Here is a 57,671-nt window from a genome sequence, read left to right on the forward strand (position 1 = left end):
GTAAAATTGCTCGACAATTTCCGGGTCAATGGAGAATTTAAAGATTGGTCTCTTATCGCCAAAAGAAATATAAGCAATTCCTTGAAACACTACATAAGAAAAATCCTTAGGACGAAAATGAAAATTTTGCCCTTCATCCTGTATAACTTTACTAGTTAACAACAATTCACCACCAACAAAGAATAAGCAACGAGTTTCTAGCTGATGCGATTCAAAAACCAGCAAGTAGGATAATTTCCTTGAGAACATTACTGCTGCCATTTTCTTCGGCACATTATCAGTGAACAAGTGAACAAATTGTGTACCGTGTCTACGCATAATGCCACCTGATGGCAGCAGCATGAAGTTAATTAACTTCTTAACTCCGTTCTGATACAAAGCCAGCTCGGTTCTCCCTTCAATGGTGGGAGTTAGCTCACCACCTGAGAAGTTGTTTTTTTGTGAATATACAAATTGCTCTTGTTGCATAGAATATTTACACTTCGCCGGAATTAATTAGGTTATAATCAACCGAGTAAATCCTTCTTGTTTCTTCTAATTTGATCAAATATTGTTTCTTTAGTCCATCAGTAAACACACTATCGGAATACATAGCAAATGATACTTGTGAGGCTAACGATAAAGCCGCTAATAACTTAAAGATGCTTGGCACTTGTTGCCAAATAGTCGTATCATTATTTAGCAAATTATCAACGATGTTTCTGCTATAGTAAAACAGCGAGGTAAGTTTACCCCCTTTAAAGTGAATCTTACCTGCTTCACTGTAAAATTGCAGGTTAGATGGCACTATTACTGCACATTTAATACAATCATTAATATCCGGTATTTCAGTGAAGTTTTGTCTATTACCTTCGATATTATCGACTCTCCGTAAGGCAAATGACCATTTAACCATTAGCACAGTATCTTCAATAGCAGGATTAACAAACTCCTCACATAATTCTTCGGCTTTTGATATCCTGCCACCACCAATGCTACTAATACCAACATTTGATCCAAGTAGTACTACTGCCTTCTTGATAATATCATATTTCACGGTAGTTACACTCAACTACAAATAATACAAATTTTCCATGAATAAATTTTGTAGTTATGCATCATCCTCATTCTCACTCTCAACAATACCACCACCAAAGTTATCGTCCTCAATGTCACCACCACCAACATCAACAGCACCATCAGCAAAATCATCAGCATCAACACCACCAAAATCATCACCAACATCAGCAGCAGCACCGGCAGCCGCTCTTCTCATGTTAAGCCCTCGTACCCTAGTAGCTAAGTTATTGTTAGCCATTACTGCTAAATCATTATCATTGATATCCGCCTTATTATCAACATTACGACACTGACTACCAAACATCTGCCATGGCATTGTTATGCTATGTACACCTCTTCGGTGATTCTTTTTCGCTATTTCTTCCCACAATGCCCCTTGATGGCTGCTACGATCGTAATTCTCTAAACATTTAATTACTACTACTGCTTGTTCATTATCACGGCTAGCTCCAAAGGCTTCACTGTAATATAGCACCTTGGCATAATGATATTGTACTAGCTCTTCTATGCCTTTCTTGCTAGAACCGTTGACAGTATTGAACCTTATCGCTCCTTCATTAAAGGCATAGCAATCCTTTACAGCATATCTAGGGTGATTAGCATTCCCAGTATCATCAAATATACCACCCAACATCTCACTAGTAATAAAGGTAAAGCCTAAGAAACTATTAACTTCACCACTCACTAAAGCTCTAACGTTATTATAGTCATAATTGGTAATTTGCGGGTCGCGTAACAAGTCGGAGATTTGATTACTTGAACATAGTAAGTATAATTTATCATACATACCAAAAGAGCGTTTTTTTAAGATATGATGAGCTTTAATTAGTTTCTCAACAGTTAGCCCAGCTCTTTTCGAGTCAATGATACCTCTGTTGCCAGCAACTGCAGCTTGAGCATTTAAGGTTAAATTAGCATCAGTAACCCTAATTCCTACCGGTATCACATTATTAGCTACATCAAAGTTAATCACATTATTGCCTGTCCGTCCTGCTCTGACAGGACTGGCAAAAGCACTAATAATTACCCGGTCTTGTTGTCTACCCATTGCCCAACCTGCCATTTTAGGAAAATGTGAGGTGGGGTCGGTTAATAAGTTCAACTTATCATTTCTATCCATGGTAGCGTTCCAATGATAGCTTGATGCCGTCAAAAAGCGTCTTGAAATAGTAGGAATTTTAAATTCTATTTGTTCTAATCTAGCAGGGTCTCCATCATCAGCATAATGTCCATGTAAGCCATTATGATCAATTAGGTGTCTAGCTCTACTCTCGACCTCATGGGTAGTCATTGACTCAAAGCTAATTACTTCAGTATCTTGCGTACCATTAGTAACGCATTTTCGCAGCTTAGAACCTTCTTGTTGAATAACTAGGCTGATATTTTTGGCAAATTGTTCTTTAAGACCATCTGTTATTTGTTCCATTTTTCCTCCTCAAATAATCTATCAATATTTAAAGTGCTATATCATTTATACTAGAATGTGGTTGTTGTCCGCTATGCAGCTAACAAGCTTTCGGGTATATATGCTATTAGTGGCTCTTTTATGATAGGTTATTGCGAAGTTGCAGCCTTAAATGAGTTGTCACCTACTTCATGACTTTAATGATTGGTTGGTTACGTTATTTTTTATTGTTTTTTATCATAAGCGATCTTATATAATTGTTGCATACGTCTAACAGCTTGATCATGTCCCGTATGGTCTTTAGTCCTTAATTTTACCATAAACTCAGGGTCAGAATCAAGTTTTTCTATCTCTGACAATGCAGCTTCCCGGCTATTAATTGCAGGTAGCTCTTTACCAGTTACTAACGAGTCGGATTTTAAAGTTTCACCAACCCTAACTAACAAATCTACTAAAGCTGGCGAGTAATTGGAATCTTCAATTAATTCAGCTAGTTCTTTAGTACCAAACTTAGACAAGGCTGCCTGCATCACTGTCATCTTACTGTCAAAACCTTCACCATAAGTGTTTTTCAACCAACCAATGTGAGAGTGACGTGTTTGCTCGATAGCATTTTTTTGCTGTTTTTGTAAATCCTGCGAAAAACCATACAGAGAATTAAGCAGCTTCTCACCTTGTCTTTTAGATAGTCCGCTTTGGTAAAACATGTCTTCATAACGAGTTAAGTACTCCTCATCTTCCTTGGGTCGTTTATCAGTATATCTCTTATCTTCAGGCAGTCCAAGTCGACAATAAAATTTATGCCATTCTTCATCAGAGCTATCATCTTTTGGCATGGCAATTCGTTGATTCAAGCTTTTCTCTGCTTCCAAATAGCTCTGAGCTAAAGATGAGACATCCTTGAATTTACCCAGTGACTCAGCCTTACGTATTTCCTCAGGCATATTAGCTAACCAATCATTACCAAAGGAATTAGGACTAGTTTCATAGTTATTAGCAGTTACTTCTTTACTCATAGGTTATTCTTCTTTTAACACTTCTATTTCTTTTTTTAACTGTTCTATTTTTTCAATGGTTAGTTTTGTATATTTAACTATTTTTTCTATTGGCTCATTATCAATTAACATTTCTTTTGCTGTAGCTATAGCTTTGTTTTCTTCACCTTTCTCAAACCCTTCTTCCCTACCTTCTTCCCTACCTTCTTCCCTACCTTCTTCCCTACCTTTTTGCTCAGCTGAAACTATATAATCACGTTGTTTTAAGGATTCATTGACATATCTATTATAAGCTATACGTTCTTTTGTAGTCATTTTTAGGATGCTAAGTCGTTCAGCTACTTTCTTCATATAAGGTGATTTAAAATCATCTCTAACCTCATTGTGTTTAGCAAAATATAACCATTCATCCATTTCCTTTTTTATAATATCGTCAAAAAGTGGTACGGAAATAACAAAATATTCTGGAAATACATTATGAATATCCACTACCTTACCCTCTGTATCAGCAAGATGCAGGTCTATAGGATGTTCTCTATCGATTTCTCTAAAAATAGTTTTACCGTAATATAAAGGCGATTTCATACCTGCATAAGCAAAATATATTAAGTTGATATGAAATACTTTTTTGATGCTAGCATAATCTTGACTCGCATAAATACTATCAACAATCAACCGGCTAGTATTAAAGCAAGCTTTATGGAGAAACAAGCTAGTATAAGTGCGATCTATCTCAACAATATATTTATGACCTTGTTGGTCTTCAACAACAACGTCAGCAATGCTTTTTTTTAGGTCTACACTTTCTTTATTACTTTCACTCTCCAGTAAGGCAATGATTTTTACTGCTGAATAGCCGCCGGCATCTCTAAGTATCGCCGAAATAAATCCCTCGACTATCTCATAGTCACCTTTGTTCTTAAGTAAATATTTAATTGCATAGTCCAACGATATCAGCGGTTTACTGCTCATAAGTTATCCTCATTATAAAAAATCACATTTGTCTGTTTAAAAACTATTTTTTTACTATTGTAAACTACTACTCTATTTTAGCACCATCAATATTATTAACTCCATCATCTCTTGACGCTTGCGAGCATATGTATAAAAACAAAGCTCGCATGCCTTCATTGAAAGCGGTGTAGTTGCTTTCTTGCCGTATAAAGTTGCTGTGATACACACCACTTAATTGAGCCAAGTCTTCTAATACTATTCTACCATCTTCTCCACTAAAAATCTGCAAATAAATTGATTTTAATTGCTCTTTTGTCACTATTGTGGGTGGAGATTGAGTTGCTCCCGAGTTAATTGATAGTTTCATTTTATTGTCCTTGTATCTGTTGTTGCTGTTGTAATTGTTGCATTTGCATCATCTTACGTTGTTGTCTGATTTGTAATACTTCTTGTTCACTCTTGAGGATTGAGCTTGGGGCTTCTCGTAGTTCAAAAAATAGTTTAAAACACTCATCCCAGTTAATATTATCATAAATCTCAGGAAAAAAGTTACTTATACCACTTCTTTGGAAAAAACCTAATACTTGTTCAACGCTGGTTATTGCTGATGTTTTTTGTACCCTAGATAGTGGTGAAACATATCCAATCTCTATCTCAGGTGGGCTATTTGCCCCCTCTAAGATCGGTACTCTGTTATATTTGATTAGTGTTTGATATATCGCCATAATTAACGGATTTAACAACTCACTCTCAATTCTTCCCGACTTCCGCATTTTTTAATAAGGCATAAGCTTAGAAGGCTCATAGTGCTGGGATTTTTAAAATTTAGGCACAACATTATTTTGTTATTTTAAATATATTGCAGCATGGTCTGAACGTTTGATGTTAAAGGTTTTATAGATTTTTCTAGCTTCGTTTTTTATTGCACTTGGTAGTCTATAAAGATCACCAGTCTTTGTATGTCTTAAGATTGAAGCCTGTACTGATATTAATAATTCAACGATGTTAGTTACACTGATCTTTTGGGTCAGAGCAACCTTGTATTCTATAGTTTTAAGCACTGCAAAACTCATATAACACACAGCTATGTGTGCTTCTATCCTTTGTTTAGTCCAGTGAAAAATTGGACGCATTTGTAAATTATGTTTATTGATTCTAAATTGCTCTTCAATTACCCATAATCTAGCATATTTTGCTATTGCTTCATGTGGAGTTATAGTTTGGTCATTGGTGATTACCCCATGTATGCCATCCCATAATCCATCTTCTGTTATTTTCTTTGGGTCAATATAGCTCTTGCCATTTTCACTAGAAGTATATTTTTTTACTCCACTATTAGATATAAGTTTTTTGGTATTACCAAACTCACCGATAGTTTTGTTAATTTTATCTAAAATTTTTTGTCGCTCCTGTGCATCATTAATAGCCCTTTTAGATTTATAACTGGTAATTAAACGCTTACCTTCATGTTCTAAATCGGCAATCCAGGTAAGATCATTGCCTATAACAGTTGGCTTATAGTTTTCCCCTGATAATATTTGTTGCTTCTTTTCTTTCGTGAGTGTTTTAAGCTTTGCTGCCACAATATAACGATAACCACCTTCATCGAGAGCTTGCAAGTTAGCTTTACTAAACATTGCCCGGTCAGCAATAAAACAGACATCTTTAACCTTAAGATAAGCTTGCCAACTGTTAATTGATTTAATTAAGGTGCTAACTTCTGCAGTGTTGCCACTAAATAATTCGTACCCCAGTGGCAGTCCATCCTCATTAGTTGCTAGGGCAAGAACTAATTGCGTAGTATTAAAGCGATGATCTTTACTATAGCCAAAGGCTCTTAGCTCATCTATTTCTACTGATTCAAAGTATAGTGTAGTGACATCAAAAAATACTAGGCTAATCTCTTTATTAGGAATCAGGGTTAGGGTGTTTTTAAAGCATAATTCTTTAATTTTAGGTATTTGCTCATGTAATTTGTCCATCATCCGATAAGTAGCATCTAGATCATGATGCTTGTCAAATTGATCGCTTAAATACTCAACTATCCCTTTTTTACTATCTGGTCTTACCATGCGGGCTAATACTAAATCCTTCAGCATCCCAGCATCACGTTTCCTTGCTAGTAACTGGTTAAAATGCAGCTGATCATAAACATGCCCACCTATTTGATGCACCCCTTCCACAACTCGCTTGACTTCTACAACCTCATTTAGTTTTACTTCATTAACAGGTAAAATATCTTTTAACTGTTTGTTAGTTGGACGACCTCTTTTAACCTCGTTAGTATCATCAGTAAACAAATTCCCCTGCCCAGTTGCAGCTTCTCTCTCAGCTTTAATCTTGGCAATCAAATCCTGTGCTAAAGCGACTAATTTAGCTTCTTCTACTTCATCTACGAAGACTCCTAAATGACGTACTATACGCTGTTTGACGTTACCTTTACTATCACGATAACCTTCTACTATTTGGATAGATTGCCTTGGACTATTAGGACTTTTTTTACGACGTATGTACATATTAGGGCTATAAAATATGGGGCTATATTCAATTAATTAAATAATAAACAACATCGCAGTTAAAGTCAATAATAAAATATCTACTAGGCACAATAGAACGAGAGTACCACTTCACCTCCTTACTAATGCCACTTATAACAACTAATATCAAAAAATCTGCGGAAGTCAGGGGAAAATTGTCGATCAGTTAATAGACCGCCTTCCTACTTCTCTCTCGTTCAATAATTATTACGAGCCTTTTCTTGGCGGTGGGGCGTTGTTCTTTAAAATCAAAGATAGATTCAAACAATGTTTTTTATCTGATATTAATTTAGAATTAATTACCAGCTATAATATGGTAAAAAAGAATCCAACAGCAGTAAATGATTTATTGTCCCAACACAAAGCACAGCACTCAAAAGAATATTATTACAGTGTACTAAACAATTAAACAATGATAACAGCAATGACCCTACTAACATCACTGCTCGATTTCTTTATTTAAATAAATATTGTTTCAATGGTATTTATTGTATCAACAAAAAGGGCAAGCTTGGCTTGCACTTTTCTACTCACAACTATGGTATTTCTCATTTTAAGAAAAGGCTAAAACAATGCAGTAGCTTTCTAAGTGATACCGTAATTTACGTCACTGATTTCTCATTTATCGAACCTAAGGAAAATGATTTTGTCTATTTTGATCCGCCTTATCATAAGGCTGGAGAGAAATTTTATACTCGATTGCCCTTTAATGAACAGGAACAAGTCAGGCTAAGAGATTTTGCCAAGGAACTCACTAGCAAAGGGGTAAAACTAATGATTTCTAATAGTAATACTGACTTTATCCGAGAAATATACCAAGATTTTACCATAAATACTGTTGACATTAAATACACCATAACCGGACAGAAAGTAAATGTACAGAAAGAAATCGCCAAAGAGCTTATCATTACTAACTATGAATAAGCTTAAGTAGCTATGCTGTTTACTCAACATATACTCAGCATTACTCTTGCGTTTAAGTATATTTAACATCTCTTATCTGTTGCATCAATTCTTCAATCATTTTTTGCTGTGCTTTAATCTGTATTTGCAATGCCTCAATAATATTATTAAATTGAACATTATCAGTAATTTCTTTTGTTTCTTTTGGCAGAGCTACTTTATTTTCTGTAAAAAATTCTGTGTCTTTCAGAATTTTGTCGAATGGAATCGCAGCTTTGTTCTGAAACTCTCTAACTTGCTCCTTAGCTATAATATCATATACTTCTGTTGACCTTTGATCCTTATGACCTAAAGCCTCACCTATTATCTCTCTATTTGCTCCAGCTTTACGCATCCAACTACCATGTGTTCTTCTTAAGTCATGTATCCTTAAGTCGTCAATACCCGCTACTTTACAAATTTTCTGCCAAGCCTCCTGTGGGACTGCTATGTGACCACTCTTACTATCTTTATGGCTACTTGGAAATACCCATACTGATTTATTATTATTTTCTTTTTGTCTTCTTGTCAATATGCTTAGGGCAGAGTTCACTAAATGAACTCTTTGTGTTTTATTATTTTTAGCAATCTTAGCTGGTATAGTCCATGTCATGTTTTCAAAATTAATATCCTGCCATTTCATAGATAAAACATTACTTCTCCTAGCTCCAGTAAATAATAGCATTAAGATAGCATCTGCAGTTATACTAGTACATTCTGCAATAACTGTCTTAATAAACTTTGTCAATTCCTCTATGGTTGCAATATATCGTTCTCTAACTTTTTCCGGATTCTTTTCAATACCCTTTGTTGGATTCTTCTCTAACATTTCCCATTTAATACCCCTATTGAACATCGCACTAAATAACTTAACAAAGTCGTTAGCACTATATGGACCTCTATTGTTGCTAATATCATTAAACGTTTTCTGAATATCAGCCCTTGTTACAGTAGCTATTTTCATGTCATAATAATCTTTACCTAATCGTTTCATTCTAGCAATATCATTTTCCCAGCCTCTATTTCTACGTTTACAGTGTTCTTCAATATAATGTTTATCAAAAAACTCTTTAACGGTTAATTTGGTTAATTTATCATCTATTGGATTATTTGTTAGTTCGGCTGGTTGATTATCTATTTGATTATTTGCAATAGCTAATTTTTCAAGAGGGTTAATGCCTCTTTCTATTTGGCTTTTTAGTTCAGCAGCTTTATTTCTTGCCTCTGCTACCGACATATAAGGAAATTTACCTAATCTAATTGCCCGACAACGACCTTTCTTCTCTACTGTTTTACGTAAGTAAAAAGTCTTGCTTTTGTTCACAATAAGATACAAGCCCCTTTCTTTGGTATCATTATAAAAATCTTGTTTAGTTTTAGGAAGAATCATTTTACTTACAGCTTGTTGGGTAAAATTTAAGTCAAAAGTTGTCATATACTTACCTTAATTATATTATTAGTTTCAATAGCGTTTGCACTGATGATGTTATTGGTATTTTTTATTTAAATTAAGTAGTTTTTTATTGATTTCTAATATAGGAGGGCATAGAGTAAAATCCTGTTTTTTGTTTTGCGAAAAATAGACACTGAGGTTAGATTGAAATTTGATAGATTGTCCTCTAACCTCGGTGCTGACACTACATCACGTAGTATCGTCTTGCATAAATACAATTATTTTTCCGCAGAGTAAAGGGGATTTTTTAATAAAATTAAAAAATTTTTTAGGCTCTTCAGAATAATGTTAATCTAATAACAGGCAGTAAAATTGTTATTATAGTTTTCGAGGGTTAACATTTTTGCTGTTCTGAACTTTCAGTTTGGTAGTTTTGGTTATTGTATTTTTAGGAAGATGAAATGAACTGGTGTCATATATCTAGGCTCTGAACAAAATTCAAATTACTCTATTTTAACTTTTTAGCTGCAAATTATAAGATTTTTTTGAAATAGGATTAACTATTATGGCAAAAATTTTATTAATTTTCTCTTAAAAATACTCAAAATATAGACAATTTAAATTTTGTTCACAGGGGCTAGATAAACTAAATTGTTACATAATTATTTAATATAATTATATAGCAACATTAACATTAATTAAGTACTTAAATTAACCTATTTTTGTTGACTATTATAATAATAGTACAACTAAAAGTATGATTATAAGAACACTATTTTTATAGTGATTTTTTTGGGATTTTCCTCAATTTTCACGAAAAATTGACTAATATATTAAGTCGAAATAATTGCTAAAATGTTAATTAAAATTATAGGAGAAAAGCTTATGAGTATTAGGGCTTCAATGGTACAAAACAATAGCAAAAATAGCACCACTGCGATGGTGCAAAATTTTTACTATATTCTAGCCAGTTTTGGATTAAAATTTTTAATTTTAATCCAAAACTGAGGTTTTAAATAACCTTGGCACTATATAGCTATGTAACATTAGACCTTTGTTTGTAAGATTAATATGACCTTTATCACCTAATCCCTCATCCCACCTAAGTAAACCTAGCTCTTTATAGTATGTTGCCTTTCCCATATCTAAAATCTCAAATAATTGTTTACCAGTTCTTTTCTGTATACTATCAATAGTTATACCCTTTTCAAGACGTAGTCCCATCATCAACATTTCTTCAATTATTTCTTGCATAGAAAGTTTATTAATCTGCTGAATACCACATCCTAAACTATCTACAGCTTGTAACCATTTTTCTGGTTTATGCCACATCATGATACTATAGAGATTAGATGTAAAATTACTATCACACATGTTAACCCTACTGTGGCTACCCGGACCTATACCTAAATAATTGTCATATTGCCAATATGTCAAGTTATGCTTACATTCATGACCTAATATAGCATAATTTGATATTTCATATCTAAGATATCCTTGAGACTTTAAATAGCAGTTAGTCCACTCATAATGGTCAGCTGCTTGATCTGAGTTTGGTATAGTCAGATTTCCCTCGTTAAACAATTTGTAAAATAACGTACCCTTTTCGATTACCAGTTGATACAGTGAGATATGACCTGAGGCAAGTTTCATGGCATTGGTAAGTTCATCTTGCCAACTTTCTAGAGTTTGGTTACTTCTTGCATAAATTAGGTCAAAAGATATTCTAGGGAAAAGATGGCGAGCTGTTTCAATAGCTTTGATTGCTTGCCCTACATCATGTTGTCGTCCTAAACTCTTTAAGTCATCTTCCACTAGAGACTGGACACCAATTGACACACGGTTTATTCCAGCTGATCTAAAGTCCCTAAATTTTTCAGTCTCAAATGAAGTGGGATTCGCTTCTAAAGTAATTTCTGTTTGCTCATCTATTATTGCTAAATTTGCTATTTTTTTAATTATTCCTTCAACAACAAATGGCTTCATTAAAGATGGAGTTCCACCTCCAAAGAAAATAGATTTTATATATTTATGACCTATAATATCCTTGAAATGATCAAGCTCTAGTTCATAACATTTCAACCATGTATCATGATCTACTTTATCTACAACATGAGAATTAAAATCACAATATGGACATTTTGACAAACAAAACGGCCAGTGTATATATATCGATAAAGGATTTTTCATGTTTATGCTTAGTTGAACATTACTTAAGCTCATCTTTTACTATAGTCAATTGATGAGAAGTTGGTTACGTCGTCTTCGATCGCTCCTGCTACCCAATCCTCCTGAATTGACTATATCACTACTTCCAACCCCTTTATTAGACCTCTTTTGAAACTCGCTTATGCGCAAGGGTGTGAAGGAGACGCGGAACCTCGACCCGCAGCGTACTCTAATGTACGTGAGGAGCAGAGTACCGGTATCACGTACAAATCACCAGCAGAAGTAGAGTTTCAAAAGAGGTCTATTAGATCTCTTCAAATTGGTCATGCGTAAACAATAGTAGCATGTTAGCATCGATATGTTCTTTGAGAGGTGGATAGGTGATCAGATCATAAGATTGTACATCTACTTTAACCGGTAAGTTACTGTCATTAAGTAAAGTAAATATACGATCAAGGGTTTTTTCATCAAGCGAACCATAAATAACTATATCAATATCAGAATTAGGACGATAAGAACCAGTAGCACGCGAACCAAACAAACCAACTCTCTCAATTTGTTTTGAGAAGGGCAACAAAATATTACGCAGTATGTTTAACTGTTCCGTACTTAATCCATGATTAGATATGTTTACTTTCATCTACCATCTCTTCTTCTGCAAATTTCAGCATCACCAAATACATGTTCTCCAATTCAGGATAATAATCCTTTTCAATATTTATAATAATCTGTTCAAATTGTTTGAAATCGTAGGTATGTGACATCTTATTACGGGAATCTAAAGCATTCATCCATACTTCACCATTCTTAATCAAATTAGCGACAATAGCTGCCTTAAGTACGGTAGCTGGGGTAATGGTTGATAGTATCACCCCCTTATATTCTAGGTAGTCTTTAAGTACGTTCCATGTCAATTCCCACGTATATTCAAAACGCTGCACTACTCCTTCCATCTCTAATTGACTTATTTTGCGTTCTCGCATTGTGTACATCGCCTCACGTAGCAAAGCAAAAGCACGTTTAAAATTATCAAAACGATATAGCCAGCGAGGAGTTTTTATACTAGTAAATGTGGTCATGTTAGTTCATTTCTTAATAATTTTCATTATACATTATTTTCTTTAGAAATCGATCGAAGAAAATGTATAGTAATACTGATTATCTTTCAAAATAGAATTAATAATTTAATTCCAACTAATGATAGACCTAATACTAAATTATACCATGATACCATGTTAATTCTATTTTGAAAGATAATCAGTATAACTATCTCAGAAGCCAATATCGTACCCCAATCTGTCAATTTTTGTCCGCGGCTCATCTTCGAGATAAATATGAGCAGAAATTATGCTATAGAACGTGAGTATTATGCGACGAGTGGAGTGTAGAATTAAATTCTCGTTACTGACTACATTTTTTCACCTGTGGAATTTTATAATAAAGAAATACTGATAAAAGTGTACTTTAATGACAAGAGTTTTTATTTGAAACAAAACAATGGTAATACACATAAGAAGCATTATGTTGACTAATTTTTAGTATGTCAAGTAGAAAAGTGATGTTTACATGACTACAAACTTCATACCAAAACCACTGCGAACCTGATTCTTTAGACGTTTCAAGCACTTTTTCGTCTCGAAGATGAGCCGCGGATTCAATTGATGAATATGTAATTAAAACTTTTTTTGAGGCACTCTCACCGATAGAATTAAATGCTTATGAAGCCTCTTTAAAGGATAAGGATATTGAGACCCAGTCGGTGCTTAAAGCTCAGCAACAAAAATTAGAACGTTTGAGTTATCAAGCTAAATTAGCTGAAGCACAATTTAATCTAGAGATATTGGCAAACAATTACCCACCATATGGAGTAAGCAAGAATTATCTCACAAACAACGTAAAGAATTTTTACGCTGCCTTATTGATAAAGTTGTTGTTCATCGTCAAAAACGTGATACTATATCTGTACGGATTGTATGGAAAGGTGGTGATACAACAACAACGTCAATTAATGTTCGTGTAGGTTCTTTTAAAGAATTATCATCGTCACAAGAAATAGAGAAAAAATAATCGCCCTAAGTCAGAAAGGTATAAATGATGAATCTATTGCTCAACAATTAACTGCTAAAGGTTATCGTTCACCTATGAAACCCTATGTAATACCCGGCACGGTACAAACTATTCGTCTCAAGCACCGGCTATTACAAAAAGAATCACAATCTCATCAATTACGCAAAGAAGGATTTTTATCTGTAACTCAAGTCACCCAAAAAATAGCTGTAGATAGACACTGGATTTATGATAGGATTCATAATGGTCGAATTAAAGTATCTAAAAATACTGAAACAAACGCTTACTTGTTCCCCGACCATTATGACACAATTAAATTATTTAATCAGTTAAAAAATGCTCACCTTTATGATGTGGATTTTAGAAAGGAGTATCAACATGCCTAATCAAAAGCTCCTTTAATGTCAGCATCTAAAATCCATGGTCTATTTGAACCACTTCTTGTAATACAAAAGATTTTCTGTATTGCGTCATGAGTTCCGCGACTAGGTCTGAAACCATAACTAGAGCCTTCAAATTTTACTTCCCAATAAGGTTCAAGTGCAGTCTTAACAATAGATTGTCTACAACGGTCAGCTATTGTAGGTAGTCCAAGAGGGCGTTCTTTGCCATTCTCTTTAGAAATATATACTCTCTTAACAGCTTGAGATTGCGGTTCTTTCTCTTGGGAAAGTTTATTATACAATAATTTCCTTTCCTTATTTGAAATTGCCACAAATCCATCTATACCGGGAGTATTTTTGCCGGAGTTTTGTAAGGTTACTTTCCTGATAGCTTGTAATTTATTAGAGTGTGATCGTAATATCAACTTTTGTAAATTACGCACTTTCTTTAAGTCTCCTTCTTCAGTAGCACGATATAAACGTTGTCTAAGATTGTTAACCATGTTATTGACTTCTTTCCATTTTATGGAATTCCATTCAAAATCTTGATTTTGTTGTGTTACATTTGCCTTCTTAAGCATCTAACTTTTCCATAACAATTAGCTCTCTTTAACAAAATTTTATCGTAGGATCACCTAGGTTCTTATATCTTTAAATTATGATATAAGTAATTGTAAGAGGGTGACTTGATAGGTTCTTGATTGAAATAATCGTGCACAGAATAAGTACCCTCTTACAAGGTTTGCTTTGAACAAATTGCAGAAGGTGCTGGAAGCAGCAGCCTTGCCCAATAAGATGAAGGAGATTATATCATGAGTAAAATAATAGGTCTAGATGTAAGTAAAAAATGGTTAGATATATGTTTATATGAGTCTAACAATAAACCGATATATAATCGTTTTTCCAATGATAAGTTAGGGCATGAAGAACTGATAAAATTAATAAAAGAGCAAGAAATTAAGATAATAGTATGTGAGCATACTGGAGGTTATGAAGCAGAGATTTGCCAAGAATTGTATAATAATAAGCAACAAATACATAAGGTCAATACCTATAGTTTTAATTCATTTAGTAAATCGGTGAATTTGTGTAAAACTGATAAGAAGGACGCATTTAAATTAGCATATTATGGCGACAAGATGCAACTTACAGCTAATTATTTATATCAAGTTGAATCAGAGACTTTGAAGAGATATCAGCAAAGGCGAGAAGATTTAGTATTAATGCTTAGCAATGAAAAGAAGAGGCTACATCATAGTATTGATGGCATTGATAAAGAGAGTATAGAAAAACTCATTAAATTTTTACAGAATGAAATAGCTGAGCTTGATAAGAAATTAAATGAGGTAATAGATGAATCAGAAGAGTTGAAAGAGAAGGTAAAAATATTAGAGAGTGTGCCTGGTATTGGTAAATGCGTAGGTAAAAAACTAATTAGTTTTTTACCTGAATTAGGAAAAAAAAATTATAGTAGTAACGAATTGTCAGCAATTGTGGGGATAGCTCCTTATGCTCGTGATAGTGGTAATAAGCAAGGACGAAGATTTATTAGAGGTGGCAGGAAAATACCACGAGATGCTTTATACATGGCGGTATTGGCGGGGAAAAATGGTGTCAAAAATAGTTTTCAATATTTAAAAGCTTTATATGATAGGCTTGTTAACAATTTTAAACCTAAAAAGGTTGCTATAGTTGCGTGCATGCGTAAACTACTTGAAGTGTGCCATAAACTTATTCAACAAAAACGTTGTTTTGTTATTTAGATAAATATTTTTTATTTTTTTGAAATTTTAGATAAAAGATAATTGCTGTTGACAAAAATTATAGTTAGGAAAGAGGAAAGAAAGTTGCCATAGTAAGAAGAAATGGTATACACAACAAGAATGAAGAAAAAATGAGACAGTTTATTGAAGCAATATGGTTTATTGTTAGAACAGGTTGTCAATGGTGTCTTCTACCTGACGATTATGGTTGTTGGTACAGTATTTATCGCAGATTTAAGAGATGGGTTGATAAAGGTATATGGGATGCTTTAATGGATTATGTTAAAGTAGATGCAGATATGGAATTGATTATGATTGATACAACTATTATAAGAGCACATGCTTGCTCATCTGGATATATCAAAGGTAATCAAGAAGAAGCAGCTTTAGGTAGAAGCAGAGGTGGTTTTAGTACTAAAATTCATGCCCTTGTTGATGCCCTTGGTAATCCATTAAAGTTTATACTAACTGCTGGGCAAAGAAATGATATAACTCAAGCGAGAAATCTTACTCAAGATGTTCAGAATACGACTGTGATAGCCGATAAAGGATACGATAGTAGTGCATTTGTAGAAAGTTTAGAAAATAAGGGGTGTGAGATTATTATACCACCAAAATCTAACCGTAAAGTACAACGTGAATATGATAAACATACTTATAAGGAACGACATTTAATTGAGTGCTTATTTGGTAAAATCAAACATTTTAGGCATATATTTTCTAGATTTGATAAAGCTCCAGCCACTTTTTTAGCTTTTCTAAATTTCGTTGGAACTTTAATATGGTTACGTTAAAATTTTTGTCAACAGCAATTATCTTTTATCTAAAATTTCAAAAAAATAAAAAATATTTATCTAAATAACAAAACAACGTTTTTGTTGAATAAGTTTATGGCACACTTCAAGTAGTTTACGCATGCACGCAACTATAGCAACCTTTTTAGGTTTAAAATTGTTAACAAGCCTATCATATAAAGCTTTTAAATATTGAAAACTATTTTTGACACCATTTTTCCCCGCCAATACCGCCATGTATAAAGCATCTCGTGGTATTTTCCTGCCACCTCTAATAAATCTTCGTCCTTGCTTATTACCACTATCACGAGCATAAGGAGCTATCCCCACAATTGCTGACAATTCGTTACTACTATAATTTTTTTTTCCTAATTCAGGTAAAAAACTAATTAGTTTTTTACCTACGCATTTACCAATACCAGGCACACTCTCTAATATTTTTACCTTCTCTTTCAACTCTTCTGATTCATCTATTACCTCATTTAATTTCTTATCAAGCTCAGCTATTTCATTCTGTAAAAATTTAATGAGTTTTTCTATACTCTCTTTATCAATGCCATCAATACTATGATGTAGCCTCTTCTTTTCATTGCTAAGCATTAATACTAAATCTTCTCGCCTTTGCTGATATCTCTTCAAAGTCTCTGATTCAACTTGATATAAATAATTAGCTGTAAGTTGCATCTTGTCGCCATAATATGCTAATTTAAATGCGTCCTTCTTATCAGTTTTACACAAATTCACCGATTTACTAAATGAATTAAAACTATAGGTATTGACCTTATGTATTTGTTGCTTATTATTATACAATTCTTGGCAAATCTCTGCTTCATAACCTCCAGTATGCTCACATACTATTATCTTAATTTCTTGCTCTTTTATTAATTTTATCAGTTCTTCATGCCCTAACTTATCATTGGAAAAACGATTATATATCGGTTTATTGTTAGACTCATATAAACATATATCTAACCATTTTTTACTTACATCTAGACCTATTATTTTACTCATGATATAATCTCCTTCATCTTATTGGGCAAGGCTGCTGCTTCCAGCACCTTCTGCAATTTGTTCAAAGCAAACCTTGTAAGAGGGTACTTATTCTGTGCACGATTATTTCAATCAAGAACCTATCAAGTCACCCTCTTACAATTACTTATATCATAATTTAAAGATATAAGAACCTAGTTTAAGTCAGCACCCTTTCGAATTAGCTTACATTAAGCATATCCACCCAGTTATTTATTCCTGTTACCTTTCAGTTGGTGACATTCGCTTTTTAAACCATCTTTTGCCCACTAAATATATATTCTCAATACATTATTAGGTTTACCATGTTCCACACAAAAGAAATACATCGAGTAGGTTGCCTTCTCTATACCGGGGGAATGGCATCTTCCTGAAAAGAGAACATTATCTTTTCAGCATTTATTATCTAAAATTACCCCATTAATATGTAACAGTTGGTTTTATACTTCACTCGCTACGGTATTTTAAATCAAAGATTCACTTGCGTTCAACCTATTTTGATTTTGTCTTGCCTCCATTTTTTTTCCAACTAAATACTTTGGTTCGGCTTTCGCCCTTGCTTAGCACAAATTAGTTACCCGATTTGCACCAAAGGCGTGACAATAGGATTTCGATGCTGTCCTAATGCATATTTATGCATATTCTTTTGTGCAACTTCATGTCGCACATGTTCTATCAATGTGAAAATATAACATCCTGATCATTAAATTTAGCCGAAAATAATACATCCGAGCTACTACGAGTAAGCCTTGGTTCAATAAAGCTTGCGTTTTCTATTTTTAACGTAGACGTATCAATTATAGCCAGCACATCCTTAGGCAAATGAGTTTTAAGAAAATCATAAGCTACCATAGGATTTTCCATTGCTACTTTAACAATTTCATCATACTTCGGCTTCTTTGACTTTTTGGACTTCTTTGTGGTCTTTGTGATCAATAATAAAGAAGCCTAGCTAAAGAGCAAAAAGAATAGGCAGGGTTACTCTCAATAGGTATAATTGCCTATTACTTATTCAATAAATGATTTGCTATTAATTGACAAGCTTATTTTTCTATCATAATATTATTTCAAAAACAAATTTACTACAACTTCAAATATGCAATTTCAAGATACTAACGATTTACGTAAAATAGCCGATATTATCAAGAATTGCGTTGTCATTATCCAAGATTCTAGCGGTGCTAACGTACTAAATGTACGCTCCACTCCTCGACTTGGTAATTCCTGCTACTATTATGATTTTGATTCTATCGCCTATCAACTCTTCATTTACGAGCAGTATAAATAGAAATACCCCCTCTTTAAATTATTCGAGTATACTGCAAAAACTTGAAGAGTTGGTAAACCAATTTTCAAGTTTTTGGGTAAAAAATAACCTAAATTTCTCTAGCACTAACCCATTGATAGAAGCTGCGATCACTAAATACTTGTCGTAAGAATTGGTTATTAAGAGCATGACTAGTTTTATAACCCGTGATGTCAGCTATTAGATGACCTCCTGTAGTATATAAATCTCCAAACAGGTCGAGAAGTTTGTGACGCACGAATTCATCAGTATATCTTAGTCCATCGTGGTTCATTATAATATCTTGATCTATACCTATAGCGTTATCGAGAGATGCACCACGTGCTAAGCCCTTACTTTTTAAATATTCAAGTTCATGGATAAATCCAAAAGTTCTAGCATCAGCAATGTTATTTTTGAAAGACTCATTCTCCGAGAAGACTAAATTTTGCTTGCCAATAGCCTTACTAGCAAAATCTATTGTTATATCAACCGTCATGCTATGAGCAGGGCTAGCTACTAACTCGCAATCTTTGTGAATTGCCCTAATTTCTTTTAAGATTTTTAGGTATTTCTTTGGAGTATTTTGTAATTGTCTACCAGCACATTCTATCATAAAGACGAATGGTTTACTGCTACCATCCATTATCGGGACTTCAGGACCATCGATTTCAATTATTAAATTATCGATTCCACATCCCCAAAGAGCTGCCATTAAATGTTCTATAGTTGAAACATAAATATGATGTTCATTTTTTATGGTAGTAGATAAAGAAGTTTCTGAAACATTTAAACAACTAGCTTGAATAAAATTTATCTCTTGCCTTACATCAGTTCTGACAAAAACAATACCGGTATTTTCTACAGCTGGTCTTAAAGTCATCTGAGTAATGTTACCGGAATGAACGCCCACACCATAACAACTTACTGGGTTTAGTATTGATACTTGCATTGGTTAATTTTACTAACATTTTAGAAATTCAACTTATTTTAATGCCTTAAACAACTACATGCAAGTTACATTATGTTACGAAATATTTCATCAATCTATATATACTCGATAATCAAGTTTTTTTCTGAGTCATTCACCTTACGTATAGCATTTAAAAATTGCCGAAAAGTACAAAACGTCATTGCGAGGAGACCGTAGGTCCACAACTGTCGAAAGTTAAAAACTATAATTTATTGCAACCAAAAATTATACATAAATAATAATCTAACATTTATAATTTTAAATCTACAAGATTAGGCTCTCCGCTGCAAAATAACACTATATCTTTGATAATTTCTGTCTCAAGCAATGACCTATCTATTTTGTATAATTTATTTACTTCATTTAGTTTATCTTCACCTATTAAATTTATAATATTTGTATATTATTCAACTTTTTGTATTTATATGAACTTAATTTATACACAATCTTTAGTTATATTTTAATACCTTTTTTAACTTTCGACAGTTATGACCGTAGGTCGACGAAGCAATCTATATAACAAGCTTCATGGATTGCCACGTCGCCGCTTGCAGCGGCGTCTCGCAATGACGGTTTAAGCCTTACAACAGCACTTCGCTAATAGATGATTTTTTAACTTTCAACAGTTGTGTCCTGAAGACGACAACGCAATTCTCGATTTTCATCGAATATACCTTACTCTGTTGAATCTGGAAGTCTGTTCTTCAATATAAAAGGTAGTTGTAGTAAAAAGAAAATGATCGTTACAGGTATTGCTCCAAATATTTTAAATATAACCCATGTAGATTCTGCAAAATTACGCCATATTATTTCATTTAACACTGCCATGAACAGTAAAAAAACAGCAGATCTATAGCTTAAAATATTCCAGTTCTTATCTTCAAGTTGGACAAAATGATTAAACATATATTTCAAAAAGGCCTTATTTCTTATGGCACTGATAAAAAATATACTAGCAAAAATTACATATAGAATAGTTGGTTTGATTTTGATATACATAGAGTTACCACTAATCAAAACTATACTAGCTGAAACTAATAACACTCCAGAAGATATTAAGGAGGATTTGGAAACTTTTCCTTCTATAAGATAACACAAACTAACACAAATAATTGAAGTAATAAGTATATATAACGTCGCACTTTGTATACTACCACCATAAAAATAGCCAATAAAAAAAGCTATAAGCGGAGCAACTTCTGATAAAAAATTAATCATAAATAGTTTTATTTCTCTGTTACTGCTTTTGTGTGTCTGATTTTTATTTGTATTAAGATATTAATTAAACCTAGAGTACAAACATAAAAAACAACTTGTAATCCGTTAGGTCTAGCAATATATCCAGTAATCATTTTTAGGAATTTACCATAGATACTTCTGTCAGAAATGAGCCAAGAGCTATCCCAAAGCTGGTCGGATAAAATAGTAATAATCCCTGAAGAACTCAATATACCAGCAGCTTCTGCTGCAAAGCCACTAGCAACAAGCATTAATAAAATGGAAGATATACGAAATATATATTGTTGGTTTACTATTTTTATTAAACCTAAATAGATAATGACACCCAAAGTTAGACCACTGACTATACCAATAATTAATCCTAATAGATAGCTATTACTGTCAATAATTTCGACTGAAGAAATACTATAAACTAATATAATAATTTCCATTCCTTCTCGAAGAATAGTTGCCGCAACAATCAGTACTAGCATTATATAACTACTATCACCGCTACTAATTTTTACAGACAAATCATTAAGATTTTGTTTTATCTTAATACCATAACCTTGCATCCATACTATAGTCCAACCAATTAATGCAACTGTTAATAAAATAATTCCAGAGTTAAATATCTCATCACCTAGACCACTAAATGCTACGGTTATACTACGAGTAAAGAAAGCAAATAACGCAGCAGAAACTGTACCAAGCATGACTCCAGCAATTATATAAATTCTAGATTTTTCTAATTGTTTTGTCACAGCAAGCATTACACCAAGCAACAAAGCTATTTCTAGGCATTCCCTGAATACCACTAATGCTATTTTAAACATCTAAACCTAAATAAATTTAATTAACAATGAGAGACCCTTGTGCTGTCTCTTGATGAAAGTCTCCAAAAAAATCATATTTACCCGGGACTAAAGGGGCAAGGATGATATTTATAGAGTCATTTGGCATAATAATCTTTTCGCGGTGTAGATCATGACTCTCAAACTCTTCTACTGTACTATCTTGGTTGTGGATAGTAAAACGAATCTTCTTACCACTTTCTACTCTAATAATATTTGGCTCAAATCTATGATTCTTTATAACCGTTACAATTTCTACTATATTAATATCTACATCATTCTTAGATGTGCTTCGATGACTAATTGCAAAAATTATTACACCTATCAATAGAATAATACCTCCAAAAAATTGAAGGATAGTTTTTTTTTCCATAGTTTTAACTTGAAAGCTTTATTAAAGTTACAAAATACACCAATACAATCATAGCTACAAGCACATATAACAGAGTGTAGTTTTTTTGTTTTTTATGGTTCTTTATTTTTTTGGATAAATTCATAAGCACCCTCCCTATATTATACAATATATTAGATTTCCACTAAGTCATCAAGGATCAAATATTTTTTATAACAATATGTTGTTTTTCCTCTAGCCAACTCTGATAGTTTGTACAGTAAGTAATTAGGTAATTATAAATGATCACCTATAAAAAGACAATTATAATCACTGGAGCTTTTAGCTGGGTAATTAGCTATTGACAAAATGATAAAATCTTGTATATAGATACTCTGTATAATGGGTGAAGTTTAATTGGCGACCAGGTAAATAGTGTCTATAAGTTCAAATCTTCTACAATTTTTTATGCTAGACAATGTTGCTAAGATTTTTTTAAGTTTTAGTCATGATATAGTCATTATCCCACTACTGATACTAGGCTATATTTGGTTAGAGCAAAAAGTGTTTTTTAATGCAATATGTTTAATATTAGTAAGTATGTTATTTAATTTTGCTCTAAAAATTACATTTCAAGTACCACTATCCGCTCATATTGGTAAACAAGGTTTTGCTTTTCCAAGTGGTCATATGCAGTCTTCAGTTGTTTTATATGGTTGGCTGATGACAAAAACACAAAGCCGTATATGTAAAATTCTGATAACTGGTTTGCTATTTGGAATAGGAATGAGTTTAGTCTATTGTGACTATCATAATTATTTTGATATTCTAGGAGCCATATTCTTTGGATCTTTATTAATAGCCTTTTATACATTTCTTGCAAGCACAAAAAAGCAAATATTGCCACCAGTTTTATTGACTTTTACTACATTTTTGATGTTGTACATTGCATCTATACATAAGGTAGAAGAACATCTATATATGGCATATTACGCTCTTATTGGAGTAATATTTTCTGAAAACATTTTTACAAAAAAAATAACAATTATAAATTTACGAAGCAAAATATACTCAAATGATTTGAAGAATTGGAACGTAAAACAAGGGGTGAGCGAACGGAGCGTAGATGAGCTACGTGAGTACGCGAATACCCCGCAGTTTTGCGAAACCAATTCTTCAAAGCAGAAGAGTATATCAGCAACAATACTGTGTTTTTTCATGCTCTTTATAGTCAAAATGCTTTTTACAGTTGGTTATATCTCCTCTTTACCATTAGCTATCAGGCAAATGCAATGGGCTATAATCGGATTTTGTATCCCAGCATCAGTTTTTATTGCAAACTATATCAATCATTATAAGCATTCTTTTCATGATAGATACTAGTTGGATTGTAGAAATAAGAACAGATTTTCTAACAACCATATTTAAGTTATTTCCATTTTTTGCTAGTGATTACTTTTACATTACCATTACTGCTTTAGGATATTGGTTAAATCCATCGGCATTATTATTTAGATCATTAGGATTTTTAATACCTTTTTGTACTTTACTTAATTGCTTGTTAAAGAATTTATTTAAAATATCGCGTCCTGACATATCTTTACATTTAATATCTGTGTATGATCCTTTTGGCTTTCCTAGTGGTGATGTTCAAGTGGCAACCACTTTTTGGCTAGCAATCTTTTTAAGTCTTAAAAATAGTCCTTTTAAGTATTTATGCTTACTGCCAATAATTGGTATTGGTCTTTCAAGAGTATATCTTGGTGTTCATAGTATATATGATGTAATTGGTGGTTTGATATTTGGGTTTTGTGTTTTCCATATATGGAAAACATATTTAGAAAGAGCATTACTTGTAGAAGTATTTCAACATAGTTGCAAAAAATTTTGGTTTTTACTTGCTATAATAATCTCACTATACACCATAGTGTCTCAATCTTTACCATGGCCACCTATGATACCGATGGCAATAGGAGCTCTCATTGGCTTTGGGTTATCCTTACGATGGATAGAAAATCAGGCAGTTGGTCTACAGCACAAAATTAGTATTCCAACCGCTCTAATATCCCTAGCCATTTTAATTGGCATAGCAAAATTCATACCTACTCTAAAAATAAACATTTTCATTTTCTATTGTAGTATTATATTAAAATATAGTGTTCTTGTTTTTGGAATTTTTGTATTAATTCCTAGTACTATCTCTAAGATTACCCGATCTAATAAAATTGATATATTATAAAATGCAATAAATTATCCGTTATTTAGATACTAAGGCAGCATATGGCAAGACCCGATTTCACCAATTCAGATAATATCATAAAAGAAATTATTAGAGTAAATCATGCTGGAGAATATGGAGCTAAACGAATTTATCAAGGGCAATTAAATTATTGCAAAAACCACGAAGCTTCCTCTACAATAAAACATATGATGCAGCAAGAAGAAGTACATTTGAGCTACTTTACTAATTTGTTATTACAACGTAATGTTAGACCAACTATTTTTATACCATTTTGGCATATTATTGGCTATATACTTGGTAGTGGATCGATATTGATAGGAACAAAAACTGCCATGCTACTAACGCAAAGTGTAGAAGAAGTGATTGAACAACATTATCAGAAACAAATAGATTATCTCGAATTGTATAATTTAGAGAAAGAATTGGTAGATAGCATAAAACAATTTCAGGCTGAGGAAATTGAACATAAAGATATAGCCCTAGTACAAGGTAGCAGTAATATAGTATTTGCTTCCTTAATCAATAAAGTTATTAAATTAATGTGTAATATGGCTATTAATGTGAGTAAAAAAGCATAGTATCCTACATTTTCCTATAATCGTCATAGCAAGGCTCTTTAGATGCCGTAGCGATCTAGGTAAACAGCGAAGCTGTAGTACGCTTCGCGTATCCTAGATTGCCACGTCGCCGCTTTTTCGCGACTCCTCGCTAATAGACGTTTTATAAACGTATATATTCTAGCCAGTTTTGGATTGAAATTTTTAATTTTAATCCAAAACTGAGGTAAATAGGAATTAAATGAATGAATTACAACAACAAGCATCTGACCCCAAATATTCTGTTTGGGTTTCTGCATCAGCTGGTACAGGCAAAACCAAAATTTTAACAGATAGGGTGCTGCGGTTACTAATTAAGGGAGTCCCCTTTGAAAAAATCCTATGCTTAACTTTTACTAATGCAGCCGCCCTTGAAATGCAGAGTAGGATTAAAAATAAGCTTGCTAAATTTGCTGCAAACGAAACCGCTAAATTAACTGAAGAGTTAGGTTTATTACTTACTAGAGAGCCTTTAGAAAGTGAGGTAAAATATACCAAAACTTTATATCACAAACTACTAAATTCTGAAGATGGTATTCATATTTATACTATCCATGCTTTCTGTCAGAAAATACTTAAATTATTTCCTTTTGAAGTTGGTATTAATCCAAAATTTCAGATTCTTGACGAGATTACAGCACAAGGGATTCTTAGCAAAATAAGAAACCAAATCTATTTAGATCCGACTTATAATGAGCTGATTAGTTTTTTTCTGACAAATTTCCATGAAACAACTATCAATGATATTTTCTCTGAAATAATCCAGCAAAAAATTAAGTTTAAAAAATTATTTGCCAAACAAATGGATTCTGTAGAGTACGATACTCAAACTATTTCTGCACAATTACTAAATATTTATGATCAAGCTAAGCAATTATTGGCAAAATACTCAATAGCTATTGACCTAGATCAAGAAATTCAACAATTTTTTCTTACTAAAGAAAACCTTAAGCGTAAGAACATATTGCCTAAATCTATGGCAATGAAGTACCCAAAGTTATTGAATGAACTTGAATATATTCAAGAGAAAATTTTTCAGCTAGATCAACAAGCTAAAATGCAAGATATGGAGAATTACTCAAATTCATTACGTAACTTGGCAAAGATTTTTCTTGATAAATATGATTCCTACAAAACCCAGCATAGTTTACTTGATTATGATGATTTAATTTATCTTACGCAGTTATTATTAACGGATAATGCTGCAAAAAATTGGATAGCTTATAAACTTAATGGCGGGATTGACCACTTGCTTGTTGATGAAGCACAAGATACTAGCCCAGAACAATGGGACATTATCACTGCAATTATAGCAGACTTTACTTCTAGCACTAAGCAAAAAAGTACTATTTTTGTTGTAGGCGATGAGAAACAGTCGATTTTTAGCTTCCAAGGAGCAAATCTTAGCTCTTTTAGTTATGTTAATGAAAATTTGTATAAAAACCTATCTGATGCAAATAAGAATTTCAGAAATATTACCCTCCAGTGGTCTTATAGATCTACTAAAGAAATTATTGATATTGTCTATCTAATTTTTCAACAAATTAAACATACTACCCCTCAATTATTTACATCTGATAATCCTAAAATTTTGCCATTTCGTCAAACTCATAAAGGTAGAGTTGAACTTTGGCCATTAGTTAAGGATGAAAAAGAGAGTAAGTTGTTTTGGCCTTTACTGGAAGAGCATAATAAATCCAAATCTGCTCAGCAATTACTTGCACAACAAATTGCTAGTTTTATAAAAAGCCAAATAGCAAGTCGAAGAATCCTGCCTGCTACTAATTCCGAAGTCAAAGAATCAGATTTTATGATTTTGGTACGCAAGAGAGATGAGTTGATTTTTGAGATTATTAATTGTCTTAAGCAACATGGTTTACCAGTAGAAGATGTTGATCGGATTACTTTAAATAAAAGTTTGTCAGTATTAGACCTAATGAGCATAGCGAAATTTGTACTACTACCTCAAGATGATTTGAATTTGGCTAGTCTGTTAAAATCACCAATAATCGGCATGAGTGAACAGGCACTACAAACTATTGCAATTTCTCGAGGCAAAAATTCTCTTTGGGGTTACCTACAAACTGTCCAAGACTATGCAATTATATATAAGAAACTGTGCCATTTCTTGCAGCTATATAAGGTTGCCAATTGTGAGAATTTTTTTCCACTTATTGTCGATTGTTTGGATGTTAGAAAAGTTTTAGTTGAGGCTAATGGCTTTGATAGTAATGACGTAATAAATGAATTGATATATTTGAGTAGCAATTATGCTAATAATATAGATAACTCTTTGCAAAGCTTTGTTTATTGGTTTGAAAATAACAAAATTGAGATTAAAAGAAACTTAGAATCGTCAAGTAAGATAAAAATTATGACCGTGCATGCTTCTAAAGGTCTACAAGCACCTATTGTTATTCTGTGCGATACTAGTTCAGTACCAACTAATAGTAATAAATTCATTTGGGACGAAAATCAAGTGTTCTCTACCACTCAATCAGCCAATAGCCCAGAATTCTTTAAAATTCTCAAAGGAAAGGAGCAACAAAAAGACTTACAAGAATATATTAGACTACTTTATGTTGCAATGACTAGAGCCGAAGACCATTTAGTGATATGTGGTTATCAGTCAAGTAGTAAGCTACCACAAAATTGTTGGTATGAGTTGGTTGCTAGAACAATGAATATGCACGGGAAGGTACAGGAAAATGGTATCATAGTTTATGAATCAGTTATTAGACCTCTTTCGAAACTCGCTTATGCTGAGGGATTTGAAGGAGACGCGGAACCTCAACCCGCAGCGTACTCAGATGTACGTGAGGATTCGAGTACCGCATCGACGTACAAATCACCAGCAGAAGTAGAGTTTCAAAAGAGGTCTATAGAAGAAAGTGAAAATGGGCAGAAATCTAAAGAAATAGACCAAAAAGGTGCTTTAGATATTCTATATCCTGCACCGAAGCAGGATGACATCAAGGGAAGCAGGAATGACATTGAAGGTAGTGGGAATGATATTGAAGATTGGGTACCAAATCTTTTTTTAATTAATAAAATCACCAAAAATACAAAGCAAAATTATTTAGTCAATTTTCCTCTTATAGTTAATGATCATTTGGAATATGGTAAGATATTTCATAAAATTCTAGAAGATGCCACAAAGATCAATGATTTTTCTAGTATGAATAAACATCTGTTTATTCACAAGTTACCAACAACTTTGCAAGAAAAGATTCATAGTAATATTGATAAATTACTGAATAATATAGAATTTATGGCACTTATTTCCCAAGAGCTAAAAACTGAAGTAACGATAGGAACAACTATAAATGATGAGGTTAAGATAGGACGAATTGATTTACTTGCTATTGATACGGGAAAAATAACCATTATTGATTATAAATCCGATGCTAGTCCACCTAAAACCTGTCAATTAGTTAAGGAATCTTATATTGATCAGTTGAATTTTTACCGACATATAATAGCAAAACTATATCCTAACAATGAAATTATTTGCAAAATTTTATGGCTAGAAAATGCCAATTTTATGACAATTGGTTAACCTTTAACCAATAATACACAGGCAATATGACAAAATTAGTGAGAGATTCAGTTCCGCAAATTATCTTAAAATCTGGTCGAATACCAGTCTTTCGTATTGCAGAATTGGCTGAGTATAAACAATTATTAAGACAGAAACTTTCTGAAGAGGTAGAAGAATTTTTAGAAAGTGAATCTATCGAAGAAATTGCTGATATCATAGAAGTACTTGAGGCAATATGTAATAGCAACTCTTATAAATTAAAGGATATACTAAACATTAAAAAGCACAAAAAAGATACCAATGGTGCTTTTGACAATAAAATAGTTTTAGAAAAAATAACCATAAAAACCTAAGCTACTCAATAACAATCAAGTGAGTCAATTATTAAAGGGCTGGTGACTAATTTCAAAGATTGTAGTGATAAGCTAAAAGAACCCTGATCTCTCATCAATTTTTTCTTTAATACCGTCTGGCTTTGTTGCATAAATAGAGAATAGAGTATAAAAGTATAAATAATCTGATAGAAAGGAGAGAAATTAAAAAGAAATCAGAATTGACAAGAGAGAAGAAAAAAGAACCATATATTGTTGTAAATGATAAGGGAATAATCCTAGCTGATAGCACTACAGAACATAACACAGGTGACATATCTCAGATTGAGCCATTGCTGATTGGTATCAGGGCTAAAGATTTCCTTGGGGATTCAGGGTATGACGGTGAAGCTGTATATCAATTGTTGAGAAAGAAAGGAATGAAGCCAGTTATCAGACCTCCCAACCATTCATTATCAGTTAAATTACACAAGCCTAAAACAGAGAGAGATAAAGCTGTAAAATATCAACGAAAGAGGGGATATCAACATGGAGAGTAAAGAATAGTTATGACCGAAGGGAGAGCGTAGAAAATACGCTTTTTCGTTTTAAAACTTCTTTTGGTAGCAAGTTTTTATCAAGATATCAACGATTTGAGTAGTATTTATGATATAATGACTAATTTAATTAACTAGTCTATTAGTTTAATTATTAATGTTAAGTTTTAAGCAAAAACAATTGAAAAAGATTAATTTATTTAATTAACTTATTTTAGTTTAATATTAAAATAATAATTCAACTAATAATGTGACTAGAAACTATTATTTTTCATGTAGGTTTTATTTTGGTTTTTTTAAGAAATCGCCCTAGTTTTTATGATAAATTGACAAATATATCAAGTTTAGATAGTCTTTAAATATTAATACAAATTATAGGAAGAAAGCTTATGAGTACTAGGACTTTAAGGATTACAACTAATAAAAAATTGGTGCCGCTAGTAGGAATTGAACCTACGACCTCATCATTACCAATGATGTGCTCTACCTCTGAGCTATAGCGGCCTAGTTTTAAGAGAAGTCTCAGACTATATGAGTATGATCTTTTTGACATATATTGCTTTATTGGTCAAGCAATAATTTTAAAATAATTACTTAGTCAGTTAGCATTTGAGTGTATAGTGTATAATTAGATTCTTTTTCGTCTAGTAGAAAGAACTCTATTACCATGCGTTTTCAATAATAATTGGTATACTGTAAGGTTTAATAATTATTAGGTCAAATCTAACTTGATAATTTTGGTATTTTGGGTTAGAGCTTAAAAATACACTAGCAGATCTTTTTATTCTTGCTTGTTGATGAGTTGACAATATCCGATCATCAACGTCAGAACGCCTTGCTTTTACTTCTATAAAAACAAGTTGTTTTCCACGTAGGGCGATAATATCAATCTCACCAACATAATATCTTTTACGATGGTGAAGAATTTGATAAAATTTAATTTTATAAATAATAATAGCTACATACTCAGCTATTAAACCGAATGTAATCCTTTTCATAATAATGTTTGCAAGAACTTGAAGAATTTCGAGTACATTCACCGCATAATAGCATAGACATCAAGTAGCACTAATAACTTTCATATATAAAATATAAAAAAAATCGCAGTATACTTAATGCTTTAAAGAATTAGTTGTTGATTCTTATTATGAAAACCCCCATTACACAAAGTCGATAATAAACTACCACATGAATTAGCATTTTGTGGTAGCGAGGGAGGGATTTGAACCCCCGACACGCGGATTATGATTCCGCTGCTCTAACCAACTGAGCTACCCCGCCATGATGGAAAGAGCTTCAGAAAATCACATGCTAGACAACTCCAAACAGACTCTGTAAAATTTTAACGTTTAGAGAATTGAGTACTTTTTCTAGCTTTATGCTTACCATATTTTTTTCGTTCTACAACCCTTGAGTCTCTTGTTAAGAAACCGGATTTGCGTAAAATACTATGAAATTCTGGTGCAATTTTGTCAAGAGCCCTAGAAACACCGTGTAGTACAGCACCCAGTTGTCCTGATATTCCACCGCCTCTGACAGTACATATTATATCATATTGTCCAGCAGTATTGGTTACAACAAATGGTCGCAAAAGAGATTTGGTATGAGCTTCACGAGTGAAATATTGCTCCATATTTTTTTTGTTGACAATTACCTTACCACTACCACTTTTTAACCAAACTCTAGCAATTGCACTTTTTCTTCTACCTGTACCATAGACTTTATTATCACTACTTCCTACAGGCGTTTTAGGCTTAACTAACTTACTCTGAACTGTATCGCTTTTGGTTTTCTCACTTTGAACCTTTAATATTGTCATAATTCACTATTTTTTATTCTTTGTATTTTTGCTTGCAAAATCATAAAACTCAGGTTGCTGAGCTTTATGTGGGTGTTCATTCTCTGCATAGACATATAGATTACCCATCTGCTTTGATCCCAAAACACTTCGCTTAATCATTCTTTTTACAGCAAGCTTAACGACACGTTCAGGATATTTACCAGACAGAATTTTTCCAGCTGTTGTATCCTTTATTCCACCTGGAAAACCAGTATGGCGATAATAAAACTTACCATCTTTAAGGTCTGATTTTTTACCTGTCAAGCAAATATGCTTGGAATTAATTATTATTACATAATCTCCACAATCTAAATGAGGAGTGAAGGAAGGCTTATGTTTGCCACGTAAGATTTTAGATACTTCACTAGCAAGTCTACCTAATACAAGGTCTTTAGCATCTATGACCCACCACTTTTTCTGAATTTGTGATGGTTTTGCAGAATAAGTTTTCACGTTATATATCTTTATTAATTAGAATTAATGTTATCATTGTCCTCGCCTAAGCTATACTAAATAGCATTATAACCACTATTTTGTCAAGATAAATGTACATATATATTTAACATAGTTCTTGACTAATCGACAAACATAATTTTTTTATCAGTAGCAAAATACACACTACCACAGCAGGTTTTTCCATAATATTCAATATTTTTAGTAATTTTAGTAATCTGTGGAGTGGTGCTTAAATTACCATTAACATCTGATTGGAAACTATATAATTCACCTTTAGTGGAAATAATATTTAAATTCCACTCTTCTGCCTCAGCTACCTTACTAATTATAGGGGTTAGGAATGATGAGGCTTTAACTTTTTTAATATCTTTCCCATCATTTAAATCTGCTACAAACTTGACTTTACCAAAATCAGTACTTATAGCAGCTATTTGTCCAGCATTATTTGTTATAAATAAACTATTACCCACTAACAACATAGATTGCACATCATAAGCTTTGGTTTGCCAAAGAATATTACCCGTCATAATATCTAGCTTGACTATCTTACCAGCACTATTAGCTATATATATGTGAGAGTTATTGACAATAGGTTTGCATAATATAGATGCTGCCTCAAAATTTGGCAAGCCTATTTCTTGATGACTAGACAAATCGTTAGTCCATAGAACTCGACCGCTACCTGCTTCTAGAGCAAGAATTTGCCCTGAATTATAATTTACTATTACATGATTATTTTGTACTATTGGGCTAACATGGTAACTTGATGACAAAGTTTCTATTACACCTTCATGTTGCCAAACAAAATTTAAATTATCAATATTAATCGCTAATATTTGATTAGTTACTGTTTGAACTACAATAGTATGATTATTAATTAATACCGGTTTTACTCTAGTAATATCAGGCAACTCTTTTCTGATTATTTCATGACCTGACCTACTATCTAATACGACCAAGAATCTTGAACCATAGGTAACATATAGTTTATCATTGTGGCATAATATCCCTCCACCAACATAATAATCACTCTTGTTAGTGCTGATATTATATGACCACATAATAGATTTATCTTTCATAGAAAAAGCAGAAATATTACCTTTAGTATCAATGGTATAGGCAACAGCTTTATTAAAAACTGGCTCTGATATTATTTTATATTTTGCAACAGTATATTCCTTATTTTGAAGCTGTTCAGGGCTAAATATATTTGTTCTTACAGTAGAATCTATTTGAATTGTTTCATTACTTTCTACAGATAATCTAGGAGTTAATTCTACAATATTTTTAATCTTTTTAGCTCCAAGACCGCAAGAAGTTAGAACAAAAGGTAGTAAGAAAATAATTAATCGTTGTTTTATCATAATTTAAGCCTTTGTTGTTACGCGAATTAGGGATAAGAATTTGTCAATTCTTATCCCTAATTCGGTGAAATTATAGAAACAATCAGATTTGAGACGGCTCTGCATCTGATTGTTAAATTAATATTTTGCTAGAAACATGATTTTAATCTTTTAAAATCATGTTTCTAGCTTTAGAAAGGTTTAAAATGCATTCGCGTTAGCCGCTTTAAGAATGCATTTTTCCTTATATTAAAGCCAATTAGGGATAAGAATTAACTAATTCTTATCCCTAATTGAAGTTTATTGTAAGTTTGAAAGTAAAGCTTTAGCCTGCTCTTTAACTACTTGAGTTGTACTTTCTAGTGATATTACCTTTTTCAAGGTATTTTCTGCTAAATCTTTTGAGTTATTGTTAATATACCAAATTGCTTTGATAATATTGGCAGTACCAAAGAATGGTTTATTCTCATCATCAAAATAATTTAAATATTCCTCGATTTCATTAGTGTTTACATTAGATAAATTTGTTTCGTCTATCATTAAACTTAACCAAACTAGACGTGCATATGCACTTGTTAATTCGGTATAATTCTTGTTATCAATAATTTTCTTTAATAAAGTTCTAGCTTCTATAAAATCTCCTTGATGTATTTTTATGCTAACTTGTTCGATAGCAGCAAGCTCTCCTACTTTATTATTACTTGTTTCAATTAAATTATCCAACGACTTTATGGTTAGGTCTTTGTTGTCATTGATAAGCGACATAGACTTAACTAAAATATCACCTGTCTTTTGATTATTCTTTATTTTCTTACCGCCAAGCCAATTGTTTATTAGCATAAATAATACAACTATTAGCGCGAGGATTATAGTTATAGGAAGAAGTTTTTTAAAGTAATAAAGTTTCTTTTCTTCATTTTTATCATTTAAAACTTCTTCTAAAATGTCAGTCATTATTATTTACCTTTTTGTTCATAAGAACCTAACGCTTACAAGCAAATTTGGTTCTTGCGTCCTTAGCTCTTTTTATTGATGTAGCTGGTCTACTCGGAAATTCTGTTTCAAGTTTATTAAGAATAGAGCATGCCTCTTGTATTTTTTTCAATTCTCCAAGAGATAATGCTAATTTTAACAATGAGTCAGAAGCTTTAGAACCTTTTGGTGATTGTTTGTAACCTTTTAGATAATTTATAGCCGCTTTATCAAACATATTACGCCTAAAAAAAGATTCTCCGTACCAAAAATACGCATTACCTACCAAAGGACTATTAGAGTAATTTTTTAAAAAATTTGCAAATTTTTCTTCTGCATCGGTTAATTTATTATCTTTTAAAGAGGCAAGTGCTAAGTCATAAAGTTGCTTATCTTTTGCTATCCCCGAAATGGGTTTCGCAGTATCATACGACACAACTTCTTTTTGTACTTTTTTAGTAGACGATATTTCAAATACATCGCTATCTATAGAATCATCTGATAAATTTTTTGTTGTACTGGTATCATCAGAATTTATTACCTCTTGTTTTGTAGAGCCTAAAATTTTCTCTAATTTGGCAATAGTATGTTCAATTATTTCGACTCTGCCAAGTAAGTGCTGATTCTCTTTTTCCAAAATATCTAATCTTTCTGTACAATCATTAGATGAATCAAATTTCAAACTCTTTCTAGTAATTTGATTTCCAGCAAATACTTGCGTAGAAATCAAAATAATCAATAAATGTATAGCAATTGCTTTCATGAATTAATATTTAATTTAATATGTTGTAAAACCATCTGAGTATACTAGAAAAATTATAATAATCCACTTAAACAGCTTTTGGCATCTGTTGCAATATAAAGTTTTTCACTTTCTCAAATGCTGTGTTCTCAATCTGCCTAATTCTTTCCTTAGAGATTTTATATTCAATACTAAGAGTATCAAGAGTTTTTGGAGAATCTTTTAATTTACGCTCAGTGAGAATATGTAATTCACGATCATTTAATATCTTCATCGCTTGTGTTAGCAAATTATGTTTGTTAACAGAATCCTCTTGGCTAATTAATCTTAGCTCTTGACTTGGACGGGTTTCCGGTAAAAATTCAATTAGCTCGCTATCACTGTTATCATTTCCACTATTTACCAAATTATTCAATGATAAGTCTGGACCAGATAACCTAGAATTCATTTCACTAACTTCATTCTTAGTCACTCCAAGTTCTTGAGCAATTTGAACAAAATCTTGATCTGTAACAGCTCTTGAATATAGGTTAGTGATTTTATGCTTAATTTTACCAAGGCTAAAAAATAACTTTTTTTGTGCTGCCGTAGTACCCATTTTAACCAAAGACCAAGACTTTAGGACATATTCATGGATTGAAGCTTTAATCCACCACAAAGCATAAGTAGACAAGCGAAAACCTAAATCAGGATTATATTTCTTTACTGCTTGCATAAGACCTAAATTCCCTTCTGACACAAGCTCATTTAGAGGTAGTCCATAATTTCTATATCTAACAGCAATTTTTGCTACCAATTTCAAGTGACTAGTTACTAGCTTATGAGCAGCTTCTAGATCATTCTGCTCAAGATAGGCTTTGGCAAGTAGAAACTCTTCCTCTTGTGAAAGTGACGGAACTTTATTGATCTTTTGCAAATACTGATAAAACCCTGATTCTGCAGAAATTACTGGCACACTGATTTTGTTAGTCATATAATACCTTTAAAATAGATTCCTTTACTTAGGGGATATACTAGAATGGGTACATAATATCATAAGTTTAAAATATTTTAAATAGACTTCTTGTAAAAAATTGAAATTTGACTTTTTACAAAAAGAGAGCAACATTGTGTTACAAAAATCTAATAGAAATTTTGCCTTAGCCCTAGTTAGTTTAGTACTTAGCATGGTTTTTTTAAGCTTTGCATCAATACCAATTTACAATTTATTTTGTAAAGTCACTGGATATGGTGGTACTACCACAAGACAAGAACTCAATATATATTCTCCTAAAAAAGGAACTAGAACCATAACTATAGAATTTGATTCCAATGTTGACAGTAAATTGCCTTGGCGATTTATTCCTAAGCAAAGGAGGTCTAAAGTTACCCTAGGACAAAATACACTAATTTTTTATGAGTCTGAAAATTTAAGTAACGATGATATAATAGGAACTTCCATTTATAATGTTACACCTAATAAAGCTGGCAAATATTTTGTTAAAATACATTGTTTTTGTTTTGAAGAACAGTTATTAAAAGCAGGAGAAAAAATGTTGATGCCAGTGACATTTTTTATAGACTCTGATTTTGAGGAAGATAAAGAAATGAATGATGTGGATACAATAACCTTATCTTATAGTTTTTATAAGGTAAGAACCATTGAAAAAGATTCAATGAAATTCAAATAATAATTTAAAAAGTAGAAATTTAGTATATATTTATATAGCTAACCCGATAGCATCTAGCCGTAGTAAATTGACGTCTATTAGCGAAAAGCCGAATGTGACAAAGCAATCTAATAAATGTGGATTGCCACTACACTCACGTGGTCTCGCTAATAGACTGGAATATTTTTACCCAACGTCATTGCGAGAAGCCACTTTAATAGCTCCTCGCAATGATGGAGTAACATCAATCAGGTTATCTATGCTTTTAATAGACTTCTTTCGAAACTCTACTTCTGCTGGTGATTTGTACGTCGATGCGGTACTCGAATCCTCACGTACATTAGAGTACGCTGCGGGTCGAGGTTCCGCGTCTCCTTCAAATCCCTCAGCATAAGCGAGTTTCGAAAGAAGTCTAATAGATGATTTTAATAAAAAAAGTTAATTATTTTATGACCATAACAATTCATTCCCAAGAAAACTTTAAGAAAATGCATATTGCAGGCAAACTTGCTGCAGAAACCCTAGATTTTATTACTGATTACGTAAAACCAGGGGTGAGTACGATCTATTTAAATGATCTTTGCCATGAGTTTATTGTGTCTAATAATGCAATCCCTGCACCTTTGAACTATAATGGGTTTCCAAAATCAATTTGTACTTCTGTTAATCATGTAGTATGCCATGGTATTCCAAATGATAAACTCCTTAAAAATGGCGATATAATAAATATTGACGTTACTGTAATTGTCGATGGATGGTATGGTGATACTAGTAGAATGTATTATGTTGGTGATGTAGGAATTAAAGCAAAACGCTTAGTGCAGGTTACTTATGATGCTATGATGATAGGAATTGAACTAGTAAAACCAGGAGTACATTTAGGAGATATCGGAAATGCTATACAAACTTATGTTGAAAAACATAATTATTCAGTTGTTAGAAATTATACTGGTCACGGGATAGGGCGTATATTTCATACAGAACCAACTATTCTACATTATGGCAAAGCTGGCACTGGCTTGGTCTTGGAGGAAGGTATGTTTTTTACTATTGAACCAATGGTAAATGCTGGACATCACTCCACTCATCTAAGTAAATTAGACGGTTGGACAGTTACAACAAGTGATAAATCATTATCAGCACAATTTGAGCATAGTTTAGGCGTAACCAAAGATGGTTTTGACATTTTTACTTTATCACCAAAACATTTGATACATCCACCTTATAAAACAGACTTATTGTAAAACTAAATATGAAAGATGATATACCCCATTATATTGGGCATAGACAACGCCTAAGACAACGTATTATTGTTTCTGCAGAAAATCTTGCAGATTATGAATTACTTGAAATGATATTATTTTGTGTAATACCTAGAAAAGATGTAAAACCATTAGCAAAGGAATTATTAACACAATTTGGTAGTCTCGCTAATTTAATAAATACAGATAAAGAAAAATTGCTTAATATTAAAGGAACTAATGATAATTTATATGTAAATTTTGTCATTATGCGTGAACTAACTAACAGAATGCTAAAACAAAAAGTAATAAATCAAAATGTAATTAGTTCTTGGAACGTTCTAATAGACTATCTAAAAGCAACGATGGGTAGCATGAAGACAGAACAATTTCGTATCTTATTTTTAAATAAAAAGAATGTCCTAATTGCTGATGAAGTTTTAAGCCAAGGTACTATAGATCAGGCAACAATATATCCAAGAGAAATAATTAAAAGAGCTTTATTTAATGAAGCTGGTGCAATTATATTGGTACATAATCATCCAAGTGGTGTTAGTAAGCCTTCAAATACTGATATTGAACTAACACACAAAATAGTAGAAACTTGTGCTAATATGAGCATATCGGTTCATGACCACGTAATTATTACAGCCAATGAATATTTCAGTTTTAAATCTAATATGCTGTTATGAGTAACTTTATTAATTATAGTTTTTTGTTTTTATTATCTTTTATAGCAACAAGCTTTCTTACTTGGTTATTGATTTCTAGTCTTCCATCTTTTGGAGTGGTGGATATACCAGATCCACGTAGAGTACATAGTAGAATCACACCAAGAGGAGGTGGACTTGCGATAGTTATAGTGGTAATAATTGCTCTTATCGCCTATGAATATTTTTCAACAAAAACTCTGATAAACTCAATTAAAATTGTACCTTTACTGCTGATCATTTCTACAATTTCATTTTTAGATGATCTTATTTCTATTCCGATATTTGTAAGACTAATTTTTCACATAATTTGTTCTACAATAGCCATTTTTTTATTTTTATCTCCAGTAGTATTGTTTCATCACGAATTACCTTTATATATTGATTTTGTACTATCTATAATAGGATTGATTGTCTTTTTAAATATTTATAATTTTCTTGATGGAATAGATGGTATTAGTGGTACTGAATCTATTCATTTATCGATCACTATATTGATACTTTGTTATCTAAAATCTGATATAATAATAAATATAAATTTTATAATTGTGCTTAACATCATTATATTAGCATGTTCCATAGGTTTTTTGATATTTAACTGGCATCCTGCTAAAATCTTTCTAGGGGACGTAGGTAGTATAAGCTTAGGATTTTTATTAGGTTTATGTTTGCTACTTATTTCAGCATCTAGTGTTCATTTGTTTGTTGCTTCATCTATTGCTAGCTTATATTACCTAGCAGATGGAGGATTAACCATACTAATTAGACTAGTTAATAAGGAGAAAATTTGGCAACCTCATTTAAAGCATTTTTTTCAAAAAGCAGTCAGAAATGGAAAAAGTCATAAGGAAGTAGTGAGTAGAATTATAATATGCAATATATTACTTATGGTATTATCAATCATTTCTCTGTACTTTCCTTTATTATCAATTATCTTTGCTATATTAGTAGTAATGGTTACAATAATTAATTTTGCCCATGAAACCGCTTAGCCATGACATCAACATAATTATTAGACGAATCTTTGGTAAACAACACCCATTGCTTGCAGAAATTATGATTAATTGGAGCAAGATTGTTGGACCAAAATTTAGTAGCAAAACTAGCCCATTAAAAATATCTAGCCCTAAAGAGAAAGGACAGAGAATAAATATTTTACATGTACAAGTGGAAAATTCGAGCATCGCCTTAGAACTATCATTTCATCAACAGATAATTATTGAGCGTATTTCCGTTTATCTAGGTTTTAAGGCCATACATAGTTTAAGAACTACAATATATGCTACAAGAAATAATTAGAATAGACTTCTATTTTCATCGAGTATTATCCTGAAATCTTGGAAATATAGGCTCTGGCTGGCTAATGTTACTACCTGGAATTAAAATAAACTCCTTTGTTAAATGTTTAAACATTCTCTGACTTTTTGGTACACCAAGCTGATCAAGCATTTTATTAGCCGAATCAGGAATAAATGGCTGTAACATTACAGCAATATATCTTAGTGTCTCAAGTAGCGTATATAACACCTCATTCATCCTTATAGGATCAGTTTTTTTTAACTGCCAAGGGGCTTCTCGATCTATATAAATATTGGCTTCTTCGGTTAAAGTAATAATATTTTCTAACACAGAATTAACAGCAAAAGTCTTAGTGAACAGTGAATTTTCTGATATAATTTGGTGGGATAGCTTCATTAAAAATGACTCATAAATGCTATCGATAGATTCCTTGCTAATTGACGGAATTTTTGCCTCATTGTTATTATAAACAAAGGCTAGAGTTCTTTGCAATAAATTACCAATTTTATTAGATAGCTCACTATTCACTCTATTGATTAAGCTACTACGAGAATAATTACCATCTGAGCCAAATATTACCTCTCTCATCAAATAATACCTAACTGGATCTAAACCAAACTCTTTTATTAATTGCAATGGATCAATTACATTCCCTATAGATTTAGAGATTTTTTGCCCTTCATTAGTCCACCACCCATGTGCCATAACACATTTTGGTGGCGGCAAGCCAGCTGCCATCAAAAATGCTGGCCAGTATACGGCATGAAAGCGTAATATATCTTTACCGACTATATGAACATCAGCCGGCCAAAATTTGTTATACTGGTTTGTATCATTTGGATATCCTAAAGCCGAAATATAGTTGGTTAGTGCATCAAGCCATACATATATTACGTGCTTTTCATCATTTGGTACTTTAATTCCCCACTTAAAACTAGAACGTGATATGGATAGATCATGCAATCCGGATTTGACAAAACTAATAACTTCATTACGTCTAGTATTTGGTCTGATAAAATCAGGGTTGGCATTGTAAAAATCTAATAATTTATCTTGCCATTTTGATAGGGCAAAAAAGTAACTTAGTTCTTCAAGCCATTCAACAGGAGCTTTAGTCGGAGCTAGTCCATCTTCTGTTAATTCTGATTCATCATAAAAAGCCTCATCACGCGTCGAGTACCAGCCTTTATAGCTATCAAGGTAAATATTGCCACTATCCAGCAATTTTTGCCATAGACTACTTACTGCTTGTTTATGCCTAGCTTCTGTAGTTCTAATAAAATCATCATTAGAAATGTTCATTGAGTGCATTAATGTACGAAAAGTTTCAGATACTGTATCGGTAAATATTTGTGGTTCAACATTTTTGGCAATAGCAGATTTTTCTACCTTTTGACCATGTTCATCAGTACCGGTCAGAAACATTACCTCTTTACCTGATAAACGCATAAATCTTGCTATTACGTCAGACGCAACGCTTGTATAAGCATGCCCTATGTGAGGTATATCATTAACATAATAAATAGGGGTGGTAATATAATATGTATTTTTCATAATGAATTTATAATGGATAAACCTATATTTGTTATAGTTATTCTTGCTAAATATGTATACTATAAAAATAGTTAATTTGAGCCGCTTGTTGCCGATGAAAGCAAGCCAGTGTCATCTCGAAATCAAGCAGTCACAAGTATACATTAGAATAAGAATGTAAATCTTTTGACCTAAGGGTGAATAAGATGGAGTTTAGAAAAATATGTTTTGTAACGTGCTACATCTCTTGTAAGAAGAGGAATATTTAATACAGACGCATGTGCTCCGATAAAGAAATCTGGTAATACGGAGTTTTTCTTGCCACTATTTGCTTTTTTATATTGTATAAAAACTTTTCCTGCTAAAAATAGGGCTTCTTTAGGGATAGGAAGAACTTTAAAATTATTGCCGATTACTTCTTCAAGTTCTTCAATTCTTTCAAATCCTATTGAAACTTCTGTATATATATAATCATTAATTGCTAATTCATGAAATTGCGATAATTTTAACAATTGGTTAGAAGACCAATTATACCACCTAGCATCACAGGTGATAATATCTAATAATATATTACTGTTAACTAAGATTATGATCTAGTTAATTTCATTATGGTATCAGTAGACATTTTTACTGTGCTTTTTCCAGACATATGCAATATTAATTTATTACCTCTATCATTTTGATTTTGATATTTTTTTAATAGAACGCCGTCTTCTTTTTCTATAAAAGTGATTTCTGTATCTGGCAAAAAGCCAAATTTACTTCTAATATCTATAGGTATAGTTATTTGCCCTTTACTAGATATTTTCATAATTATTACCTCGTGCTTTCGTTGTGCTATAAAATATAAGTGGTACTTTATCGCTTATTCCCCAACACTGAGCCGTATTTAAGCAAAGCAGTAGCTGAAACAGTTATAGTTACCTCACTTGTGCTTGGTTCTGCAACTGGCATATTAACCACACTATCATCAGCATTTACAGGTGATCCCATCATCAATCTAGGCACTGGCATTCTCCTTGCTTCAGGATCAACATTTATCATAGTGAATCCATCGTATTCTTTACCAAGAGCTTTAGCTACACGTATAGCTCGTTGCTTTAGTTTTGCAATAGCAGCTTCTATCATAGAATCTCGAATGACTTCTCTTTTTTCATTAGAAAGAGTATAATTTAAACTTTGTATTAATAGCCCTTCATTCTGTAATTTTCCAATTAATGTCAATAAAGCCTCAGATGATTTGCTTTTCAGTGATAATACCTGAGTACCACGCCACATTTTTTTCTTTACTTTATCTTTTTTATTATCAATATTTTGGTCTTGGTTATATTGGTAAACATAATATTGTTCTGTTGATACAGTAATATCTTCAACTTCTTTAGCCATTTTTACTGCTTTAGACATCATTAGGTTAATCTCATCCTGTATATATTTTAGATCAACTCCTTCTTTTTCTATTCGCATACTAGATATAAGTAAATCTTCTTTTACATCCATTTGTTCAGTAACAGATATATTAAGATACGAACCATCCTGATTTGTTGGTAAATCTTTAGACTGCATAGCAATTGCTGGTAAAGTAAATGATATTAACGCTATAGCAATAGTAAGAAGACTTTTATACATAATACCTACCCCTAGAATAGTTTTGTTTTTTGAGATTATCCAAAACACTCCATCTTATTTCAAAAAATTGTACTAATAATATAACCAAAGTTAGGCATATTTTTAGCAAAATTTAACTTTTGCCCCTGATTTTGAATCCTCTCTTAATAGTGATATTTACATTGCACTATATAAATAGTGTTATCTTTAGTGGTATATACTAACCTATGCTCCTGATTTATTCTTCTTGACCAATATCCAAATAAACTAAATTTTAAAGGTTCAGGTTTGCCAATACCCGAGAAAGGTGAACGAGATATATCCTTGATTAACTGGTTAATTTTTTCTAAAATTTTTATATCATTTTTCTGAAAATAAAGATAATCCTCCCAAGCATCATTATGAAATAATACTTTCATTTATAGTGATATTTTTAAAATTAATATTTTCGTTAAGGTCATTAATTGCACGGTTGAGTCTTTCTGAATTTTTAGGACTCTTTAATAAGTAGCAAGTTTCTTCTAAAGCATTATAGTCATCAAGGGACATTATCACTACAGATTTTTGTTTTTGTCTAGTAATGATTAAAGAGTGATGATTTGTACAAACTTTATCCATAATGCTAGATAGCTTATTACGTGCTTGTGTATAAGATATTGCTTCCATTATATTGACATATTTAAGTACATGTACATAATATTATTACATACTCTACGTTAGATCAATATTAAAAAGAAAAATTTTCAATAGATTTTGTCTTAACCTATTTTACTATAGTTTAACCATCGAATATGTTTATTATATAACATACTTTAATAAGTATAACAAAGTTAATTGATATAATGCTCGTTTTTTTAATAACATAAATTCAAATCAAATAATATTGATGTTCTGTATCAGATATGATATTGTAAATTTACAGAAATTCTAGGTTTTGTATGCCTACTAAACGATTATTGGTATCTTTAGATGAAGAATTTTTAATGAAATTACAACTTCTAAAGTCAATAATAAATCATCATCTAATATAGCAAAAAACCTTATTATTGCTATGTTTAGAACTTCAAGAGGAAAAAATGTTTGCTAAATTAGCAGATATAAAGAATTAGTTTTTTCTTTATTATTATATTAATTTATAACTCATCAAAAAATACTTATGGTACTGCATCTTAAACACTATATACAAATAATCTTATTTTTAATTCTATTTATTTCTAATGCTAATGGCGAAGAAAATAATACTAAGGAGTACATTTCCCCTTTACAGTTAGCTATAAATGAAATGGGTCTAAATAGGAGTTTAGAATTGACAAACACTCTGATTAGTCAAAAACTATCAAGTGTTGAATCGCCTACATCTGTTATTATTACTATTGAACAGTCAGGTTTGCTGGATGACTCTATTGCAGCAATACAAACTGTATTTGTTTTTTCTTTAAATAATGATATATGGACATTAAGTAGTAAGACAACTAAACAAAGATGCCAACGAGGTAGAGGTCATAAGGGCTTCTCAACAAAACCGTGTCATTAGAGTTAAAGGATATTAGCAACATTTACGTAAAAATGTAGCATAAGGCTGTAAAGCAGTATTTTTTAATCCAAAACTGAGGTTTAAAGCAACTTTTGAAGTAGGGGGAATTATATGAAACATTATACATTATTAGAGCGAGAGTTAGAGCAAATTTTTCAAATTAATAACGTGATTAACATACTTTATTGGGATATCGCAGTAAATATTCCGCATGGATCAATTGATAGTAGAACAAACGAAATAGCACTACTATCTTCCATAGCCCACTCTAGGTTACAATCGAAAAAATTAGCTGAACTAATAGAATCTGTCTCTGAAAACGTGAACACTCTTGATGTTTGGCAGTTAGCTAATTTAAGAGAAACAAAAAGACGAATTACAGAATCTACATGTATAGATGATGATTTATGGAAAATGTATGTTACTGCTAGTGCAAAATGTGAGTTAATTTGGCGAGATGCTAGAAAAAATAATGATTATCTATCACTTAAACCTTACCTACAAACAGTATTAGATTGCGTACAAAAAATGGCTAAATCTAAAGCCAATGCACTAAACTGTTCTGTATACGATGCTTTACTTGACACATATGATCCTGAACGCACACTTGATGAAGTTAAAGTAGTGTTTAATAATCTAAAAAAAACTATACCAGAATTAATTAGTCAAATAGTAGAAAAACAAAGTAAAGAAAATGTTCTACCTATCACTAATAGTATTAGTGAAGCACAACAAAAATTAATTGCTAAAAGGCTTATGGAAATAATGGGTTTTAACCTCACTAAAGGTAGGTTAGATGAATCAACCCATCCATTTTGTAGGGGTACTCCTGATGATGTTAGGTTAACTAATAGATATAATGAGCATAATTTTATTTCAGGGATTATGGGGATTATGCATGAAACTGGTCATGGTTTATATGAACAGGGCTTGCCCAGCAAATATAAAAACCAACCAGTAGGTAAGGCTAAAGGTATGGCTGTCCATGAAAGTCAATCTTTATTTATGGAAATGCAAGTAGGTAGGTCAGAGGAATTTTGTCAATATCTATCAAAGCTACTTAAGGATGAATTTGGATTTAAAGGACTAGAATATTCTGCAGAAAATCTTTACAAATTAATGACAAGAGTCAAACTTGGTTTTATTAGAGTAGAAGCAGATGAAGTGACTTATCCAATGCATGTAATAGTTAGGTTTGAACTAGAAAGATTGCTAATTAGCGGAGATTTATCTTTGGATGATCTACCACATTATTGGAATAATAAGATGCAGGAATATTTAGGCATTACTCCACAGAACGATAAAGACGGATGCTTACAAGATATACATTGGCCAATGGGCAGTTTTGGTTATTTTCCATCCTATACTAATGGAGCAATTATTGCTTCAATGGTCATGAAAAAAGCACAGGAAGTTAATCACAATATAAAAAAGGAAATAACAAGAGGAGAATTCAATGGTGTAAACCAATTCTTAGATAATAATATTAGAAGCTATGGCTCATTAAAAAATACCAGTGAATTAATTAAAGACGCTACGGGTGAAGATCGCATTCAATCGGAAATATTTTTAAAATATCTCCAACAAAAATATTTATAACTTATTTAACCTCAAATATCTGTAACAAGTTAATATTAGGCTCAGTATTATCGCCACCCCTGCGGAAGCAGGGGTCTAAAAAAATAGCCAAGAAGACTATTCAACATTTTTAGACCCCGAATCCGTCATTCGCACCGAAGGCTCTCACTGGTCTAGGATGACATCACCGACTTAAACCGGACACCAACACGCCTTCACGGGGATGACGACATTGTAAATAACTACAAATGTAGTACTAGCTAAAGCTTTTACTTGGATAACCGTGAAAGTAATATCAATAAAAACTCTTAGGATCTATATCCACTTTCAAATGACAAAAAGCAGGGATTTTGATTAAACTTAACCATGTTTGTAAAAATTTTTGTAAATTAAATTTCCTATCCACTATGATTAGAATACGGTAGCGAAACTTTCCTGCTAATTTAAACATTAATGCACTAGATGGCCCGAGTATTCTAGCTGAACTTTTTGGTGCAATTGCAACTAGAGTTTTGGATATTTCAAGCACTTTATGCTCATTTTTCCCAGACAAAATTATTGATGCCATTTTGGTGAAAGGAGGCATATTCTCTGCTTGCCTTGTTTCAAGTTCATATTGTAAAAACTGATCTCCTCCATTTTTTATATAACTAAATATAGCATTATCTGGGTAATAAGTTTGCATTAATACTAGACCTTTTTTATCTTCTCTTCCTGCCCTACCTCCTACTTGGTGAAGTAGTTGATAATTGCGTTCACTTGACCGCAAGTCTCCACTACTAATAGCCCCAAGATCAGCATCAACAACACCTACTAAAGTAAGGTTGGGAAAGTGATAACCTTTAGTAATCATCTGAGTACCAATTAGAATATCAATCTCAGAATGCTCCATTTTATATAGTAATTCGCGGATCTTTTCAGGTTTTTGGGCATAATCTTTGCTAATTACCGCAATTTTACTATCAGGAAAAAGATGCCTAGTTTCTTCTTCAATTCTTTCAATCCCAGGACCACAAACAGTTAAAGAGTCTTCTTCCCGACAATCAGGACAAAAAATATGAATCCTACTTTGATAACCACAATGGTGACATTCAAGTTTTTTGCTAGATTTATGTACCACTAACCAAGCAGAGCAAGAATTACAAGTAAAACGATAACCACAAAGTTTACATAGCATCACAGGGGCATAACCCCTACGATTCAAAAATAATAACACCTGCTCTTTACTTGCTAGCTTTTTACCAATTAATGCTATTAACTCCTTAGATAAGTAAGAATTTTTTGATAATTTCTCCTTTTTCATATCAATTATTTGAATTTCTGGCAAAGTTGCCTCCTGATAACGATTTGACAATTCAATTAATTGATACTTATTGGTACTTACGTTATAAAGTGTTTCAATAGACGGAGTAGCCGAGCATAATACTACTTTTATTTTGGATAAGCTTCCCCGCAATACCGCCACATCGCGAGCATTATATAATATACCATCATCTTGCTTATAAGAACTATCATGCTCTTCATCAATAATAATTAATCCAAGATTACTATACGGTAGAAATAGACTACTTCTAGCACCAATTATAACTTTAATTTCATTGTTGAGCAAACCCCTTAAAATCATCTTTTTCTGAGCTTTAGTAACTACAGAATTCCATATTACTGGCTGAAAGCCAAAGCGTGCTATAAAACGATTTATAATTTGCTGACTTAAAGCAATTTCTGGTAACATTATCAATATTTGGTTACCTTGCTTCAAATAATCAGCCAATAGATGAAAGTAAATTTCTGTTTTACCTGATCCGGTTACTCCCTTAATAATTGATGGTTTATCCGATTGACTTAATAGAGAAAGTGCTTCTTGTTGCTCTATTGAAAGAGTTGGCAAAATAAAATCTTTGTTTAATTCTTGATGCTTTATTTTTATAGGTTGCTGGGCAATATCGATCGGCAAAGCCAACTTAGCAACTGAACCAAGTGAAGTCATATAATAATTAGCAGCCCATTTAATTAAATCTAATATTTCCTGATTAAACCTAAATTCAAGTGGCACTTTCTGTTTAATAGATTTGATTTTAATAATTCCCTCTGAAACTTCAGTATCTAATTGCCAAACTATACCCGTTAATTCTTTATTTCTAAATGGGACAACTACTAAATCTCCTATAGCTAATTTTAATTCATTTGGAATTAAATAATCCAACGGGAAAAGCTTAGCTAATGGTAATAATATTTTGGCAACTTGCATTGAAATTCATTTTCAGGTCATTTGAGTATACCATATAGTATATACTATATACTATATACTAATTATCAGAAGCACTAATAGATAAACAACAACAAAATGCAAAAATATTGATCTTTTTCAAAAAAAATATAATAAATTCCTAGTAATATTCTAATTTTTAGTTTAACTTGTATAGTGATTTAAAATATTATAGTTTTTTATGGAAGATATTAACTATTGGGACAACTCAAAGTATGCACCTTGTCAATATGCTACTAGGTTACTGGACAAACTCTGTAAGATAAATGAGGAAGTAAACCGGTCAATAAATATTGACGAAGTTAAAAAAGCTATTTATTACGCCAAAAAATATCACGGCAGCCAAATGAGGCAGTCTGGCGAACCCTATTACTCACATCCGATTGAAGTAGCGTATATGGTAGCGGAATATGCAGCATCAGAAATTCCAAGCTATTTCAGAACTGACATGATTGTTACCAGTATACTGCATGATACTATTGAGGATACAAAACTGACAGAAAAGATGATTGAATATATTTTTGGAAGTATAGTAGCTAGTCAAGTGGAAGATTTAACTAGGGTTAAGCCTCACGGCAAGATTAGCTCCAAAGAGATTTTAGATTTATTATATCAACAAAAAAAATATGATGTAGCATTTATTAAAATTTTCGACCGAATTCACAACTTACAAACTATAGGAGTTAAGTCACCTGAAAAAGCTAGGAAGATTATTGAGGAAACTATAGAAGAATTTATACGTCTAGCTATACACTTAGAAGCAATTGGTTTAGAAAAAAAACTAATAGAGCTATGTTACCAATATTTACCTACTATATCATCTAAGCAATATTTGCTACAGAGTCTAGATAAGTTTTCTTTTCAGAAAGATTTCCAGCATCTTTCTCGAGTTTAATAAAATGTGATAATCCATATGCAAAACCTGCAATCGAATGACCAAAATAATCTGTTAAATAAACAAGACTAACAGAAGTGATAGCATATATTAAAGCTCTTGATATAGCATATATCACACTAGCATAAGTAAAACGCTTAAAAACTGGAAAATATTTGAAGAATATTGCATTAGCCGGTGATGCATCACATGCAAAGAATAGTAATAAAGATTGAACTATCAGTATATCAAAGCCAGTTGTTGCTCCATTTAATAAAAATGGAGTCGCAAGTAAAGTAATAGAAGATAAAATTAATTTTATTTTTAAAATCATTAGTGGATATATTTTATTGCTTAAATATACCACTAGAGAAACATTAACCACCATCACAGCCGAAATAATGAAATCATTATTGATAATTTGCTCAGATGTGTAATTAAAAGAATATTTTAAAATATTAGCACCATGCATATAAGCCAAGTAAAACATCACTGGCACAATCTACTAACAGTAAACTTATTGTTGTTTTCCAATTAATTTTTTCTTGAATATTGAGAGTATCTTGCATTACATGTTCAACGTCAATGTTAGATCCTATACCTTTCAACTGTTGGAAAGTTCTGTTTAATCGACGTTTAGCGTCGGCAAATTCAGGCGTTTCTCGCAGCGTTGCCCTAGCAATCATACCAACTAATGCCACACCTGCACCAAACCAAAAAGCCAGTCGCCAATTAACATTATAAGAAGTTACAATAAAGGCTATACCTAAAGCACCAAATGTACCTAAAGCGGCACAGAAATTCATCATAGCTACAGAAACATATCGTCCTAGTGGTTGTAGATACTCTGTTAGGTATAATTGGACTCCTGTGATTTCCCCCATAGAAGTCATACCTTGCACAATACGACATATTGTCACCAGCCAAGCTGCAGCAATCCCTATTTGAGCAAAAGTTGGCAAATTAGCCATGACAAAACAAGATATTGCCATTAAAAAAGTTGTAATGACTACAGATGCTTTTCTTCCTACATTGTCACCTATCCAACCAAATATTAATGCACCAAATGGTCTAAGCAAGTAAGTAGAACAAAAAGCAGCGGCTGAAAGAAGAGTAGCCGTATGCGGGTCAGTTTTTGGAAAAAACAACTCATTAAGCAAGCAATACCGCCATATGCACATAAAGCATTAAGTCAAAATACTCGAGAAATGTCCCTATTGAAAGTAATCCAACAACCTCTTTTTGTTCTTTAGTTAAACTAGTCTGTTTTTGCATAATCTTATTATCTGCTTGGATAATTTTGCTCATATAGTTGTTTAAACTTCACTGTTATGTTATCTATAGTTAACTATAATAATTAACCTTATTTCGATGTAAGACATTGGTTTAATAGTCTAGGGTGACATCACCCATAGGTTAATTACTTACTTCAATAATTGTTATATGCGTCACGATTAGAAATCAGTAATATAAATAATAAAGTAGAAAAATATATTAATCAAATGGTTTAACAATAACCATAACAACAGCCACTATCATCAACAGTGCTGGTACTTCATTAATGATACGATAAAATCTTTCAGAATGATTATTTTTGCCTTCAACAAAATTCTTCCTCCATCTAGCTAATAAACCATGAAAAATAGTGATACCTAGAACTGCTGTCATTTTTACGTAAAACCATGTTCCTAAAGCTACTAGCCCATATATGTAACTATTTATTATACCTAAAATATAAGTGCTGATCATAGCCGGATTCATAATTATTCTAAGTAACCTTTTTTCCATTAATTGAAACATCTTGTCAGTTTCACTACCTACTACAACTTTAGTGTGGTAGACATATAATCTTGGTAGGTATAGTAAACCTATCATCCAAGAAATTGCTGATACAAGATGGAATGCTTTAAACCATAAATAATAACTAGCCATTAATTTTACCCCATTACTTAGTTTTTTAAATTACAAGGACACATAGTAAAATTATAAGGACATACTCTTTTATTAATTGAACTACATATCAAATTTTTTGTATCGAAACCATAATTAACTAAATTTGATACCATTTTAGTTATGCTATTGATGAACAATTTATTTATTCCAAGAGCAGAAGTTCTAATATATTCTATTTTGTACTTACCAGCAATCTTTCTATATTCAATGTCCAATTCTACCAACGTTTCAACATGTTCTGATACAAATGCTATTGGGACTATTATAAGAGATTTATTTTCTTTGCCTGCTATCTCAATTTCATCCTCCGTATTAGGTTTAAGCCATTCCACTGGACCAACACGACTTTGATAAGTTATTTTATAATCTAAATTATCTATACTAAGCTTAGACACCAAACTTTCTACAGTCTTTTCAATCTGCCACTGATATGGATCTCCTGCTTTTATTATTTTTACAGGCAGACCATGAGCTGAAAATAATATACGAAAATTTTTTTTGTTTTTCAATTTTTTAAATGATTGCTTTATTAATGATAAATGAGCTTTAATAAATTCGTCATCGATAGGATAACAACAAATAGTTTTAATATTTTGGGAATATTCACTTTTATTTTTATAAAGAGAAGATATAAAATCTTTAATCGAAGATCCAGTAGTGGTGCTAGAAAAATGTGGGTATAATGGTAACAATATTATTTCTGAAGGGTTATACTCATTTATTTTTCTTACTGCTTCTTCGGAATCAGGATAAGAATAACGCATTGCTATAAAAATCCTAAAATCCTCTTTCAGAGTTTGTTTTAACTTCTCTGTAATAGCATCTTTTTGAGATTCTGTTTCTTGTAAAATAGGTGAATTATTACCTACTAGAGAATATATTTCCTGAGATTTTCTATTTCTAGTAATTGATATTATCTTAGCAAGAATAAACCTTAGGGGATTTGGTAGGTTAATAATTGCTTTATCATAAAATAAGTTAAATAGAAATCGTTTAACTGAGCTTAAGCTATTTGGTCCACCAAGATTAAAAAGTACGATGGCTATTTTTTTTTGAGATATTTTAGTATTTAAATTCTCTAACATAATTAACTAAAAACTCAACATTTTCAACTGGTGTATTTGGTAAAACACCATGTCCAAGATTAAATACAAAATTTTTTTCTTTAAAGTTTGCAATTATTTTACTTACTTTTTCTGCGATAATTTCTTTATTAGTAAGCAATATAAATGGGTCTAAATTACCTTGTACAACAATTTTCTTACTCCATAATTTCATGGCACTAGCTGGTACAAACTGATCTACTCCAATAGCATCCACTCCAGTATTACTAATATATTTTTCATATAAAATCCCAGAACCTCTTGGAAAACCTATAATCGGTAAATATGGAAACTGTTTTTTTAAAGCTACTACTATTTTTTTTGTTGGTTGCACTACAAACTGATCATATTCTGCTTCTTCTAATATCCCTGCCCATGAATCGAATAATTGTACTAAATCTGCCCCAGCTTTTACTTGTTCCTTTAAATGAATAATAGTTTTTTCAGTAATAAAGTCTAGGAGTTCTTGCGCTAGGTTATTATTTTCATAAATAAATTTTTTACTTGTTTCAAAACTTTGTTTGCCTCTTCCTTCAAGCATATAAGTCATTACCGTCCATGGACTACCGGCAAAACCTATCAATGCAGTATCAACTGGCAAATTTTCTTTAGTTTTATTGATTATTTCATAAATTACATTTAGTTTTCCATTAGAATTTCCTTCAAGATATTTAAAATCTTCTTTTGATTGAAATTTACGTAATATTGGTCCTATATTTTCTTCAAATTTTACATCCCAGCCAAGTGCATCAGGTAAAACCAAAATGTCAGAAAAAATTATAGCAGCATCAAAGCCATACCTCCTTATTGGTTGTAAAGTCACCTCTACAGCCTTATCAACATTATAGCATATATCTAAGAAACCACTAACAGTTTTTCTTATTTTTTGATATTCAGGTAAATATCTACCAGCTTGACGCATTAACCAAATAGGTACAAGATTATTTTTTTTCTTAAAAGTTTGTAAAAGCTGATTCATGAAATAATCCATAATAATCTATATTATATATAATATTTTTTTAGTTGATGTAGACATTGTTAATATGTAGATTAATTATATATACACATAATTATACACATTTTTTTATTGCTAAATTACTAGTAAGGTTTATTGATTATAATTATTACTCACATTATTCATAGGATTATTTTTTTAGTGGATAATTCATAGTGGTTTATGTGTGTAGAATGAGAAAACGTGAAGGACATTAGATATCTAGCATTTTACACACAAAATTATCCACAAAATTATTCTTTAAATTATAGAGGTTATTAACCTCTATATACGGGATATATATGAGTAGTTATTGATTACTTTTAATATAGAGATTAAAATATGAATAAAAAATTATCCACAAAGATTAATAAACTATGAGTAAGCTGATTATTCACTTAGTTTCAGATTCTTCAGTGCAAACAGTTAAACATGCAGCTAATAGTGCTTTGTCACAATTTAGCAAAATTGAGTCAAAATTGTATCATTGGCCAATGTTAAGAAATGCAGAATCATTAAATGAGGTTTTGAAAAAGATCAAGATGAAACCAAGCATTGTATTATACACTATCTTAGATTATGAACTAAGAAGAAATTTAACTAAATTTTGTTATGATTTAAAAATTCCTTGTATCTCTGTTGTAGGTAGAATTGTAAAAGAAATTTCAGTTTTTTTAGGTGTGGAAACAGAAGAAAGTTTAGTTTATGATTATAAATTTGATGAAGGTTATTTTGATAAGATTCATGCTATTGATTATACTCTTAGACATGATGATGGTCAGATGACTAGTGAATTAGACGAAGCTGATATTATTCTGATTGGTCCTTCTAGGACATCAAAAACTCCAACTTCCGTATATCTAGCATATAATGGATTTAAAACAGCAAATGTGCCTTATATTCATGGTTATCCGTTTTTAGACTTGTTAGGTAGCATTACAAAACAGCTTGTAATTGGTTTGATTATTAACCCAACTCGGCTAATTGAAATAAGAGAAACTAGAATGCATTCACTACAGATGAGCGATAATACTAATTATACAGATTTTAAAATAGTCCAAGAAGAATGTATGCAAGTAAAACAAATTTGCGAGCAACAAGGATGGCCAATAATTGATGTTTCAAGAAGATCTGTAGAAGAAACCGCTGCTGTAGCTATGAAACTTTATTATGATCGTAAGAAATATGTTCTTAACAATTTTAGATACTAACATTTTTAAGTAAACTTAAAGCAGTCATTTACAATAAGAATTTTACTTAGTATGATTATATAGTTAACCCGAGAAGATTTTGGCTAAAAATGATGTCCATAACTGTTGAAAGTTAAAAAAACCGTCTATTAGCGAAGTGCTGTTGTAAGTGTTAAACCGTCATTGCGAGGAGACTGTAAAGCCGACGAAGCAATCCAGTAACATCATTTATCTATAGATTGTTTCCTAGATTGCTTCGCTTACGCTCGCAATGACGGTTTAAGCCTTACAACAAACTCAGGTTAATTGTTAAAACAAGATTAAAAATAAGAGATTATGGCAAGTAATATAACAGATGATTCTTTTAATAAAGAAGTTTTAGAGTCCACCACACCTGTATTAGTTGATTTTTGGGCTGAATGGTGCGGACCATGTAAAATGTTAACACCTATTATTGAAGAATTAAGTAAGGAATTAGTGGGCAAAATAAAAATCGTTAAAATGGACATAGATCAAAATCCCAATATACCTTCAAGTTTAGGTATTCGTAGTATACCTACAATGATTTTGTTTAAAGATGGGAAACAACTAGCTACTAAGACTGGAGTATTCCCCAAAAATATTATTGAAGAATGGATTAACACGAATTTGGGATAAGAATTTGCCAATTCTTATCCCAAATTCGGTGAAGTTATAGAAACAATCAGATTTGAGACGGCTCTACATCTGATTGTTAAATTAATATTTTGCTAAAAACATGATTTCAATCTTTTAAAATCATGTTTTTAGCTTTAGAAAGGTTTAAAATGCATTCGCGTTAGCCGCTTTAAGAATGCATTTTTCCTTATATTAAAGCCAATTCGGGATAAGAATTAACTAATTCTTATCCCGAATTGAGGTGATTAACTCTTCAGTAAAAATATAACTCATATTTTTAATATATGACGTCTAAACTAGTATTTATAGAGATATCTGATGGTTGTGTAGAAGGAATCAATAACCAACAAAGGGTAGAAAGTTTAAGACACTTTTTTATTAAAGGAGGTAAACTTTTTCCTTCGTCAATTCCTATCTTAAATAATATAAATCTTTCCTGTCAAAGAGGCGAAAAAATTGCCTTTATTGGTAGCAATGGTTCAGGTAAGAGTTCTTTGCTTAAAGTAATTGCTGGAATTTACCCATTAAAGTTTGGAAAAATTAAAGTTCATGGTAACTTTGCCGCCATTATTGAGATGGGAGTAGGTTTTGAATTAGAGCAAACTGGCAGAGAAAATATCAAAATGCTTATGATTTATAATAATATGTTAGGTAAGTACAGTAAAGAACTGGAACAAGAAATTATAGATTTTTCTGAGCTAGGGAATAAAATAGATTTACCGGTAAAAAATTATAGCTCTGGTATGTTATCAAGATTGGCTTTTTCTGTATCGGCTTTTCAAGATTCAGATATTCTTTTGTTAGATGAGGTTTTTGCTGCTGGTGATAGTCATTTTATTGAAAAGTCGACCAATTTTATGAAAAATAAGTTACAAAATATACCTATTTTAATATTAGTAAGTCATCAAGAAAATATTATTAAGGAGAATTGTAATAGATGTGTATTATTAAAAGAAGGTAGTATTATCGCAGACGGCAATCCAAATGAAATACTAAAAATTTATAATAGTGGGAATTATTAATGATAAAGTATTTTTTTTCCAAGAAATACTGGTTGTCAGTGGTATTATTAACCCAAGCTTCTATATCTCGTCAAAATAAAGATTCTTTTTTAGGTTCGTTATGGGGTTTAGTTCAGCCTTTTGTGCATATAATGATCATTTCATATTTTTTTGGATTTTTACTTAAGCTACCAAGAGAAGCAATGATTATGAACCTAGTCGGTGGTTTACCGTTATGGACATTTATTGTTAGCAGCTTAAATATGTCATCAAATTCATTAATTAATCGTAGTGGTATTATAAAAAAGGTAGTAATTTCTAGAACTATCTTTCCTATATCGGATAGTTTAACACAAGTTTATACCCTAATTTATTCGTTTGTAGCTATGTATATAGCTTTTATCATTTTATATCCCGAAAGATTTAGTATATATATACTTTTTGTACCAATGCTTGTGTTACCGCTGATTATTTCTGTGATTAGTAGTTCTATCGCATTTGCATTTTTAACTCCTTATATACGTGATGTTCCACAGCTATTAAATTTGATTTTGAATGTTGCATATTGGACTATACCAATAGTGTACCCATATTCTATGGTACCAGAATCAAAGAAAATATTTTTTGAAATTAACCCCATTTTTCTTGTCATAAGACCAGTTCAATTCTTAGTAATAGAAGGAGTGTTGCCAGATGTATTTATGATTATAAAATCCTTTATTGTAGCCGTTATTGTTTCATTTTTCAGTTATCTTGGCTACAGATTTTTTTCTAAAAATGTCATATATTATATATAGCTAACCCAAAGATATTTGAACCAATTAGTAATAGAATTGATGTCCCTGCTCACCATAGTACCCCACAACTGTTGAAAGTTAAAAAACCGTCATTGCGAGCGAACGTACGTGAGCGTGGCAATCCATGAAGCTTGTCATATAGATTGCTTCGTCGACCTACGGTCTCCTCGCAATGACGATTTTTTAACTTTCAACAGTTGTACTTTAGACACGACGACGCCAATTCTTGAAGTTCACCGAGTATACTTACTTAAACTTGCACACTTGGTGAGGTTATACTATAGTTCAAACATTTCCGGGTTAACTATATGACACTTGCTTTTGGTTTAGATTTTGTAGATTTGAATAAATTAGAAGGCTTAAAAAAATTAGATGAAATTTTTCTAAATTTTCTGCGTAGCCATAGTTATTCTCTTTATGAAATTATTTTATCGTTAAGGGCTAATCCCGATCAAGTTGATCAAAAATATTACTCAGATTTTTTATTAGAAATCTCGCCTATTTTTGATGATTTTCTAGCTAAGTTATTTGGTATTGAACAAGAAATAGCCAATCTAAGATTTAGTCATAAAGAGTTTGATGTAATTTATGAGTGTAAGAGAAAATTCATCCAGCGTATTGCAGTAAAAAAATATCCTCCTGAAAAACTAAAAGAGATTGATTTTGATAGTGTATCAATTTTTTTAGAAAAACTTTTAGGAGAGGAGTTTACCCAAGACAAGTTTGCTCGTCAAGTAATAAAATGGCAATTAGATGATGAAAAATATGCTTTTGAGTTAGATATAGCAGCAAAATATGCTGCCTTTATGGTTTATAATAGACCTCTTGCAGGAGTAGATTTTCAAAGGAGATTTAATGAATCTGAAAATATATTATTTTCTTTACCAAATAAAATAGATAAAAATAATTTAATAGATTTTAATAAGGTAGCTAAAT

63 protein-coding genes, 2 tRNA genes and 2 pseudogenes (2 of these 67 cut by a window edge) are annotated in these 57,671 nt (G+C 31.9%); 26 read left to right on the forward strand and 41 right to left on the reverse strand.

What is annotated here, in order from left to right; all coding sequences use genetic code 11:
- From AAGD53_RS07200 to AAGD53_RS07235, 8 genes are all read right to left on the reverse strand, one after another.
- On the reverse strand, positions 1 to 468 hold the beginning of the coding sequence (locus AAGD53_RS07200; protein ID WP_341762728.1) for a hypothetical protein. Its footprint begins 3,132 nt before the window's first position; 468 of the gene's 3,600 nt are visible here — the first part of the coding sequence; the start codon lies at positions 466 to 468; the stop codon falls past the left edge of the window.
- 7 nt (positions 469 to 475) lie between these two features.
- Complete coding sequence (locus tag AAGD53_RS07205) at positions 476 to 1,051, reverse strand: hypothetical protein (RefSeq protein WP_341762729.1); 576 nt, start codon at positions 1,049 to 1,051, stop codon at positions 476 to 478.
- 39 nt (positions 1,052 to 1,090) lie between these two features.
- Positions 1,091 to 2,485: a phage capsid protein gene (locus tag AAGD53_RS07210; RefSeq protein WP_341762730.1), complete on the reverse strand. Its 1,395-nt coding sequence runs from the start codon at positions 2,483 to 2,485 to the stop codon at positions 1,091 to 1,093.
- Between the two features lie 203 nt (positions 2,486 to 2,688).
- Positions 2,689 to 3,480, reverse strand: a complete 792-nt coding sequence (locus tag AAGD53_RS07215) for a hypothetical protein (RefSeq protein ID WP_341762731.1) — start codon at positions 3,478 to 3,480, stop codon at positions 2,689 to 2,691.
- Between the two features lie 3 nt (positions 3,481 to 3,483).
- A complete protein-coding gene (locus tag AAGD53_RS07220; RefSeq protein ID WP_341762732.1) occupies positions 3,484 to 4,431 on the reverse strand; it encodes a PD-(D/E)XK nuclease family transposase in 948 nt (315 codons plus the stop codon).
- Positions 4,432 to 4,498: 67 nt separating this feature from the next.
- Complete coding sequence (locus AAGD53_RS07225; protein ID WP_341762733.1) at positions 4,499 to 4,780, reverse strand: hypothetical protein; 282 nt, start codon at positions 4,778 to 4,780, stop codon at positions 4,499 to 4,501.
- 1 nt (position 4,781) lies between these two features.
- Positions 4,782 to 5,186, reverse strand: a complete 405-nt coding sequence (locus AAGD53_RS07230) for a portal protein (RefSeq protein WP_341762734.1) — start codon at positions 5,184 to 5,186, stop codon at positions 4,782 to 4,784.
- Positions 5,187 to 5,258: 72 nt separating this feature from the next.
- On the reverse strand, positions 5,259 to 6,929 hold the full coding sequence (locus AAGD53_RS07235) for an IS1634 family transposase (protein WP_341762638.1): 1,671 nt from the start codon (positions 6,927 to 6,929) through the stop codon (positions 5,259 to 5,261).
- Between the two features lie 154 nt (positions 6,930 to 7,083).
- On the opposite strand from AAGD53_RS07235, the pseudogene AAGD53_RS07240 reads away from it, so the two are divergent.
- Positions 7,084 to 7,874: pseudogene (locus AAGD53_RS07240) on the forward strand (DNA adenine methylase).
- Positions 7,875 to 7,926: 52 nt separating this feature from the next.
- Here AAGD53_RS07240 and AAGD53_RS07245 read toward each other — a convergent pair.
- On the reverse strand, positions 7,927 to 9,327 hold the full coding sequence (locus AAGD53_RS07245) for a tyrosine-type recombinase/integrase (RefSeq protein ID WP_341762735.1): 1,401 nt from the start codon (positions 9,325 to 9,327) through the stop codon (positions 7,927 to 7,929).
- A 951-nt stretch (positions 9,328 to 10,278) separates the two neighbouring features.
- A complete protein-coding gene (hemW, locus tag AAGD53_RS07250) occupies positions 10,279 to 11,475 on the reverse strand; it encodes a radical SAM family heme chaperone HemW (protein WP_342279116.1) in 1,197 nt (398 codons plus the stop codon).
- Between the two features lie 147 nt (positions 11,476 to 11,622).
- Between hemW and AAGD53_RS07255 the strand changes: the two genes are divergently transcribed.
- Positions 11,623 to 11,787 (forward strand): palindromic element RPE1 domain-containing protein, encoded by a 165-nt coding sequence (locus AAGD53_RS07255; protein ID WP_341761753.1) that lies wholly within the window; start codon positions 11,623 to 11,625, stop codon positions 11,785 to 11,787.
- On the opposite strand, the gene AAGD53_RS07260 is transcribed toward AAGD53_RS07255, so the two are convergent.
- Entirely contained in the window at positions 11,759 to 12,094 is a 336-nt protein-coding gene (locus AAGD53_RS07260) for a nucleotidyltransferase family protein (RefSeq protein WP_341762737.1), read from the reverse strand. The genes AAGD53_RS07255 and AAGD53_RS07260 overlap by 29 nt on opposite strands.
- Positions 12,075 to 12,533: a nucleotidyltransferase substrate binding protein gene (locus AAGD53_RS07265; protein WP_341761750.1), complete on the reverse strand. Its 459-nt coding sequence runs from the start codon at positions 12,531 to 12,533 to the stop codon at positions 12,075 to 12,077. The genes AAGD53_RS07260 and AAGD53_RS07265 overlap by 20 nt, the downstream gene beginning before the upstream one ends.
- 1,062 nt (positions 12,534 to 13,595) lie before the next feature.
- Between AAGD53_RS07265 and AAGD53_RS07270 the strand changes: the two genes are divergently transcribed.
- A complete protein-coding gene (locus AAGD53_RS07270; RefSeq protein WP_341762738.1) occupies positions 13,596 to 13,907 on the forward strand; it encodes a hypothetical protein in 312 nt (103 codons plus the stop codon).
- Here AAGD53_RS07270 and AAGD53_RS07275 read toward each other — a convergent pair.
- On the reverse strand, positions 13,904 to 14,485 hold the full coding sequence (locus tag AAGD53_RS07275) for a reverse transcriptase N-terminal domain-containing protein (protein ID WP_341762739.1): 582 nt from the start codon (positions 14,483 to 14,485) through the stop codon (positions 13,904 to 13,906). The two genes, AAGD53_RS07270 and AAGD53_RS07275, sit on opposite strands and share 4 nt — an antisense overlap.
- 231 nt (positions 14,486 to 14,716) lie before the next feature.
- On the opposite strand from AAGD53_RS07275, the gene AAGD53_RS07280 reads away from it, so the two are divergent.
- A complete protein-coding gene (locus AAGD53_RS07280; RefSeq protein ID WP_341762740.1) occupies positions 14,717 to 15,667 on the forward strand; it encodes an IS110 family transposase in 951 nt (316 codons plus the stop codon).
- 131 nt (positions 15,668 to 15,798) lie between these two features.
- A complete protein-coding gene (locus AAGD53_RS07285; protein WP_341762741.1) occupies positions 15,799 to 16,461 on the forward strand; it encodes an IS5 family transposase in 663 nt (220 codons plus the stop codon).
- Positions 16,462 to 16,521: 60 nt separating this feature from the next.
- Here AAGD53_RS07285 and AAGD53_RS07290 read toward each other — a convergent pair whose 3' ends face one another.
- Positions 16,522 to 17,472 carry an IS110 family transposase gene (locus tag AAGD53_RS07290; RefSeq protein ID WP_341762740.1) on the reverse strand — a complete coding sequence of 317 codons (951 nt, stop codon included), beginning with the start codon at positions 17,470 to 17,472 and terminating at the stop codon, positions 16,522 to 16,524.
- Positions 17,473 to 18,165: 693 nt separating this feature from the next.
- Positions 18,166 to 18,426: an Rpn family recombination-promoting nuclease/putative transposase gene (locus tag AAGD53_RS07295; RefSeq protein ID WP_341762742.1), complete on the reverse strand. Its 261-nt coding sequence runs from the start codon at positions 18,424 to 18,426 to the stop codon at positions 18,166 to 18,168.
- A gap of 160 nt (positions 18,427 to 18,586) precedes the next feature.
- Here AAGD53_RS07295 and AAGD53_RS07300 point away from each other — a divergent pair, with 160 nt between their 5' ends.
- On the forward strand, positions 18,587 to 18,778 hold the full coding sequence (locus AAGD53_RS07300) for a hypothetical protein (protein ID WP_341762743.1): 192 nt from the start codon (positions 18,587 to 18,589) through the stop codon (positions 18,776 to 18,778).
- Between the two features lie 88 nt (positions 18,779 to 18,866).
- On the opposite strand, the gene lpxC is transcribed toward AAGD53_RS07300, so the two are convergent.
- From lpxC to AAGD53_RS07320, 4 genes are all read right to left on the reverse strand, one after another.
- Complete coding sequence (gene lpxC / locus AAGD53_RS07305) at positions 18,867 to 19,727, reverse strand: UDP-3-O-acyl-N-acetylglucosamine deacetylase (RefSeq protein WP_341761145.1); 861 nt, start codon at positions 19,725 to 19,727, stop codon at positions 18,867 to 18,869.
- 696 nt (positions 19,728 to 20,423) lie between these two features.
- On the reverse strand, positions 20,424 to 20,966 hold the full coding sequence (locus tag AAGD53_RS07310) for a septation protein A (RefSeq protein WP_341762744.1): 543 nt from the start codon (positions 20,964 to 20,966) through the stop codon (positions 20,424 to 20,426).
- Positions 20,967 to 20,974: 8 nt separating this feature from the next.
- Complete coding sequence (locus AAGD53_RS07315; RefSeq protein WP_341762745.1) at positions 20,975 to 21,802, reverse strand: FTR1 family protein; 828 nt, start codon at positions 21,800 to 21,802, stop codon at positions 20,975 to 20,977.
- Between the two features lie 16 nt (positions 21,803 to 21,818).
- The gene (locus AAGD53_RS07320) at positions 21,819 to 22,193 is read right to left on the reverse strand and encodes a cupredoxin domain-containing protein (RefSeq protein ID WP_341762746.1); all 375 of its coding nucleotides are present in this window, start codon (positions 22,191 to 22,193) and stop codon (positions 21,819 to 21,821) included.
- A gap of 426 nt (positions 22,194 to 22,619) precedes the next feature.
- Between AAGD53_RS07320 and AAGD53_RS07325 the strand changes: the two genes are divergently transcribed.
- The 7 genes and pseudogenes from AAGD53_RS07325 (at position 22,620) to AAGD53_RS07355 (ending at position 29,401) form a co-directional block, all read left to right on the forward strand.
- Positions 22,620 to 23,534: a phosphatase PAP2 family protein gene (locus AAGD53_RS07325; RefSeq protein WP_341762747.1), complete on the forward strand. Its 915-nt coding sequence runs from the start codon at positions 22,620 to 22,622 to the stop codon at positions 23,532 to 23,534.
- Positions 23,521 to 24,390 (forward strand): phosphatase PAP2 family protein, encoded by an 870-nt coding sequence (locus tag AAGD53_RS07330; RefSeq protein ID WP_341761140.1) that lies wholly within the window; start codon positions 23,521 to 23,523, stop codon positions 24,388 to 24,390. Before AAGD53_RS07325 ends, AAGD53_RS07330 begins: the two co-directional genes overlap by 14 nt.
- A 41-nt stretch (positions 24,391 to 24,431) precedes the next feature.
- Entirely contained in the window at positions 24,432 to 24,971 is a 540-nt protein-coding gene (locus tag AAGD53_RS07335; protein ID WP_341762748.1) for a demethoxyubiquinone hydroxylase family protein, read from the forward strand.
- A 220-nt stretch (positions 24,972 to 25,191) separates the two neighbouring features.
- A pseudogene (locus AAGD53_RS07340) lies at positions 25,192 to 27,669 on the forward strand (UvrD-helicase domain-containing protein); the annotation flags it as partial.
- Between the two features lie 6 nt (positions 27,670 to 27,675).
- Positions 27,676 to 28,548: a palindromic element RPE1 domain-containing protein gene (locus AAGD53_RS07345; protein WP_341763448.1), complete on the forward strand. Its 873-nt coding sequence runs from the start codon at positions 27,676 to 27,678 to the stop codon at positions 28,546 to 28,548.
- Between the two features lie 26 nt (positions 28,549 to 28,574).
- Positions 28,575 to 28,883, forward strand: a complete 309-nt coding sequence (locus AAGD53_RS07350) for a nucleoside triphosphate pyrophosphohydrolase (protein ID WP_341761783.1) — start codon at positions 28,575 to 28,577, stop codon at positions 28,881 to 28,883.
- A 200-nt stretch (positions 28,884 to 29,083) separates the two neighbouring features.
- A complete protein-coding gene (locus AAGD53_RS07355) occupies positions 29,084 to 29,401 on the forward strand; it encodes a transposase (RefSeq protein ID WP_341762749.1) in 318 nt (105 codons plus the stop codon).
- Positions 29,402 to 29,827: 426 nt separating this feature from the next.
- On the opposite strand, the gene AAGD53_RS07360 is transcribed toward AAGD53_RS07355, so the two are convergent.
- The 9 genes from AAGD53_RS07360 to rpoH all read right to left on the reverse strand — a co-directional run bounded on the left by AAGD53_RS07360 (position 29,828) and on the right by rpoH (position 35,724).
- Positions 29,828 to 29,902: transfer RNA gene (locus tag AAGD53_RS07360), tRNA-Thr, on the reverse strand.
- Positions 29,903 to 30,060: 158 nt separating this feature from the next.
- Positions 30,061 to 30,396 carry a YraN family protein gene (locus tag AAGD53_RS07365; protein ID WP_341762750.1) on the reverse strand — a complete coding sequence of 112 codons (336 nt, stop codon included), beginning with the start codon at positions 30,394 to 30,396 and terminating at the stop codon, positions 30,061 to 30,063.
- Between the two features lie 206 nt (positions 30,397 to 30,602).
- A tRNA-Met gene (locus AAGD53_RS07370) sits at positions 30,603 to 30,679 on the reverse strand.
- A gap of 61 nt (positions 30,680 to 30,740) precedes the next feature.
- Positions 30,741 to 31,217, reverse strand: coding sequence for a 30S ribosomal protein S9 (gene rpsI / locus AAGD53_RS07375; protein WP_341748113.1), 477 nt, complete (start codon positions 31,215 to 31,217; stop codon positions 30,741 to 30,743).
- A gap of 6 nt (positions 31,218 to 31,223) precedes the next feature.
- On the reverse strand, positions 31,224 to 31,691 hold the full coding sequence (gene rplM / locus AAGD53_RS07380) for a 50S ribosomal protein L13 (RefSeq protein WP_341762751.1): 468 nt from the start codon (positions 31,689 to 31,691) through the stop codon (positions 31,224 to 31,226).
- A 122-nt stretch (positions 31,692 to 31,813) separates the two neighbouring features.
- Positions 31,814 to 33,055 (reverse strand): PQQ-binding-like beta-propeller repeat protein, encoded by a 1,242-nt coding sequence (locus AAGD53_RS07385; protein ID WP_341763449.1) that lies wholly within the window; start codon positions 33,053 to 33,055, stop codon positions 31,814 to 31,816.
- A 282-nt stretch (positions 33,056 to 33,337) separates the two neighbouring features.
- Positions 33,338 to 33,991, reverse strand: a complete 654-nt coding sequence (locus tag AAGD53_RS07390; protein ID WP_341762752.1) for a DUF2659 family protein — start codon at positions 33,989 to 33,991, stop codon at positions 33,338 to 33,340.
- Positions 33,992 to 34,019: 28 nt separating this feature from the next.
- Entirely contained in the window at positions 34,020 to 34,772 is a 753-nt protein-coding gene (gene ybgF, locus AAGD53_RS07395; RefSeq protein ID WP_341762753.1) for a tol-pal system protein YbgF, read from the reverse strand.
- Positions 34,773 to 34,839: 67 nt separating this feature from the next.
- On the reverse strand, positions 34,840 to 35,724 hold the full coding sequence (gene rpoH, locus AAGD53_RS07400) for an RNA polymerase sigma factor RpoH (protein ID WP_341762754.1): 885 nt from the start codon (positions 35,722 to 35,724) through the stop codon (positions 34,840 to 34,842).
- Between the two features lie 136 nt (positions 35,725 to 35,860).
- Between rpoH and AAGD53_RS07405 the strand changes: the two genes are divergently transcribed.
- From AAGD53_RS07405 to AAGD53_RS07430, 5 genes are all read left to right on the forward strand, one after another.
- Positions 35,861 to 36,421, forward strand: coding sequence for a cytochrome c oxidase assembly protein (locus tag AAGD53_RS07405; RefSeq protein ID WP_341748108.1), 561 nt, complete (start codon positions 35,861 to 35,863; stop codon positions 36,419 to 36,421).
- A 428-nt stretch (positions 36,422 to 36,849) separates the two neighbouring features.
- Positions 36,850 to 37,644 (forward strand): type I methionyl aminopeptidase, encoded by a 795-nt coding sequence (gene map / locus AAGD53_RS07415; RefSeq protein ID WP_341762755.1) that lies wholly within the window; start codon positions 36,850 to 36,852, stop codon positions 37,642 to 37,644.
- 8 nt (positions 37,645 to 37,652) lie between these two features.
- Entirely contained in the window at positions 37,653 to 38,333 is a 681-nt protein-coding gene (gene radC, locus AAGD53_RS07420; protein WP_341762756.1) for a RadC family protein, read from the forward strand.
- Positions 38,330 to 39,343, forward strand: coding sequence for a UDP-phosphate alpha-N-acetylglucosaminyltransferase (locus AAGD53_RS07425; RefSeq protein WP_341762757.1), 1,014 nt, complete (start codon positions 38,330 to 38,332; stop codon positions 39,341 to 39,343). Before radC ends, AAGD53_RS07425 begins: the two co-directional genes overlap by 4 nt.
- Positions 39,330 to 39,650, forward strand: a complete 321-nt coding sequence (locus AAGD53_RS07430) for a DUF721 domain-containing protein (RefSeq protein WP_341762758.1) — start codon at positions 39,330 to 39,332, stop codon at positions 39,648 to 39,650. Before AAGD53_RS07425 ends, AAGD53_RS07430 begins: the two co-directional genes overlap by 14 nt.
- 15 nt (positions 39,651 to 39,665) lie before the next feature.
- On the opposite strand, the gene metG is transcribed toward AAGD53_RS07430, so the two are convergent.
- From metG to AAGD53_RS07460, 6 genes are all read right to left on the reverse strand, one after another.
- Positions 39,666 to 41,204: a methionine--tRNA ligase gene (gene metG / locus AAGD53_RS07435; RefSeq protein ID WP_341762759.1), complete on the reverse strand. Its 1,539-nt coding sequence runs from the start codon at positions 41,202 to 41,204 to the stop codon at positions 39,666 to 39,668.
- 170 nt (positions 41,205 to 41,374) lie between these two features.
- Positions 41,375 to 41,776, reverse strand: a complete 402-nt coding sequence (locus tag AAGD53_RS07440; RefSeq protein ID WP_341763451.1) for a type II toxin-antitoxin system VapC family toxin — start codon at positions 41,774 to 41,776, stop codon at positions 41,375 to 41,377.
- Positions 41,770 to 41,994: an AbrB/MazE/SpoVT family DNA-binding domain-containing protein gene (locus AAGD53_RS07445; protein ID WP_341762760.1), complete on the reverse strand. Its 225-nt coding sequence runs from the start codon at positions 41,992 to 41,994 to the stop codon at positions 41,770 to 41,772. Before AAGD53_RS07445 ends, AAGD53_RS07440 begins: the two co-directional genes overlap by 7 nt.
- Positions 41,995 to 42,041: 47 nt before the next feature.
- The gene (locus tag AAGD53_RS07450) at positions 42,042 to 42,809 is read right to left on the reverse strand and encodes an SIMPL domain-containing protein (protein ID WP_341762761.1); all 768 of its coding nucleotides are present in this window, start codon (positions 42,807 to 42,809) and stop codon (positions 42,042 to 42,044) included.
- Positions 42,810 to 42,952: 143 nt separating this feature from the next.
- Positions 42,953 to 43,207, reverse strand: coding sequence for a Txe/YoeB family addiction module toxin (locus tag AAGD53_RS07455; protein ID WP_341761710.1), 255 nt, complete (start codon positions 43,205 to 43,207; stop codon positions 42,953 to 42,955).
- Positions 43,188 to 43,454, reverse strand: coding sequence for a type II toxin-antitoxin system Phd/YefM family antitoxin (locus AAGD53_RS07460; RefSeq protein ID WP_341761711.1), 267 nt, complete (start codon positions 43,452 to 43,454; stop codon positions 43,188 to 43,190). The genes AAGD53_RS07455 and AAGD53_RS07460 overlap by 20 nt, the downstream gene beginning before the upstream one ends.
- A 490-nt stretch (positions 43,455 to 43,944) precedes the next feature.
- Here AAGD53_RS07460 and AAGD53_RS07465 point away from each other — a divergent pair, with 490 nt between their 5' ends.
- Both AAGD53_RS07465 and AAGD53_RS07470 read left to right on the forward strand, forming a co-directional pair.
- Positions 43,945 to 44,322 carry a hypothetical protein gene (locus AAGD53_RS07465; protein WP_341761712.1) on the forward strand — a complete coding sequence of 126 codons (378 nt, stop codon included), beginning with the start codon at positions 43,945 to 43,947 and terminating at the stop codon, positions 44,320 to 44,322.
- A gap of 111 nt (positions 44,323 to 44,433) precedes the next feature.
- Entirely contained in the window at positions 44,434 to 45,921 is a 1,488-nt protein-coding gene (locus tag AAGD53_RS07470; RefSeq protein ID WP_341762762.1) for a carboxypeptidase M32, read from the forward strand.
- 274 nt (positions 45,922 to 46,195) lie between these two features.
- Here AAGD53_RS07470 and AAGD53_RS07475 read toward each other — a convergent pair whose 3' ends face one another.
- Positions 46,196 to 48,148, reverse strand: coding sequence for a primosomal protein N' (locus AAGD53_RS07475; RefSeq protein ID WP_341762763.1), 1,953 nt, complete (start codon positions 48,146 to 48,148; stop codon positions 46,196 to 46,198).
- 199 nt (positions 48,149 to 48,347) lie between these two features.
- Here AAGD53_RS07475 and AAGD53_RS07480 point away from each other — a divergent pair, with 199 nt between their 5' ends.
- On the forward strand, positions 48,348 to 49,061 hold the full coding sequence (locus AAGD53_RS07480; RefSeq protein WP_341762764.1) for an HD domain-containing protein: 714 nt from the start codon (positions 48,348 to 48,350) through the stop codon (positions 49,059 to 49,061).
- Here the strand turns inward: AAGD53_RS07480 and AAGD53_RS07485 are convergent.
- The 6 genes from AAGD53_RS07485 to hemE form a co-directional block, all read right to left on the reverse strand.
- The gene (locus tag AAGD53_RS07485; RefSeq protein ID WP_341762765.1) at positions 48,988 to 49,512 is read right to left on the reverse strand and encodes a hypothetical protein; all 525 of its coding nucleotides are present in this window, start codon (positions 49,510 to 49,512) and stop codon (positions 48,988 to 48,990) included. The two genes, AAGD53_RS07480 and AAGD53_RS07485, sit on opposite strands and share 74 nt — an antisense overlap.
- Positions 49,499 to 50,188, reverse strand: a complete 690-nt coding sequence (locus AAGD53_RS07490) for an MFS transporter (RefSeq protein WP_341762766.1) — start codon at positions 50,186 to 50,188, stop codon at positions 49,499 to 49,501. The genes AAGD53_RS07485 and AAGD53_RS07490 overlap by 14 nt, the downstream gene beginning before the upstream one ends.
- A gap of 4 nt (positions 50,189 to 50,192) precedes the next feature.
- Positions 50,193 to 50,348, reverse strand: coding sequence for a hypothetical protein (locus AAGD53_RS07495; RefSeq protein ID WP_341762767.1), 156 nt, complete (start codon positions 50,346 to 50,348; stop codon positions 50,193 to 50,195).
- Positions 50,349 to 50,534: 186 nt separating this feature from the next.
- Positions 50,535 to 50,972, reverse strand: a complete 438-nt coding sequence (gene hemJ, locus AAGD53_RS07500) for a protoporphyrinogen oxidase HemJ (protein WP_341762768.1) — start codon at positions 50,970 to 50,972, stop codon at positions 50,535 to 50,537.
- Between the two features lie 17 nt (positions 50,973 to 50,989).
- Positions 50,990 to 52,078, reverse strand: a complete 1,089-nt coding sequence (hemH, locus tag AAGD53_RS07505; RefSeq protein ID WP_341762769.1) for a ferrochelatase — start codon at positions 52,076 to 52,078, stop codon at positions 50,990 to 50,992.
- Positions 52,056 to 53,075 (reverse strand): uroporphyrinogen decarboxylase, encoded by a 1,020-nt coding sequence (gene hemE / locus AAGD53_RS07510; RefSeq protein WP_341763452.1) that lies wholly within the window; start codon positions 53,073 to 53,075, stop codon positions 52,056 to 52,058. Before hemE ends, hemH begins: the two co-directional genes overlap by 23 nt.
- A 392-nt stretch (positions 53,076 to 53,467) precedes the next feature.
- On the opposite strand from hemE, the gene AAGD53_RS07515 reads away from it, so the two are divergent.
- From AAGD53_RS07515 to AAGD53_RS07535, 5 genes are all read left to right on the forward strand, one after another.
- Positions 53,468 to 54,301 (forward strand): pyruvate, water dikinase regulatory protein, encoded by an 834-nt coding sequence (locus AAGD53_RS07515; protein WP_341762770.1) that lies wholly within the window; start codon positions 53,468 to 53,470, stop codon positions 54,299 to 54,301.
- A 315-nt stretch (positions 54,302 to 54,616) separates the two neighbouring features.
- Positions 54,617 to 54,937, forward strand: coding sequence for a thioredoxin (gene trxA / locus AAGD53_RS07520; protein ID WP_341762771.1), 321 nt, complete (start codon positions 54,617 to 54,619; stop codon positions 54,935 to 54,937).
- A 284-nt stretch (positions 54,938 to 55,221) separates the two neighbouring features.
- Complete coding sequence (locus AAGD53_RS07525; protein WP_341762772.1) at positions 55,222 to 55,959, forward strand: ABC transporter ATP-binding protein; 738 nt, start codon at positions 55,222 to 55,224, stop codon at positions 55,957 to 55,959.
- Positions 55,959 to 56,735, forward strand: coding sequence for an ABC transporter permease (locus AAGD53_RS07530; RefSeq protein WP_341762773.1), 777 nt, complete (start codon positions 55,959 to 55,961; stop codon positions 56,733 to 56,735). Before AAGD53_RS07525 ends, AAGD53_RS07530 begins: the two co-directional genes overlap by 1 nt.
- Positions 56,736 to 57,043: 308 nt before the next feature.
- Positions 57,044 to 57,671, forward strand: partial view of an FAD-dependent oxidoreductase gene (locus AAGD53_RS07535; protein ID WP_341762774.1) — the 5' end (the start) only. 2,663 nt of this gene lie beyond the right edge of the window; only the first 628 of its 3,291 coding nucleotides appear in the window; it begins with the start codon at positions 57,044 to 57,046; its stop codon lies beyond the right edge, outside the window.

This window comes from Candidatus Tisiphia endosymbiont of Melanophora roralis (assembly GCF_964026575.1).
In the GTDB taxonomy this organism is placed as follows: Bacteria; Pseudomonadota; Alphaproteobacteria; order Rickettsiales; family Rickettsiaceae; genus Tisiphia.

Coding starts and splice junctions, on each gene's coding strand:
- AAGD53_RS07300 (WP_341762743.1), top strand. CDS start 18,587: ATGCAATTTCAAGATACTAACGATTTACGTAAAATAGCCGATATTATC.
- AAGD53_RS07470 (WP_341762762.1), top strand. CDS start 44,434: ATGAAACATTATACATTATTAGAGCGAGAGTTAGAGCAAATTTTTCAA.
- AAGD53_RS07515 (WP_341762770.1), top strand. CDS start 53,468: ATGAGTAAGCTGATTATTCACTTAGTTTCAGATTCTTCAGTGCAAACA.
- AAGD53_RS07265 (WP_341761750.1), bottom strand. CDS start 12,533: ATGACCACATTTACTAGTATAAAAACTCCTCGCTGGCTATATCGTTTT.
- AAGD53_RS07325 (WP_341762747.1), top strand. CDS start 22,620: ATGCTAGACAATGTTGCTAAGATTTTTTTAAGTTTTAGTCATGATATA.
- lpxC (WP_341761145.1), bottom strand. CDS start 19,727: ATGCAAGTATCAATACTAAACCCAGTAAGTTGTTATGGTGTGGGCGTT.
- metG (WP_341762759.1), bottom strand. CDS start 41,204: ATGAAAAATACATATTATATTACCACCCCTATTTATTATGTTAATGAT.
- AAGD53_RS07245 (WP_341762735.1), bottom strand. CDS start 9,327: ATGACAACTTTTGACTTAAATTTTACCCAACAAGCTGTAAGTAAAATG.
- AAGD53_RS07235 (WP_341762638.1), bottom strand. CDS start 6,929: ATGTACATACGTCGTAAAAAAAGTCCTAATAGTCCAAGGCAATCTATC.
- hemJ (WP_341762768.1), bottom strand. CDS start 50,972: ATGGCTAGTTATTATTTATGGTTTAAAGCATTCCATCTTGTATCAGCA.
- AAGD53_RS07225 (WP_341762733.1), bottom strand. CDS start 4,780: ATGAAACTATCAATTAACTCGGGAGCAACTCAATCTCCACCCACAATA.
- AAGD53_RS07495 (WP_341762767.1), bottom strand. CDS start 50,348: ATGAGCAAAATTATCCAAGCAGATAATAAGATTATGCAAAAACAGACT.
- AAGD53_RS07320 (WP_341762746.1), bottom strand. CDS start 22,193: ATGGAAAAAAAAACTATCCTTCAATTTTTTGGAGGTATTATTCTATTG.
- AAGD53_RS07465 (WP_341761712.1), top strand. CDS start 43,945: ATGGTACTGCATCTTAAACACTATATACAAATAATCTTATTTTTAATT.
- AAGD53_RS07425 (WP_341762757.1), top strand. CDS start 38,330: ATGAGTAACTTTATTAATTATAGTTTTTTGTTTTTATTATCTTTTATA.
- AAGD53_RS07475 (WP_341762763.1), bottom strand. CDS start 48,148: ATGCAAGTTGCCAAAATATTATTACCATTAGCTAAGCTTTTCCCGTTG.
- hemH (WP_341762769.1), bottom strand. CDS start 52,078: ATGTTAGAGAATTTAAATACTAAAATATCTCAAAAAAAAATAGCCATC.
- AAGD53_RS07450 (WP_341762761.1), bottom strand. CDS start 42,809: ATGTATAAAAGTCTTCTTACTATTGCTATAGCGTTAATATCATTTACT.
- AAGD53_RS07310 (WP_341762744.1), bottom strand. CDS start 20,966: ATGATTAATTTTTTATCAGAAGTTGCTCCGCTTATAGCTTTTTTTATT.
- AAGD53_RS07350 (WP_341761783.1), top strand. CDS start 28,575: ATGACAAAATTAGTGAGAGATTCAGTTCCGCAAATTATCTTAAAATCT.
- AAGD53_RS07230 (WP_341762734.1), bottom strand. CDS start 5,186: ATGCGGAAGTCGGGAAGAATTGAGAGTGAGTTGTTAAATCCGTTAATT.
- AAGD53_RS07460 (WP_341761711.1), bottom strand. CDS start 43,454: ATGGAAGCAATATCTTATACACAAGCACGTAATAAGCTATCTAGCATT.
- AAGD53_RS07330 (WP_341761140.1), top strand. CDS start 23,521: ATGATAGATACTAGTTGGATTGTAGAAATAAGAACAGATTTTCTAACA.
- AAGD53_RS07260 (WP_341762737.1), bottom strand. CDS start 12,094: ATGAAAGTAAACATATCTAATCATGGATTAAGTACGGAACAGTTAAAC.
- AAGD53_RS07430 (WP_341762758.1), top strand. CDS start 39,330: ATGAAACCGCTTAGCCATGACATCAACATAATTATTAGACGAATCTTT.
- hemE (WP_341763452.1), bottom strand. CDS start 53,075: ATGAATCAGCTTTTACAAACTTTTAAGAAAAAAAATAATCTTGTACCT.
- AAGD53_RS07445 (WP_341762760.1), bottom strand. CDS start 41,994: ATGAAAATATCTAGTAAAGGGCAAATAACTATACCTATAGATATTAGA.
- AAGD53_RS07390 (WP_341762752.1), bottom strand. CDS start 33,991: ATGACTGACATTTTAGAAGAAGTTTTAAATGATAAAAATGAAGAAAAG.
- AAGD53_RS07315 (WP_341762745.1), bottom strand. CDS start 21,802: ATGTTTAAAATAGCATTAGTGGTATTCAGGGAATGCCTAGAAATAGCT.
- AAGD53_RS07455 (WP_341761710.1), bottom strand. CDS start 43,207: ATGAAAGTATTATTTCATAATGATGCTTGGGAGGATTATCTTTATTTT.
- ybgF (WP_341762753.1), bottom strand. CDS start 34,772: ATGAAAGCAATTGCTATACATTTATTGATTATTTTGATTTCTACGCAA.
- AAGD53_RS07335 (WP_341762748.1), top strand. CDS start 24,432: ATGGCAAGACCCGATTTCACCAATTCAGATAATATCATAAAAGAAATT.
- AAGD53_RS07485 (WP_341762765.1), bottom strand. CDS start 49,512: ATGCATGGTGCTAATATTTTAAAATATTCTTTTAATTACACATCTGAG.
- trxA (WP_341762771.1), top strand. CDS start 54,617: ATGGCAAGTAATATAACAGATGATTCTTTTAATAAAGAAGTTTTAGAG.
- rpsI (WP_341748113.1), bottom strand. CDS start 31,217: ATGACAATATTAAAGGTTCAAAGTGAGAAAACCAAAAGCGATACAGTT.
- AAGD53_RS07220 (WP_341762732.1), bottom strand. CDS start 4,431: ATGAGCAGTAAACCGCTGATATCGTTGGACTATGCAATTAAATATTTA.
- AAGD53_RS07525 (WP_341762772.1), top strand. CDS start 55,222: ATGACGTCTAAACTAGTATTTATAGAGATATCTGATGGTTGTGTAGAA.
- AAGD53_RS07210 (WP_341762730.1), bottom strand. CDS start 2,485: ATGGAACAAATAACAGATGGTCTTAAAGAACAATTTGCCAAAAATATC.
- map (WP_341762755.1), top strand. CDS start 36,850: ATGACCATAACAATTCATTCCCAAGAAAACTTTAAGAAAATGCATATT.
- AAGD53_RS07530 (WP_341762773.1), top strand. CDS start 55,959: ATGATAAAGTATTTTTTTTCCAAGAAATACTGGTTGTCAGTGGTATTA.
- AAGD53_RS07270 (WP_341762738.1), top strand. CDS start 13,596: ATGAAACCCTATGTAATACCCGGCACGGTACAAACTATTCGTCTCAAG.
- AAGD53_RS07280 (WP_341762740.1), top strand. CDS start 14,717: ATGAGTAAAATAATAGGTCTAGATGTAAGTAAAAAATGGTTAGATATA.
- radC (WP_341762756.1), top strand. CDS start 37,653: ATGAAAGATGATATACCCCATTATATTGGGCATAGACAACGCCTAAGA.
- AAGD53_RS07285 (WP_341762741.1), top strand. CDS start 15,799: ATGAGACAGTTTATTGAAGCAATATGGTTTATTGTTAGAACAGGTTGT.
- rpoH (WP_341762754.1), bottom strand. CDS start 35,724: ATGACTAACAAAATCAGTGTGCCAGTAATTTCTGCAGAATCAGGGTTT.
- hemW (WP_342279116.1), bottom strand. CDS start 11,475: ATGAAAAATCCTTTATCGATATATATACACTGGCCGTTTTGTTTGTCA.
- AAGD53_RS07365 (WP_341762750.1), bottom strand. CDS start 30,396: ATGAAAAGGATTACATTCGGTTTAATAGCTGAGTATGTAGCTATTATT.
- AAGD53_RS07290 (WP_341762740.1), bottom strand. CDS start 17,472: ATGAGTAAAATAATAGGTCTAGATGTAAGTAAAAAATGGTTAGATATA.
- AAGD53_RS07345 (WP_341763448.1), top strand. CDS start 27,676: ATGCACGGGAAGGTACAGGAAAATGGTATCATAGTTTATGAATCAGTT.
- AAGD53_RS07480 (WP_341762764.1), top strand. CDS start 48,348: ATGGAAGATATTAACTATTGGGACAACTCAAAGTATGCACCTTGTCAA.
- AAGD53_RS07275 (WP_341762739.1), bottom strand. CDS start 14,485: ATGCTTAAGAAGGCAAATGTAACACAACAAAATCAAGATTTTGAATGG.
- AAGD53_RS07215 (WP_341762731.1), bottom strand. CDS start 3,480: ATGAGTAAAGAAGTAACTGCTAATAACTATGAAACTAGTCCTAATTCC.